The organism is Streptomyces hebeiensis (assembly GCF_052983195.1).
Map to the genome: position 1 here is coordinate 1,037,625 of NZ_CM129812.1, position 57,671 is coordinate 1,095,295.

General features: G+C 73.5%; 40 protein-coding genes and 1 rRNA gene (2 of these 41 cut by a window edge). 18 read left to right on the forward strand and 23 right to left on the reverse strand.

The window, feature by feature from the left end:
* Positions 1-658, reverse strand: a 16S ribosomal RNA gene (locus tag ACU6P3_RS04430); it reaches 869 nt to the left of the window's first position.
* Between the two features lie 574 nt (positions 659-1,232).
* Here ACU6P3_RS04430 and ACU6P3_RS04435 point away from each other — a divergent pair.
* Both ACU6P3_RS04435 and ptsP read left to right on the forward strand, forming a co-directional pair.
* A complete protein-coding gene (locus tag ACU6P3_RS04435; protein ID WP_447196012.1) occupies positions 1,233-1,682 on the forward strand; it encodes a PTS sugar transporter subunit IIA in 450 nt (149 codons plus the stop codon).
* Positions 1,683-1,793: 111 nt separating this feature from the next.
* A complete protein-coding gene (gene ptsP / locus ACU6P3_RS04440) occupies positions 1,794-3,464 on the forward strand; it encodes a phosphoenolpyruvate--protein phosphotransferase (protein ID WP_447196013.1) in 1,671 nt (556 codons plus the stop codon).
* A gap of 164 nt (positions 3,465-3,628) precedes the next feature.
* Here the strand turns inward: ptsP and ACU6P3_RS04445 are convergent, their stop codons facing one another.
* A complete protein-coding gene (locus ACU6P3_RS04445) occupies positions 3,629-4,696 on the reverse strand; it encodes a DUF8829 domain-containing protein (RefSeq protein WP_447196014.1) in 1,068 nt (355 codons plus the stop codon).
* 102 nt (positions 4,697-4,798) lie between these two features.
* Positions 4,799-6,808, reverse strand: coding sequence for an acetoacetate--CoA ligase (locus tag ACU6P3_RS04450; protein ID WP_447196015.1), 2,010 nt, complete (start codon positions 6,806-6,808; stop codon positions 4,799-4,801).
* 234 nt (positions 6,809-7,042) lie between these two features.
* On the opposite strand from ACU6P3_RS04450, the gene ACU6P3_RS04455 reads away from it, so the two are divergent.
* Together ACU6P3_RS04455 and ACU6P3_RS04460 are read left to right on the forward strand one after the other, a co-directional pair.
* A complete protein-coding gene (locus tag ACU6P3_RS04455) occupies positions 7,043-9,403 on the forward strand; it encodes a TIM-barrel domain-containing protein (RefSeq protein WP_447196016.1) in 2,361 nt (786 codons plus the stop codon).
* A 309-nt stretch (positions 9,404-9,712) separates the two neighbouring features.
* Complete coding sequence (locus ACU6P3_RS04460; RefSeq protein ID WP_447196017.1) at positions 9,713-10,522, forward strand: M15 family metallopeptidase; 810 nt, start codon at positions 9,713-9,715, stop codon at positions 10,520-10,522.
* Between the two features lie 130 nt (positions 10,523-10,652).
* Here ACU6P3_RS04460 and ACU6P3_RS04465 read toward each other — a convergent pair whose 3' ends face one another.
* Genes ACU6P3_RS04465 through ACU6P3_RS04480 form a run of 4 tightly spaced genes read right to left on the reverse strand, consistent with a single transcriptional unit; the run spans position 10,653 to position 15,066 of the window.
* Complete coding sequence (locus ACU6P3_RS04465; protein WP_352088511.1) at positions 10,653-11,258, reverse strand: GTP-binding protein; 606 nt, start codon at positions 11,256-11,258, stop codon at positions 10,653-10,655.
* On the reverse strand, positions 11,239-11,634 hold the full coding sequence (locus ACU6P3_RS04470; RefSeq protein ID WP_447196018.1) for a DUF742 domain-containing protein: 396 nt from the start codon (positions 11,632-11,634) through the stop codon (positions 11,239-11,241). The genes ACU6P3_RS04465 and ACU6P3_RS04470 overlap by 20 nt, the downstream gene beginning before the upstream one ends.
* A 10-nt stretch (positions 11,635-11,644) precedes the next feature.
* A complete protein-coding gene (locus ACU6P3_RS04475; RefSeq protein WP_344285579.1) occupies positions 11,645-12,088 on the reverse strand; it encodes a roadblock/LC7 domain-containing protein in 444 nt (147 codons plus the stop codon).
* Positions 12,085-15,066 (reverse strand): sensor histidine kinase, encoded by a 2,982-nt coding sequence (locus ACU6P3_RS04480; protein ID WP_447196019.1) that lies wholly within the window; start codon positions 15,064-15,066, stop codon positions 12,085-12,087. Before ACU6P3_RS04480 ends, ACU6P3_RS04475 begins: the two co-directional genes overlap by 4 nt.
* 532 nt (positions 15,067-15,598) lie before the next feature.
* Between ACU6P3_RS04480 and ACU6P3_RS04485 the strand changes: the two genes are divergently transcribed.
* On the forward strand, positions 15,599-16,018 hold the full coding sequence (locus ACU6P3_RS04485) for a hypothetical protein (RefSeq protein ID WP_447197762.1): 420 nt from the start codon (positions 15,599-15,601) through the stop codon (positions 16,016-16,018).
* Positions 16,019-16,249: 231 nt separating this feature from the next.
* Here ACU6P3_RS04485 and ACU6P3_RS04490 read toward each other — a convergent pair whose 3' ends face one another.
* The 3 genes from ACU6P3_RS04490 to ACU6P3_RS04500 all read right to left on the reverse strand — a co-directional run bounded on the left by ACU6P3_RS04490 (position 16,250) and on the right by ACU6P3_RS04500 (position 23,849).
* Positions 16,250-21,001 carry a hypothetical protein gene (locus ACU6P3_RS04490; RefSeq protein WP_447196020.1) on the reverse strand — a complete coding sequence of 1,584 codons (4,752 nt, stop codon included), beginning with the start codon at positions 20,999-21,001 and terminating at the stop codon, positions 16,250-16,252.
* A gap of 147 nt (positions 21,002-21,148) precedes the next feature.
* The gene (locus ACU6P3_RS04495; protein WP_447196021.1) at positions 21,149-22,141 is read right to left on the reverse strand and encodes a hypothetical protein; all 993 of its coding nucleotides are present in this window, start codon (positions 22,139-22,141) and stop codon (positions 21,149-21,151) included.
* A 163-nt stretch (positions 22,142-22,304) separates the two neighbouring features.
* Positions 22,305-23,849 carry a hypothetical protein gene (locus tag ACU6P3_RS04500; protein WP_447196022.1) on the reverse strand — a complete coding sequence of 515 codons (1,545 nt, stop codon included), beginning with the start codon at positions 23,847-23,849 and terminating at the stop codon, positions 22,305-22,307.
* A 228-nt stretch (positions 23,850-24,077) separates the two neighbouring features.
* On the opposite strand from ACU6P3_RS04500, the gene ACU6P3_RS04505 reads away from it, so the two are divergent.
* The 4 genes from ACU6P3_RS04505 to ACU6P3_RS04520 all read left to right on the forward strand — a co-directional run bounded on the left by ACU6P3_RS04505 (position 24,078) and on the right by ACU6P3_RS04520 (position 29,938).
* Positions 24,078-24,656: a phosphoesterase gene (locus ACU6P3_RS04505; RefSeq protein ID WP_447196023.1), complete on the forward strand. Its 579-nt coding sequence runs from the start codon at positions 24,078-24,080 to the stop codon at positions 24,654-24,656.
* Complete coding sequence (locus tag ACU6P3_RS04510) at positions 24,653-26,230, forward strand: alkaline phosphatase D family protein (RefSeq protein WP_344285612.1); 1,578 nt, start codon at positions 24,653-24,655, stop codon at positions 26,228-26,230. Before ACU6P3_RS04505 ends, ACU6P3_RS04510 begins: the two co-directional genes overlap by 4 nt.
* A 242-nt stretch (positions 26,231-26,472) precedes the next feature.
* Complete coding sequence (locus ACU6P3_RS04515; protein ID WP_447196024.1) at positions 26,473-28,452, forward strand: hypothetical protein; 1,980 nt, start codon at positions 26,473-26,475, stop codon at positions 28,450-28,452.
* A 7-nt stretch (positions 28,453-28,459) separates the two neighbouring features.
* Positions 28,460-29,938, forward strand: a complete 1,479-nt coding sequence (locus ACU6P3_RS04520) for a type 1 periplasmic-binding domain-containing protein (protein ID WP_447196025.1) — start codon at positions 28,460-28,462, stop codon at positions 29,936-29,938.
* Between the two features lie 82 nt (positions 29,939-30,020).
* Here ACU6P3_RS04520 and ACU6P3_RS04525 read toward each other — a convergent pair whose 3' ends face one another.
* The 5 genes from ACU6P3_RS04525 to ACU6P3_RS04545 all read right to left on the reverse strand — a co-directional run bounded on the left by ACU6P3_RS04525 (position 30,021) and on the right by ACU6P3_RS04545 (position 38,921).
* Positions 30,021-33,668 carry a hydantoinase B/oxoprolinase family protein gene (locus ACU6P3_RS04525; RefSeq protein ID WP_447196026.1) on the reverse strand — a complete coding sequence of 1,216 codons (3,648 nt, stop codon included), beginning with the start codon at positions 33,666-33,668 and terminating at the stop codon, positions 30,021-30,023.
* Between the two features lie 427 nt (positions 33,669-34,095).
* On the reverse strand, positions 34,096-35,262 hold the full coding sequence (locus ACU6P3_RS04530) for a glycosyltransferase (protein ID WP_447196027.1): 1,167 nt from the start codon (positions 35,260-35,262) through the stop codon (positions 34,096-34,098).
* Entirely contained in the window at positions 35,259-36,377 is a 1,119-nt protein-coding gene (locus tag ACU6P3_RS04535) for a glycosyltransferase family 4 protein (protein WP_447196028.1), read from the reverse strand. Before ACU6P3_RS04535 ends, ACU6P3_RS04530 begins: the two co-directional genes overlap by 4 nt.
* Before the next feature lie 276 nt (positions 36,378-36,653).
* Positions 36,654-38,075, reverse strand: a complete 1,422-nt coding sequence (locus ACU6P3_RS04540) for a HEAT repeat domain-containing protein (RefSeq protein ID WP_447196029.1) — start codon at positions 38,073-38,075, stop codon at positions 36,654-36,656.
* A 453-nt stretch (positions 38,076-38,528) separates the two neighbouring features.
* Entirely contained in the window at positions 38,529-38,921 is a 393-nt protein-coding gene (locus tag ACU6P3_RS04545) for an ankyrin repeat domain-containing protein (protein ID WP_447196030.1), read from the reverse strand.
* Positions 38,922-39,135: 214 nt separating this feature from the next.
* Between ACU6P3_RS04545 and ACU6P3_RS04550 the strand changes: the two genes are divergently transcribed.
* Positions 39,136-39,330: a hypothetical protein gene (locus tag ACU6P3_RS04550; protein WP_030757066.1), complete on the forward strand. Its 195-nt coding sequence runs from the start codon at positions 39,136-39,138 to the stop codon at positions 39,328-39,330.
* A 74-nt stretch (positions 39,331-39,404) separates the two neighbouring features.
* Positions 39,405-41,000, forward strand: coding sequence for an RraA family protein (locus ACU6P3_RS04555; protein ID WP_447196031.1), 1,596 nt, complete (start codon positions 39,405-39,407; stop codon positions 40,998-41,000).
* 7 nt (positions 41,001-41,007) lie between these two features.
* Here the strand turns inward: ACU6P3_RS04555 and ACU6P3_RS04560 are convergent, their stop codons facing one another.
* Positions 41,008-42,510, reverse strand: a complete 1,503-nt coding sequence (locus ACU6P3_RS04560) for an SCO1417 family PLP biosynthesis transcription factor (protein WP_447196032.1) — start codon at positions 42,508-42,510, stop codon at positions 41,008-41,010.
* Positions 42,511-42,611: 101 nt separating this feature from the next.
* Between ACU6P3_RS04560 and yczE the strand changes: the two genes are divergently transcribed.
* The 4 genes from yczE to ACU6P3_RS04580 all read left to right on the forward strand — a co-directional run bounded on the left by yczE (position 42,612) and on the right by ACU6P3_RS04580 (position 46,171).
* On the forward strand, positions 42,612-43,289 hold the full coding sequence (gene yczE / locus ACU6P3_RS04565; protein ID WP_447196033.1) for a membrane protein YczE: 678 nt from the start codon (positions 42,612-42,614) through the stop codon (positions 43,287-43,289).
* The gene (locus ACU6P3_RS04570) at positions 43,286-44,053 is read left to right on the forward strand and encodes a glycerophosphodiester phosphodiesterase family protein (RefSeq protein WP_447196034.1); all 768 of its coding nucleotides are present in this window, start codon (positions 43,286-43,288) and stop codon (positions 44,051-44,053) included. Before yczE ends, ACU6P3_RS04570 begins: the two co-directional genes overlap by 4 nt.
* A 142-nt stretch (positions 44,054-44,195) precedes the next feature.
* A complete protein-coding gene (locus ACU6P3_RS04575) occupies positions 44,196-45,542 on the forward strand; it encodes an MFS transporter (RefSeq protein ID WP_447196035.1) in 1,347 nt (448 codons plus the stop codon).
* Between the two features lie 254 nt (positions 45,543-45,796).
* Positions 45,797-46,171 carry an RNA polymerase-binding protein RbpA gene (locus ACU6P3_RS04580; protein ID WP_030757047.1) on the forward strand — a complete coding sequence of 125 codons (375 nt, stop codon included), beginning with the start codon at positions 45,797-45,799 and terminating at the stop codon, positions 46,169-46,171.
* A 126-nt stretch (positions 46,172-46,297) separates the two neighbouring features.
* Here ACU6P3_RS04580 and fxsA read toward each other — a convergent pair whose 3' ends face one another.
* From fxsA to ACU6P3_RS04600, 4 genes are all read right to left on the reverse strand, one after another.
* Entirely contained in the window at positions 46,298-46,918 is a 621-nt protein-coding gene (gene fxsA, locus ACU6P3_RS04585; protein WP_447196036.1) for an FxsA family membrane protein, read from the reverse strand.
* A 90-nt stretch (positions 46,919-47,008) separates the two neighbouring features.
* Positions 47,009-47,785: a polyprenol monophosphomannose synthase gene (locus tag ACU6P3_RS04590; RefSeq protein WP_447196037.1), complete on the reverse strand. Its 777-nt coding sequence runs from the start codon at positions 47,783-47,785 to the stop codon at positions 47,009-47,011.
* A gap of 596 nt (positions 47,786-48,381) precedes the next feature.
* Positions 48,382-50,004, reverse strand: a complete 1,623-nt coding sequence (locus ACU6P3_RS04595; protein ID WP_447196038.1) for an amidohydrolase — start codon at positions 50,002-50,004, stop codon at positions 48,382-48,384.
* A gap of 221 nt (positions 50,005-50,225) precedes the next feature.
* Positions 50,226-50,666, reverse strand: a complete 441-nt coding sequence (locus ACU6P3_RS04600; protein WP_030757042.1) for an Lrp/AsnC family transcriptional regulator — start codon at positions 50,664-50,666, stop codon at positions 50,226-50,228.
* A gap of 203 nt (positions 50,667-50,869) precedes the next feature.
* Between ACU6P3_RS04600 and ACU6P3_RS04605 the strand changes: the two genes are divergently transcribed.
* A complete protein-coding gene (locus ACU6P3_RS04605; RefSeq protein ID WP_447196039.1) occupies positions 50,870-51,328 on the forward strand; it encodes a hypothetical protein in 459 nt (152 codons plus the stop codon).
* Positions 51,329-51,430: 102 nt separating this feature from the next.
* On the opposite strand, the gene ACU6P3_RS04610 is transcribed toward ACU6P3_RS04605, so the two are convergent.
* On the reverse strand, positions 51,431-52,603 hold the full coding sequence (locus tag ACU6P3_RS04610; protein WP_447196040.1) for an acyl-CoA dehydrogenase family protein: 1,173 nt from the start codon (positions 52,601-52,603) through the stop codon (positions 51,431-51,433).
* 585 nt (positions 52,604-53,188) lie between these two features.
* On the opposite strand from ACU6P3_RS04610, the gene ACU6P3_RS04615 reads away from it, so the two are divergent.
* On the forward strand, positions 53,189-54,460 hold the full coding sequence (locus ACU6P3_RS04615) for a glycoside hydrolase family 18 protein (protein WP_447196041.1): 1,272 nt from the start codon (positions 53,189-53,191) through the stop codon (positions 54,458-54,460).
* Between the two features lie 65 nt (positions 54,461-54,525).
* On the opposite strand, the gene ACU6P3_RS04620 is transcribed toward ACU6P3_RS04615, so the two are convergent.
* Both ACU6P3_RS04620 and ACU6P3_RS04625 read right to left on the reverse strand, forming a co-directional pair.
* Positions 54,526-55,341 (reverse strand): TetR/AcrR family transcriptional regulator, encoded by an 816-nt coding sequence (locus tag ACU6P3_RS04620; RefSeq protein ID WP_447196042.1) that lies wholly within the window; start codon positions 55,339-55,341, stop codon positions 54,526-54,528.
* A 173-nt stretch (positions 55,342-55,514) separates the two neighbouring features.
* Positions 55,515-56,921, reverse strand: a complete 1,407-nt coding sequence (locus ACU6P3_RS04625; protein ID WP_447196043.1) for a C39 family peptidase — start codon at positions 56,919-56,921, stop codon at positions 55,515-55,517.
* 174 nt (positions 56,922-57,095) lie between these two features.
* On the opposite strand from ACU6P3_RS04625, the gene ACU6P3_RS04630 reads away from it, so the two are divergent.
* Positions 57,096-57,671: the 5' portion of a uridine kinase family protein gene (locus tag ACU6P3_RS04630; protein ID WP_447196044.1), read on the forward strand. Its footprint extends 27 nt past the window's final position; 576 of the gene's 603 nt are visible here — the first part of the coding sequence; its start codon is at positions 57,096-57,098; its stop codon lies beyond the right edge, outside the window.

Below are 57,671 nucleotides of genomic sequence, written 5' to 3' on the forward strand. Positions count from 1 at the left end.
ACACCAGGAATTCCGATCTCCCCTACCGAACTCTAGCCTGCCCGTATCGACTGCAGACCCGGGGTTAAGCCCCGGGCTTTCACAACCGACGCGACAAGCCGCCTACGAGCTCTTTACGCCCAATAATTCCGGACAACGCTTGCGCCCTACGTATTACCGCGGCTGCTGGCACGTAGTTAGCCGGCGCTTCTTCTGCAGGTACCGTCACTCACGCTTCTTCCCTGCTGAAAGAGGTTTACAACCCGAAGGCCGTCATCCCTCACGCGGCGTCGCTGCATCAGGCTTCCGCCCATTGTGCAATATTCCCCACTGCTGCCTCCCGTAGGAGTCTGGGCCGTGTCTCAGTCCCAGTGTGGCCGGTCGCCCTCTCAGGCCGGCTACCCGTCGTCGCCTTGGTAGGCCATCACCCCACCAACAAGCTGATAGGCCGCGGGCTCATCCTGCACCGCCGGAGCTTTCAACCCTCCCCCATGCGAGGAAAAGTGATATCCGGTATTAGACCCCGTTTCCAGGGCTTGTCCCAGAGTGCAGGGCAGATTGCCCACGTGTTACTCACCCGTTCGCCACTAATCCACCCCGAAAGGCTTCATCGTTCGACTTGCATGTGTTAAGCACGCCGCCAGCGTTCGTCCTGAGCCAGGATCAAACTCTCCGTGAATGCTTCACCGGTCATCCGGTTCACACACACGAGAGCGGAACCGTCGGCCGGAATAAGACCGGACGGTCCACAGCATCCTCGCTGTGTTGTGTTTCAAAGAAACCTCAACCCAACCCCAAAGCTGGGGGAAGGTCGGGGTATCAACATATCTGGCGTTGACTTTTGGCACGCTGTTGAGTTCTCAAGGAACGGACGCTTCCTTCGTACTCACCCTCTCGGGCTTTCCTCCGGGCGCTTCCCTTCGGTATTTCGTGTCTCCGACTCTATCAGGCTTTTCCGTTCCCCCTGACCACCGATTCGCGGCACGCGAAAAGGGACCCGAGTTGAGGATCATTGCTTGATAGGCGCTGCCAACCCGCGACCCGAAGTCGCGCTGCGGTCAGGCAGGTCTACGACAGTACATCCGGTCGGCCGACGCAGGCAAATCGCTTTCCGCGCCCCCAGGGCCCTCAACTGGCAGCTCTTATGCGGAACCGTCACTTCCCATGACTTACCCTTCTCAACAGTCCGCCGTCCGCTCACTGACTGTGACGGTGAGGCGCTGCTCTTCTTTACGGCCCCTGGGAGGCTCTCCATGACCACCGTGACCGCGCCGCTGCCCGGACGGGCCATTGGACTCGCCGCTGTTCCCGATCCCGTGTTCGCCGGGGCGATGGTGGGGCCCGGTATGGCCATCGATCCCGTACGCGCGGCGGGCACGGCCGTCTCGCCGGTCGACGGGGTGGTGGTGTCCCTCCACCCGCACGCCTTCGTGGTGGTCGACGCGACCGGGCACGGTGTGCTGACGCATCTGGGCATCGACACCGTGCAGCTCAACGGTGAGGGTTTCGAGCTGCTCGTCGGCAAGGGGGACACGGTCACGCGTGGCCAGCCTCTCGTGCGGTGGGATCCCGCCGCGGTGGAGGCGGCCGGGAAGTCCCCGATCTGTCCGGTCGTGGCGCTGGAGGCCACCGCGGACGCCCTCGGTGATCTCCGTGAGGACGGCGAGGTCGCGGCCGGCGACTCTCTTTTCCAGTGGCGGTGACATCGCGGCCGACGGTGGCACCACCGTTGTTTGCCAGGGACGAGCGCGGGACGCTCGTCATAGATACGCCGTGGTGCTCTGAGCGCCGCGGCTCGACCGGGGACGGATGAGATGGAGACAACGCTGCGAGGCGTCGGGGTCAGTCACGGTGTGGCGATCGGCGAGGTCCGGCACATGGGGACCGCGGTGCTGGAACCGCCGGCCAAGCAGGTTCCGGACCAGGACGCCGAGCGTGAGCAGGGGCGGGCGCGGCAGGCCGTGGAAGCGGTGGCCGCCGATTTGATCGCCCGCGGCAACCTGGCCGGCGGCGAGGCCCAGGCCGTGCTCGAGGCGCAGGCGATGATGGCGCAGGACCCGGAGCTGCTGGCCGATGTGGACCGGCGGATCGCCGTCGGCAGTACGGCCGAGCGTGGTGTGTACGACGCGTTCGCCCAGTACCGTGCGCTGCTCGCCGGTGCCGGTGAGTACCTGGCCGGGCGGGTGGCCGATCTGGACGATGTGCGGAATCGTATCGTCGCCCGGCTGCTGGGCGTTCCGATGCCGGGTGTGCCGGACAGCGACGAGCCGTACGTGCTCATCGCCCGGGACCTGGCGCCCGCCGACACCGCGCTGCTGGACCCGACCCTGGTGCTCGGCTTCGTGACCGAGGAGGGCGGGCCGACGAGTCACAGCGCGATCCTGGCGCGCGCGCTCGGGGTGCCGGCCGTGGTGGCCCTCCCCGGGGCGGGCGAACTGGCCGAGGGCACGGTGGTCGCGGTCGACGGCAGCACGGGTGAGATCTTCGTCGAGCCGGGCACCGAGAAGCGCGCGGAGCTCGAGCGGGCGGCCGCCGCGCGCAAGGCCGCGCTGTCGGCCGCCACCGGGCCGGGCGCGACGTCGGACGGGCACAAGGTGCCGCTGCTCGCCAACATCGGCGGGCCGTCGGACGTGCGGGCGGCCGTCGATGCCGGGGCCGAGGGCGTCGGTCTGTTCCGCACCGAGTTCCTCTTCCTGGACGACAGCGAGCAGGCGCCGTCCGAGGAGAAGCAGATCGAGGCGTACCGGACGGTTCTCGAGGCGTTTCCCGAGGGCCGGGTCGTCGTGCGGGTGCTGGACGCGGGCGCCGACAAGCCGCTGGACTTCCTGACGCCCGCGGACGAACCGAATCCGGCGCTCGGGGTGCGTGGTCTGCGGTCCCTGCTGGACCACCCGGACGTGCTGCGGACCCAGCTGACCGCGTTGTCGAAGGCCGCCGAGGGACTGCCGGTGTATCTGGAGGTCATGGCGCCGATGGTGGCGGACCGCGCGGATGCCAAGGCGTTCGCGGACGCCTGCCGTGCGGCCGGTCTCCGCGCGAAGTTCGGGGCGATGGTGGAGATCCCGTCCGCCGCGCTGCGGGCGCGCTCGGTTCTTCAGGAGGTCGAGTTCCTTTCGCTCGGGACCAATGACCTGGCGCAGTACACCTTCGCGGCCGACCGGCAGGTGGGCGCGGTGTCCCGGCTGCAGGACCCGTGGCAGCCGGCGCTGCTCGATCTGGTGGCGCTGTCGGCCGAGGCCGCCAAGGCCGAGGGCAAGAGCTGTGGTGTCTGTGGCGAGGCGGCCTCCGATCCACTGCTGGCGTGTGTGCTCACGGGGCTGGGCGTGACCTCCTTGTCGATGGGCGCGGCCTCGATCCCGTACGTACGGGCCGCTCTGGCGCAGCACACCCTGGCGCAGTGTGAGCGTGCCGCTTCCGCCGCCCGGGCGGCGGACAGTGCCGACGAGGCACGGCAGGCCGCGCAGGCGGTGCTGTCGGGCGAGTGACCGGCCCCGTCGCCGGGTCCGCGGATCCAGCGGCCCGGCCCTGGTGCTCGCACGCCGTCCGTTTCGGCTGACAGGGGCTTCCCGCCGGCTTCCCGGCGGGAAGCCCCTTCGGTTTCACCGGGCCTCGGTGGTCCTCGCTCGTCCTCGGCCGGCCCCGGTCGCCGTTAGTGGTGCCTGCCCGTGTCGCCCAGGTCGTCGAGACTCACCGCGAACCCGGCGCGGTAGTCGACCCCGGATTCCGGAGCGAGGGGCTCTCCCGTCTCCGCGTCGGTGCAGTAGGCGTTGAAGACCTCGCCCGCGGTGAGCGGGACGAGGCTCGACCGGGCCAGGCGCCAGCCGTGCACGCGGTCGTCGTCGCCCGGCACCGTCGTACGGAGCACGACGCCGCCGGCGCTCTCCAGAGCGATGCCCACGGCGAGCACGCTGACGAATTCGGCGGCTTCGGAGGAGCCGATGCGAACCGGCTGCCGCTCTCCGGCCGGGTGCTCGGCGTGGACGACGGCCAGCAGTTGCTCGGTCCCGACGGGGACGCTGCACACGAGGTGGTGCGTTCCGGGACCGGCCGCTTCGAGCAGCCGCTCCAGCATGTGGGAGGCGCGGTCGAAGGCCGCGCCCGCGATGTCCTCTCCGCAGTCGGCGCAGTCCCCGAGGTCGGCGAGCAGTGTGGTGGCGTACTCCCAGGTGGCTTTGCGGACCGCCGTGCTGATGAGCTGCGGGACGAGGACGTCGACGCTCTGGCCGGTGTAGGCGACGGCCGCGCCGCTCGCGGGGATCCTGGCCGTGTAGTGGCCGCGGCCCGCCACGGAGTCCGGGTCCAGGCCGGTGTCCTCGCAGTACTCCGCGTACTCGTCCGGGTCGAAGAGGGCGACCGTGGCCGGCACGCCCTGGGACGCCAGCTCCTTCAGCAGCGTGTCGACGTGCCGCAGGTAGACCGCGTGGTCGTCGAACACGAAGGTGCGGTAGCGGCGCATCGCCGCGAAGTCGTGTGCGTCCGCCAGCAGCCCGACGGTGCTGGGGACTTCGCGGCGGAGCCCGCGCCGGAGGTGCTTCTCCCTCCTCTTCTCTCCCCTGGTTCCTGCTCCCCTGGTTCCTGCTCCCCTGGTTCCTGCTCCCCTGGTCCCTGCTCTTTTCCCGCGGCCTCGCCGTCCCCGTTTGTCTTGTCGCCCGCCGTCCGCCGCCTGTCCCGACCGGCCCGGTCCGCCGGTGTGTCCGTACCACTCCGCGTGCGCCATGATGCCCCCCTTGCTTATGGTCGACCATTACTCACTCACCGTAATCGAGGGGTCTGACAACGCGTCCGCCGACAGGGGCCCGGAACAGGGCGGTCCGGGCGGTCAGGCGCGGTCGCGGGCGAGTTTCTCGTAGAAGCGGAGCAGTTCGACGTTGTCGACGGAGCCCGCGCTCACCGCCTGGTCCAGTGCCGCGCCCTGCAGGAGCCGCTTGACCGGGACTTCGATGCGCTTGCCCGTCAGCGTGTGCGGGATTCCGGGGACTTCGATGATCTCGTCGGGCACATGGCGTGGTGAGAGCCGGTCCCGGATCGTCCGTTTCACCCGGTCCCGAAGTGTGTCGTCGAGGACGGCGTCCGGCGCCAGGTGGACGAAGAGCGGCATCCAGTAGCCGCCGTCGGGCTGTTCCAGGCCGATGACCAGGGACTCACGGATCTCGGGGAGGCGTTCGACCGCCTCGTAGATGTCCGCGGAGCCCATGCGGACCCCCTGGCGGTTCAGGGTGGAGTCGGAGCGGCCGTGGATCACGACCGAGCCGCGGCCGGTGAGGGTGATCCAGTCCCCGTGCCGCCAGACGCCGGGGAACGTCTCGAAGTAACTCTCGCGGTAGCGGCGGTCGTCGGGGTCGTTCCAGAAGCGGACCGGCATGGACGGCATGGGGTTGGTGACGACGAGCTCCCCGACCTCGTCCACGACGGGCCGGCCCTGGGCGTCCCACGCCTGGAGGTCCGTGCCCAGGCAGGCCGCCTGGAGTTCGCCGATGTGGACGGGGAGGGTGGGGACGGCGCCGGCGAAGCAGCTGCACACGTCGGTGCCGCCGCTGACCGACGCGATCCACAGGTCGTCGGCCACCTCGTCGTGCAGCCAGCGGAACCCGTCGGGCGGGAGCGGGGAGCCGGTGGTGGCGACGCAGCGCACCCGCGAGAGGTCGTGGTCGCGTCCGGGGTGCGCGCCGGCCTTGCGGCAGGCCATGACGTAGGCGGCGGAGGTGCCGAACAGGGTGGCCCCGGTCCGCTCCGCGACCGCCCACTGGGCGTCCACGGCGGGGTGGCCCGGGCTGCCGTCGTACAGCACGACGGTGGTGCCGGTGAGCAGGCCGGAGACGAGGAAGTTCCACATCATCCAGCCGGTGGAGGTGTACCAGAAGAACCGGTCCTCGGGGCCGAGGTCGCAGTGCAGGCCGATCTGCTTGTAGTGCTCCAGCAGGATGCCGCCCTGGGACTGGACGATGGCCTTGGGCAGGCCGGTGGTGCCGGAGGAGTACAGGATCCACAGGGGATGGTCGAAGGGGACGTGTTCGAAGACGTCGCTCGCCTCGCCGATCCGGGTACCGTCGGCCGGCGAGGCACCCGCGTCGACCAGGTCCGCCCACGGGAGGGCGCCCTCGGGGGCGGGTGTGCCCAGCAGCGGGACATGGATGACGGCGCGCAGTGTGGGCAGTTCGCGGCGGAGCTCGGCGACGGTCCCGGTGCGGTCGTGTTCCTTGCCCCCGTAGCGGTAGCCGTCGACGGCGATCAGCACGACGGGCTCGACCTGCTGGAAGCGGTCCAGGACGCTGCGGGCGCCGAAGTCGGGGGCGCAGGAGGTCCAGACGCCGCCGACGGCCGCCGTGGCGAGCAGCGCGGTGACGGCCTGCGGGATGTTGGGGAAGTAGCCGCTGACCCGGTCGCCGGGGCGGACTCCGAGGCGGCGCAGCTCCGCGGCGAGCGCGGTCACCTGTCGGCGCAGCTCCGCCCAGCTGATGGTGGCCGGCCGCTGCTCCTCGTCCAGGTGGATGAGGGCCGGTTCCTGGGCGCGGGCCGGGTCCTCGGCGGTGCGCAGGGCGTGTTCCGCGTAGTTGAGGGTGGCGCCGGGGAACCACCGGGCGCCGGGCATGGCGCGGTCGCCGAGGACGCGTTCGTACGGGGTGGCGAAGCGGATGTCGAACCAGTCGGCGACGGCGCGCCAGAACGTCTCCAGTTCCTCGACGGACCAGCGGTGCAGCGCCGCGTACCCGCCGTCGGCGGGAGCGCCGTACCGGTCGGCGGCCCATGCCTGGAAGCGGGTGATCGCGGCGGCGTCGATACGGCCGGAGTCGGGCGCCCAGAGCGGGGCGGGGCTGGCGCTTGCGGTCATGGGGGCGGCTCCCGGGCTGACTCGACGCTGGTGTGGTGTTTTGAGGGCCCTGTGTTCCGGGGCCGGCGACTGGATCTCGTACAGGCTGGGTCCTGGCACGGACGATGCCATGTGATCGCCTTTCGCACCAGGTTTCGGCCCCGCCGTCCACCTGCTGTGACGGTGCTGCCGCCATGGGTGAACGGGAGTTGAACAGAGCGCGCTCGGGGGCGGGCGAATGGCAGGCTGAGCAGCATGGACGGTGGTGAGCTGGTGCGTTCGATGAAAGTGGTCGGCTCGATACAGGGATGGCGGGCGGCGCGGACCGCCTGGCGTGGCCGGCGCGAGGACGCCAGGGAGCTGCCGCCGCGCGGACCCGAGCGGGCCCGGGTGCCGGGTCCCGCCGCGGGCGCCGAGCCCTCGCCCGGGGGCGGCACCGTACGGTTCGCGCGCGCTGAGCTGCGTGTCCGCGTCACGGTGGGCGGTGCGGTCTTCTGGGGCTGGGACGGCGCGGAGCCACTGCCGTCGTACGCGCTCGACGGGGACCCGCCGGAGCCGGACCCGCGGGCCGTTCTCGAACCGGACACCGACGGCGGCTGGCGTGTGGTGTCGGAGCGGGTGACGGTGGCGGTCTCCCGCCACGGCGGTGTGGAGGTGCGCACTCCGGGCGGTGTGGCGCTGCGCCGTGAGCTGCCGCCGCGCTGGTGGGAGCCGGTGGCCGGCGGGCCCGCGCGCTGGGCGCAGCGTGGCGAGGTGCCGGCGGACGCGCGGTTCTTCGGGCTGGGCGGACGGGCGTCGGGGCCCCGGCTGCGCAGTGGCGCGTACCGGCTGTGGAACACGGACCCGGGGGGCCGGTTCGGCCCGGACGACGACCCGTTGTACGTGACGATGCCCGTCCAGCTGGTGGTGTCCGACGCGGGGACGCATCTGGCCTTCTACGACAACACCTGGGACGGCCGGGTCGTCCTCCGGGAGGGCGAGGAGGGCGCGGGCTCGGGGCACGACCGGCCCGGCACCAGCGAGCTGCGGATGGAGGGCGGGCCGCTGCGCTGCTGGGTGGTGACGGGCACACCGGCCAGGGTGCTGCACACGTGGACAACGCTGACCGGGGCGCCCGTGGCGCCGCCGTCCTGGGCGCTGGGCCCGCAGCACGCGCGCTGGGGGTTCGGCGACGAGCGTGAGGTGCGGCGGATCGTGGCGGGGTACCGGGAGCGGGACCTGCCGCTGTCGGCGGTCCATCTGGACATCGATCACTTCGAGGCGCACCAGGTGTTCACGGTCGACCGCGAGCGCTTTCCCGATCTTCCGGGGCTGGCCAAGGAGCTGCGCGCGGACGGGGTCCGGCTGGTCTCGATCGTCGATCCGGCGGTTCCGGCGGCTCCGGGGAACGCGGTGCGCGCGAGCGGGCGCGCGGACGTCCCGGGAGGCGCGTTCGTGCGGAACGCCCGGGACCAGGAGGTGCGGGGGGTGGTCTGGCCGGGCGAGTGCGTGTACCCGGACTTCACGGATCCCGCAGTGCGCGAGTGGTGGGGCGAGCTGTACGAGGAGCGGCTGGCGCAGGGTTTCTCCGGGGTGTGGCACGACATGAACGAGCCGGTGTCGTTCGCGCCGTTCGGTGACCCGACGCTGCCCCGGTCGGCGCGGCACCGGCTGGAGGGGCGGGGCGGCGACCACCGCGAGGCCCACAACGTGTACGGGCTGGCCATGGCGCGGGCGGGTTTCGAGGGGCTGCGGCGGCTGCGGCCCGACGACCGCCCGTTCCTGTTCTCGCGCTCCGGCTGGGCCGGTATGCAGCGCTACGGGGGCACCTGGTCCGGTGATGTGGCCACGGGCTGGCCCGGGCTGCGGGCGTCGCTGTCGCTGGTGCTGGGGCTGGGGTTGTGCGGGGTTCCGTACTCGGGTCCCGACGTGGGCGGTTTCGACGGGAGTCCGTCCCCCGAGCTGTATCTGCGCTGGTTCCAGCTGGGGGCGTATCTGCCGCTGTTCCGGACGCACTCGGCGATCGACGCGGGGCGCCGGGAACCGTGGGAGTTCGGTGCGCGGGTCCTGGCGCACGCGCGGGCGGCGCTCGTCGAGCGCGAGCGGCTGCGGCCGTACTTCGTGACGCTGGCCCAGCTCGCCCGGGTGACGGGCGCGCCGTACGTGCGGCCGCCCTGGTGGGGCGCGCCGGAGGACCGGGCGCTGCGTGCGTGCGAGGACGCCTTCCTGCTGGGTGACGCGCTGCTGGTGGCGCCGGTGCTGGAGCCGGGTACGGACCGCCGGGCGGTGCGGCTGCCGCGCGGGCGGTGGTACGACACGGGGACGGAGACCGCGTACGAGGGGCCGGGCCAGGTGCTGTTGGACGCGCCGTGGTCGCGGATCCCGGTGCTGGCCCGGGCGGGCGCGGTGATTCCCGTGCGGGGCCCGGGGGGCCGGCCGGAGCTGGAGGTGTGGGCGCCGGCGCCCGGGACGACGGGTGGCGGGCTGGTGGTTCCGGACCCGGGCGACGGCTGGGCGGACGGGGAGATCGAGCGGTACACGTCCCGGTGGGCGGACGACGGCGTACGGGTGGAACGGGTCACGGACGAGGGCCCGGTGGCCCCTCGGTGGCCGGTACGGGTACGGGGCGTCCGGTAGTCCGGACGGGCCACTGGGGCGGCGCGCGCGTCGGACGTGCGCCGTCGCCACCGCGGCGGGACCGGCCCCGACGGGCATCGCCGCGGTTCCGGATCCGGCGTCGGCCACTGCCGGAGGCGTCGATGACCGGGCGGGCGGTGTGGTCCGTCTCCCCGGGCTCCGTGCGGACGGTCGGCGGTGGGCGGCGCGGAGCGGGTCCGGCAGGGGTTTCCCCGGGCTTCGCATGGGCTCGCGGACCGTGTCCGGTGCCTCTTCCCCCGGGTGGCGCCGAGCTGATAGAGCAATGTGTCCATGACAACGATGCGATCCATGCGATCCGTTCTCCGCAGCCTGGCCACATCGGCCGCCGTCCTGCTCGCCGTCACCACCGTCTCCCCCACCGCCCGGGCCCGGACCGCCGAGCCGAAGGCGCCGACGGCGCCCAGGGAGTTCGTGGCGCTGCGCACGGTGGCGCCGACGATCATCGAGGAGATGCGGTACGTCACGCCCCACACCTTCATGGGCGTACCGGTGGCCGGCTACCGGGAGCCGGTCTGCATCGTCACCCGGTCCACCGCGGAGGCGCTGCGGCGTGCCCAGGCGACTCTGCTGCGGCGCGGCTACTCGCTCAAGGTCTACGACTGCTACCGGCCGCAGCGTGCCGTCGACCACTTCGTGCGGTGGGCGGCGGACCTCCGGGACGAGCGCATGAAGGCGGAGTTCTATCCGAGGGTGGAGAAGTCGCGGCTGTTCGCGGACGGTTACATCGCGGAGAAATCCGGGCACAGCCGGGGCAGCACGGTGGACGTGACCGTGGTCAGGCTGCCCGCGCCGCCGACCAGGCCGTACCGGCCCGGTGAGAAGCTCACTCCGTGCCACGGCCCGAAGGCCGCGCGGTTCCCGGACAACTCCCTGGACATGGGCACGGGTTTCGACTGCTTCGACACGCTCGCGCACACGGACGACCCCCGGATCCGGGGCGAGCAGCGCGCAAACCGGCGGCTGCTGGGGACGGCGCTGGAGAGGGTCGGGTTCACCAACCTGCCCGAGGAGTGGTGGCACTTCACGTACAAGCCCGAGACCTTCCCGGACACCTACTTCGACTTCCCGGTGGCCCGGTCCTCCGTCGCCGGGCACTGAGGGCGCGACGCGCGGTCCGTGCCCCGTCCGGTGGGGGCGCGGACCGCGCGACGCGCCGTACCGCGGGCGAGCGGGTCGCCGGTGCGCGGGCGGCGGGCACGTGGCGCGCCGGCGCACCGGTGCCCCCGAGTCAGTTCACGGCGGGCTCGCGGCGCAGCGTCGCCCGGTTCAGCGCGTGTTCGACCACCGCGACCAGCACTTCCTTGACGGATTCGCGGTCACGCGCGTCACACATCATCAGCGGCACCTCGGGGTCGAGGTCGAGCGCCGCGCGCACGGTCTCGGCGGGAAAACGGTCGGCGCCCTCGAAGCAGTTGACCGCGACGGTGAAGGGGATGCCGCGCCGTTCGAAGTAGTCCACCGCGGCGAAGGAGTCCGCGAGCCGGCGGGTGTCCGCCAGCACGACCGCCCCCAGGGCGCCCTGCGCGAGTTCGTCCCAGAGGAACCAGAACCGGTCCTGGCCGGGGGTGCCGAACAGGTACAGCACCAGGTCCTCGCGGAGGGTGATCCGGCCGAAGTCCATGGCGACCGTGGTGGTCGTCTTGCCCTCCACCCCGTCGACGTCGTCCACGGGCCGGCCGGCCTCGCTCAGCGTCTCTTCCGTCCGCAGCGGTCTGATCTCGCTGACCGCCCCGACCAGTGTGGTCTTGCCCACGCCGAAACCACCGGCCACCAGGAGCTTCAGCGTCACCGGTGAGACCGGACGCGGCCGGTGGCTAGAGCGCCCGAAGGCCATTGATCACCTCGCGGAGAATGTTCACGTCCGGCAGTTCGGCCGGCGGAACGGGACGGGTTACGTGGACCAGTTCGTCCTCGACGAGGTCGCCGACCAGGACCCGGACCACCCCGACGGGGAGGTCGAGTCCCGCGGCGAGCTCGGCGATCGACTGGGGGGTGTCACCACAGCGTTCGACGATCTCCACATGCTCCGGGGAGAGCGTCTGGTCCCGGCCGGGGTCCCCGGCCGCGGGTTCGGGAACGACGACCGCGATCAGGTCGAGCCGGTGGCGCACCGTGGTGCTCGTGCGGCCACGCGTCATCGCGTAGGGACGTACCACCGGTCCGGCTTCGCCGTCGAACCAGTGCTGCGCATCCTGACCTGCGTCACTCATCTCGGCCTACTCACCCACCGGTGGGCAGACCGGTCCGTGGCGCCGTGCCGAGGTGGACGCCGACCCGCTTGACCATGAGCGTCATCTCATAGGCGACCTGGCCGACGTCGGAGTCCGCGTCGGCCAGGACGGCCAGGCAGCTGCCGTCGCCCGCCGCGGTGACGAAGAGGAAGGCGTCGTCCAGCTCCACCACGGTCTGCCGGACCTGGCCCGCCTCGAAGTGCCTGCCGACGCCTTTGGCGAGGCTGTGGAAACCGGAGGCGACGGCCGCGAGGTGCTCGCCGTCCTCGCGCGTGAGGTCCTTGGACGTACCGGTGGCGAGACCGTCGCCCGAGAGCACCACCGCCTTGCGGATGCTGGCGACCCGCTCGACGAGTTCGTCGAGGAGCCAGTTGAGCTCCCCCACTCGGCCCGGATCGGTCGACGTGCGTGCTGCGGCATTCGGTGCGGTCATCGACCGTCCCCCTCCGATGTGGTTCCTTGTGTCTCGCCGGCGCGGGTGGCGTCCTCGGCGGCGTTCTGCCGGCGACCGCGCTGCCAGCCGCGTTGCAGCGAAGCCATGCGGTCGCGCACCTCGTCCGCGTCCCGGTCTCTCTCGTGGTCGGCGCCCGTGGTCCGCCCGGTGGAGCGTTCCGGGGGCGGCGCCGCGTCCCTGAGCTGGGGGGCGAGGCTGGCCTGCCGGATTCGCCTGGGCAGGCCGCCGACCAGGGTCTGGGCCTCGTCCGACGGTACACGCCTCGGTCCGCCCGGGCCGGTCGGCCCGGTGTCCGGGCCCGAGGCCGAGCCCGTCGGCCGGCCCGGGCCACCCGCCGCACCCGTTCCGCCGGATCCACCGCTCCAGGGTCCCGGTCCGCCGGACCGCTCGCCGGACCTGTGGCCTCCGGTGCCGGACGCCGACAGGCCGCGGCCAGGGGCGTCCACGCGCCGGCCACGGTCGACGACCAGCGTCGGGGGCTTGCGACGCGGCGTCCCGGTCAAGTCGTCCGGGAGATCGGAGCCACCGCCGTCGCCCGTCTGCCGGTACTGGTCGTGGCGCCCGCGTGGGGACGGGATGCCCCGCCCGTCGCGCCGGTCCCGCGGGGCACGGCCCTCGTCCCAGGAGTCGCGCGAGTCTCGGATGTCACGGGGGTCACGAGCGTTCCGGGGGTCCCGCGGATGGAGCCCGGACCGTACGTCGAGGATCTCCACGGCGCCATGGCCGTCCGCGTCACGCGGGTGCTCGCCGTCGCGGTCACTGTCCCGGTCGCGGTCATGGCCTCGGTCGCGGGCCGGCTCGCGGGCGCGGAACAGGCCGCCGCGTTCGCTCTCGGTGTCCTCCAGGTCGCCGAGGCCACCGCCCGTGCCGAGGGTCGGCCCGCGCTCCGCCGCCAGAGAACCGACCGGGGCCTCGAGTTCGACCGGACCGTCGAGCACGTCCGGGTCGCCGCCCCGGCCCGTGGGGACCTGCGCCAGCGCCGCGCGCCGGCCGCCGACCTCGTTCCGGCCGCGCCTGCCCTCCAGCGTCTTCTTCCGGTCGAGCCGGAAGCCGGTGCCCTCCGTGTCGGGGGCGTCGGTGAGCAGCGCGGACGGCAGGAAGACGATGGCGGTCGTGCCGCCGTACGGGGAGGTCTGGAGCGAGACGCGGACGTTCTGCCGCTGAGCGAGCCGACTGACCACGAACAGGCCCAGGCGGTCGGTGTCGGACAGCTCGAACTCGGGTGTCTCGGCGAGCCGCAGGTTCGCGTCGAGCAGCACGTCGGGGGCCATGCCGAGGCCGCGGTCGTGGATTTCGAGGGTGAAACCGTTGGCGACCCGCTCGCCGTGCACCTGCACCCCGGTGTGCGGGGGTGAGAACACCGTGGCGTTCTCCAGGAGTTCGGCGATGAGGTGGGTGAGGTCGGCGACGGCGGGGCCGCCGACCCCGATGCGTGGCAGCCTGCGGACCTCGATGCGTTCGTAGTCCTCCACCTCGGCCACGGCGGCGCGCACCACGTCCATCAGCTGGACGGGCTTGCGCCACTGCCTGGACGGCGCGGCGCCGGAGAGGATCACCAGGCCCTCGGCGTGCCGGCGCATGCGGGTGGTGAGGTGGTCGAGGCGGAACAGGTCGGCGAGTTCGTCGGTGTCCTCCGTACGCCGTTCCATGGTGTCCAGGAGGGTGAGCTGGCGGTGGAGAAGCACCTGGTTGCGGCGGGCGAGGTTGACGAAGACCTCGGAGACGCCACGGCGGAGGTCGGCCTGTTTCACGGCGGCCTCGACGGCCGCGCGCTGCAGGGTGTTGAGCGCCTGGCCGACCTGGCCGACCTCGTCCTTGGGGTATTCGAGCCGGGGCGCCTCCGTCTCCACGTCGACCTGCTCGCCGGCGGCGAGACGGCGCATGACGCTGGGGAGGCGTACGCCGGAGGCCTCGTGGGCCTCCCTGCGCAGCTGGGACAGGTCCCGGATCAGGACGCGGCCGATCCGTACGGAGATGAGTACGGAGACGAAGAGCGCGACGAAGCCGACGGTGCCGGCGACCGCGAGCCGGACGAACACGGCACGGCGCACGGGGTCGATGTGGGCCCGGTAGAGGGCGTCGGCCTCGGCGCTCTCCCGGGTGAGGTCCTCGAGGACCGGCGCGGTGGCGTCCTCCCAGCCCCGCAGGGTGAGCGAGGCCTTCTTGGCGGCGCCGTCCCCGATGAGGGTGTTCTCGGTCTCGCGCAGGGCGAGGGTGGCCGGGGTGCGCCAGTACTGCTCCAGGGTCACCCGGTCGGAGAGGGGCAGGTCGGACAGGTTCGTCTCGTACAGCATGGTGCGACTGGCGATCAGGTCGGAGATCGCGCGCAGGTCGCCGGAGGTGAACTCGCGTGAGACCAGTGCGGCGGAGACGAGCGCGTCCTCTCGGGAGAGCATCTCCTTGGCGCGGTCGAAACCGACCAGCGCCCGGCCCCAGTTGTCCCCGTCCACGTCCTCGTGGCCGTAGAGGGAGGCGAGGAAGGTGTGGCTGGGATTGATGAGCTGGTTGTAGAAGTTCAGCGCCTTCTCGCGGGTGACCGTGCTCTCCTCCACGGAGCGGCGCATCAGGTCCAGCAGGTCCAGGGACTTGACGAGCGCGGTGTACCGCTCGGAGGAGATGCCGTCCATCCGGTCGCGCACTTCAGGAGTGACGTTTCTCTTGACACGCGCGACGGCGTCGTCGGTGTCGGCCCGCCGGGCGCGCAGATCGGCCAGCGCGTCGGAGGCCGTGGGATCGGCCAGGTAGATCAGCGATTCACGGCGTTCGGCCTGGACGGCCCGGATGCTCGCCTCGACGGGGCGGCCGACTTTGTTGATGACATGTCTGACGTCGACGAGTTGAGCCGCCTGGTCGCCGGTGAGCACGGAGACGAACGCCCACAGGCCGGTGAGCGCGACGAGCGGCACGAGCAGCAGCGCCACGATCTTCCGGCGGATGGATTTCCCGCGAAAGCGCATGGCCTCCCCCAGCTCGATCCCCTGCCTGTCACGGGGGATGCTCCATCAGCAAACGGCGCGAGCCTACTACTGTCACACCGGCAACTCGAAGACACATCCGGATGTTTTTCGGCCTTCGGGTGGCACATTGGTGATGGGTTGTCCCGGTACACGGCGAGATGACGCCGGTCGTCGGGAGGCGGGAGACCTGGCTGGACGCCATGTGACCGGTCACGCCGGATGGCCGAAATCGCTTGGTTCATCGCGGGGTTGATGATGACATGGGAATCTTCCGGGACTGCCATTCGTCCTTGTGTGCGTGGATTGTTCGGGGATCCGGGTACGTTGCGGTACTGCGGGTGGTTTCGCATGACACGTTCGGGTTCCCGGTCGGCGTGGGGCGGCCTGGGGCGGGGCAATTGCTTCCCAGGTGCCCCGGGACAGGGCCTGGCGGACACGCGGTGCCCGTCGGGGCACCACGCGGCACGGGCCCGAGGCGACGGGCATGGCCGCGGAGGGCGGACATGAGGGTGGGGAGGGACCTTTGAGGGAGATGGAGGAGCGGCACGGTGCCGCGGCGGAGAGCGGGTTCGCGGGCGTGCCCCGGAGCCTGTGGGTCGAGGAGCCGGCGAAGCGCTACCGGCTGCCGGACCCGGTGCGTACGGCTGCGGTCCGCGCGGTGATCTTCATGGCGGTGACGCTGATTCAGGCCATGGTCGCGTTCCTGAGCACGCTCGCGGGTTCCTGGCTGGCTTTCCCCATGGTGCTGAGCAGCGTGGCCTCCACGGTGCTGGCGACCTGGGGCGTACTGGACGTATGGGTGACCCGCCAGGTGTGGGTCCAGCGTCACGGGGTGGTGTCCAGCCCCAGCAGTACGGCACGAGAACTGCGCCGGGAGCGGCGCAGGGCCCGCCGGGCGGCGCGGCGGGAGCGCCGGGACGCCGCGCGCATACGGGGTGCCGTCACTCCGTGACGGCAGCCGGCACACGCCGGGGCCGGTGCGCGCCGGAGGCCGTGTGCGCGAGGGCCGGTCCGCGCGGCGACCGGTGTGCCCGCCGGGACGTGCGCGGCCCCTGCGCGCGCCGGCCGGTGGGCGCGGGGACCGGTACGCGGGGTGCGGGCGCCCGGGCCGACGGACGGTGTGCGACGGACGGTGTGCGACGGGCGCTGTGCGGCGGGCAGTGCGCGGGCGCCGGGGCGCGGCTCAGTCCGTGGTCGGCTCCGGGGCCCGCTTGTACATCCGGGTCGCGGTGATCTCGCCGTGGACGGTCTCCCCGTCCGGGTCCGGCTGGGGCAGTCCGGGGCGCAGGTGCTCCTCCACGCTGATGTACTTCAGCCCGGCGCGCAGGTCCGCGTCGTTGCGCAGGCGGATGACGAGGGGGAACTCGGCGAGCGCCGTCGTGTCGAACAGGCCCGTGGTGTACAGGAGCTGGACGCCGAGGGCGTCGGACACCGCGCGTTGCAGTTCCAGCAGATATGTGGCGTTGGCGCGGCCGATCGGATTGTCCAGGAAGAGCGTGCCCGCGTGCCGGTGCTTGTCGCGGCCGCGGTCGTTGCTGCGCAGGGCGGCCATCGTGCAGTAGAGCGCGATGGCCGCGGTGAGGAGCTGGCCGCCCGAGAAGACGTCGCCCATCTGTCCGACGGGGACGCGTTCGGCTCGCAGCACCGCGTCGGGCTTGAGGATCTCGACGGCCACGCCCTTGGGCTGCAGCGCGGCCCGGACGCCGCGCAGCAGCAGTGACATTCCGTCCCTGCGCAGGTCGGAGTTCTTCTTCAGGGCGGCGCGGGTCGCCTCGTCGATCACCTCGCCGAGCCGCTCGGCGAGCGTCGCGCGGTCCGGCTCCTCGAAGCGGATCCGCAGGAACTCCTGTCCGGACCACTCGCCCAGGCCCTCCGGCAGCCGGGAGAGCCGCTGCGCCGAACGGAGCGTCGTCAGCGCGGACTCCACCAGGCCGCGCAGCCGGTCGACGATGGAGTCGCGGTTGCGCTCCAGCTGGGCGAGTTCGTCGGTGAGCACACGCAGCCGGGGTGCGAACGCCTCGGCCCAGGCGGCGGCGTGCTCGGGCAGCGCGGACGCGGGCAGTTCCCGGATCTGCTGCCGGGCCGGGGTGCGCACCTGCTCGTACCGCGTGGAGTTGGCATGCCGTACGAGCACGTCGCACGCTTCGCGGACGCCCGCCTCCGCGGCGGAGAGGTCGGACGCGCAGCCGCGCAGGGAGCGGCGGGACTCGGCGGTGGCGCCGCGGGCCTCCTCCAGGGTGCCGGGGTAGGGCTCGGGCGCCTGCGGGGCCTCCTCGTCGCCGCCCCGCCCTGAAGCCTCCTCCGATGCCGCGCCGCGCAGCAGGTCACGCAGGAGCGCGGCGGTCTCGTCGAAGCCGCTCGCCGCGTCCTCGGCGGCGCGGTGGGCCTGGAGCAGCTCGGCGTGGGCGGCGCGCGCGGATTCGAGCGCGTCGGTCCGTTCGGCGAGCTCGTTGGTCGCGGTACGCAGCAGGGTCTGCGCCTGGTCGGCGTCGGCGGGGACCAGGTCCTCGGGCAGCTCGGTGTGCGCGTCCCCGTCCTCCGGAGCCAGCCGTTCCGCCTCGCCGCGGAACCGGCCGAGCTGTTCGCTGGCGGCCGAGGCGCGGGACTCCAGCATCTGCACGAGTGACTCGGCACGGGCCGCGGCGGCCTGCCGGGACGGGCCGTCGGCTCCGTCGGGGGATTCGAGGAGCTGGGCGGCGCGGGTGCGGACCTTGTTGGTGAGCCGGTCCAGCTCGGCGAGCGCGGCGCTCTCGTCGCTCTCCGCGCGGGCCTGTTCGGCCCGCAGGTCGGCGCCGACGCCCACCTTCTCGTACAGCTGGGAGGCGGCGCGGTACGCCTCGCGCAGCGCGGGCAGGGCGGCGCGCGGGGCGTCCGGATCCGCCTCCGGAACGTTCTCCGGCGCCCCGGCGATCTCGGCACGCTCGGCACGCAGGGCGCGGGCGGTGCGCCGGGCGTCGTCGCCCGCGCGCTGAGCGGCCCTGCGGTCCTCGTCGGCGGCCCGGGCGCGCTCCAGGCAGACGGCCGCACGGGCCTCCGACTCCGCCGCTTCGTCGGCCAGTTCGCGGAGCTCGGTCTGCCACCGGGAGCGTTCGCGGAGCCGGAAGGCCAGGCCGGACAGGGCATCCGCGGCCCGGCGGGCGCGCTGGGCCGCCTCCTGCCGCTCGTCGCGGACCCGGGCGGTCTCGGTGGCGGCCTCGTCGGCCTCGGCGCGCGCGGTACGGGCCTCGGCGAGCGCGGCCTCGGCGGCCTCGGCGGCTTCCCCGGCGGTCCTGGCCGCCTCCGACAGCTCCCGGAGCATGCCGGGCGGGCAGTCGGCGCGCCACGATCCGAGCCGGGCGGCGAGCGAGCGGTCGCCGGTGAGCCGGGCGGCGAGGAGCCTGATCTCCTCGTCGCGCGCGGCGGCGCGGGCGCGCAGCGCCCGCCGCTCCTCGTCGGCGGCGTACTCGTCGTGCATGGCCGGGTTCGGCGGGACCAGGAACACCGCTCCGTCGTCCGTGCCACCGCCCCCGGGCTCCGGCACGGGCGCCAGCAGCGCGGCGGCGGTGCCCACGGCGACGGTGGAGCGCGGCAGCAGCGCGGCCCCGGCGAGCGCTTCCCGCGCGCGGGCGTGCGAGTCGGGGTCGGTGATCACGACGCCGTCGACCAGTTCGGGCCGGGCGGCCAGTACGGCGGCGTGGTCGGCGGCGTCCACGGACTGGGCGAGGTAGCGCCAGCCCGGCAGCGCCGGAATGCCCTGCTCGCCCAGGAACTCGACGGTGGCGAGGACGTCGGGGCCGGGCGGCAGCAGACCGCCGTCACCGAGCGCGCCGAGGATACGGGCGTCGTCGGCCGCGGCGGTGCGCAGCTCGAAAAGCTGCCGTTCGGCGGATGCGACGTTCCCGTCGAGCAGTTCGCGCAGGTCGTCGGCGTACCGGTCCAGGTCCTCGGCGCCGAGGGGGCCTTCCGCCGCTCGGGGGACGGGCCCGGCCGTGGCCGTGGGCCCCTCACCGCTCCTCGGACTCCGCTCCTGCCGCGGGACGCCGGTACCGGCGTCCGGGCCCGTGGGGCCGGCCTCGCGGGGCGCGGGGACGCGGCCGACGGCGGCGACGGCCGCGGGCAGGCCCATCAGCTCGGTGAGGCGTTCGTCGCGCGCGATGGACTCGGCGGCGCGGCGCTCCGCGTCGTAACGGCGCTCCGCCGCCTGGGCGGCGTCGGCGGCCCTGGCGGCGGCCAGTTCGGCGCGGGCCTCCGCCGACGCGCTCTCCCTGGCCCGGTCCGCGGCGCTGCGGGCGGCCTCCCGTGCCGCTTCCCAGTCGGCGACCGCGGCCTTCTCGGCGTCGGTCGCGGCGAGCGCGGCGCGGGCCGGATCGGCGTCCGGCGTGCTGTCGTCGAGCCAGCCCGCCCGGACCGCCTCCGCGGTCTCCTGCTCGACCTCGGCCAGGCGCTGACGCAGGTGCCCGGCCTCGCTGCGGGCGCGTTGCGCCTCGGTGGCGGCGGACGTCGCGTCGCGGTGGGCGGCCTCGCCGGCCTCCTGGAGGGCGGCGGAGCGCTCCTCCTCCTCGTTCGCCAGCCGTTCGCCGTCCTCGGCGGCGGCCTGCAGCGCCCGGACGAGATCGGCCGCCGCGGTGGCGCGCGCGGCGAGGGCGGGCGCGGCGTCGCGTTCGGCCTCCCGGATCGCGGCGGCCACCCTGGCCGAGCGGTCGGCGGCGGCCCGGTGCCGCAGCACGGCCTCGGCGGCCTGCCAGGCGGAGTGCAGCGTACGGGCGTCGGTCAGCTCGCGGCGCTGGGCGGCGGCGCGCTTCTCGGCCGCCGTCAGGGCCAGGGACGCGTGGCGGTAGGCGAGTTCGGCGGCGATCAGTGAACTGCGGCCGCGCGCCTGGTCGGCCGAGGTCACCGTGTGCGCGGCGGCGGTGACCCGCTGGGCGAGGTCGGCGGCCCGCTCGCGTTCGGCGCCCGCCCGCGCCGCGAGGCGGCGCACGAGCGTACGGGCGCGGCGCTCGGCGCCCGTGTGGACGTCCCGGGCGCGGGCGCGGGTCCCGGTGGCGTCGACGATCCGGCCGAGCAGGTCGACGGACCCGGCGGTGAAGTCGCGCTCGGCGCTGAGCTCGGCCCGGCGGCCCAGCTTGTTGCCGAAGCCGGAGACGAGGTCGGCGAGTCCGTCGGTGTCCCGGGTGTCGGTGACCGCGCGCAGCAGCAGGTCCGTGAAGTCGGAGTCCTTCTTGACGGCGAACAGGCCGGCCGCCTCGCCCTCGTCCGCGTTCATCTCGCGCTGGTAGCGGAAGAGTTCGGGGTCGAGTCCGAGATCTCCGAGGTGCTCGTTCCAGCGGTCGTGGATCTCTTCCCAGTGGACGTCCAGGTGCGGGTACACCTTGCCCGCCTCCGTGAGGGCGTCCCGGAAGCCCTTCATCGTCCGACGGCGCCCGCGCGCTCCGGAGGCCCCCTCGACGGGCGGCCGTACGGAGGTGGACTCGGCGACCGGCAGGGAGTCGAGGCCGAGTCCGGGGCCCGGCCGGAACGAGTACCAGGCCTCGGCGAACCTCCTCGGGTCGTTGGACACCTGCCGGCCGCGCCACTCGCTGACCTTGCCGACGACGACGAGTTCGCCGGTGAGGGTGTGCTGCCACTCCAGGGCGACATGGCCGCAGTCGTCCGCGAGCAGGAACTTGCGCAGCACACCGGAGCTGGCGCCGCCGAGGGTGTTGCGGTGCCCCGGCAGCATCACCGAGAAGATCAGTTTGAGCAGCACGGACTTGCCACCGCCGTTCTCCAGGAACAGCACACCGGCCGGTGCCGGGCGGCGCGGCGGGCCGGTCGGCTCCTCCTCGAAGAACTCCGCCTGGGCGGGCGCGGGACGCGGCACGGGCGCGCCCACGCCCCGCAGGTCGAGCACGGTGTCGGCGTAGCGCGCACCGGCGGGCCCGATGGAGTAGAGGCGGACCCGGGACAGCTCGTACATGGCGGCGGACTCTCGTGGGGAGGGGACGTGGGCGGTGGGTGTGGCCGGTGGGCGGCGGTCGTGGCCGGGTGGGTCGGTCGGACGTCGGTCACATGGTGGTGGCGGTCGGACGGTCCTGGGCGGTGCCCGGCGTGCTCGGGTCGGCGGTCATGCGTGGAAGGGCAGGCCGGCGTCGGCGGTCAGCTCCAGGTCGTCCCCGTCGGGCGGCGACACGAGCGTGGCGGAGCCGTCGCCGACGGGGACGACGCCCAGTTCCAGCAGCTCGGCCAGGGCCGCGTGACCGGCCATGTCCCGGACCTGGAGCTGGTAGCGGGCGGTCGTGCGGTAGGCGCCTCCGGCGTCGTCGCCGGTGCGCTGGAGGAAGCCCGAGTCGGCGAGGAACGCGACGGCCTTGGCGATGATTCCGGTGGTCGAACCTGCGAGGCGGCGGGCGTCCTTGGTGGCGCCGGTGGAACTGCGCCGGGCGTAGATCCGCCAGGCCGCTTCCAGGCCGGGGGCGTCCGTGGACGGGTCGGTGTTGGCTCCCTCCTCCTCGGCGCGTTCCGCGAGCCTGCGGCATGCCTGCCGGACGAAGGCGTCGACGCCGTTGACGGTGATCCGGCCGATGTATCCGTCGTCGGCGAGGTCCTCCGGCCTCGGGAACGCCAGTGCCGCGACGGCGAGATGGGCGAGACCGTGCAGGAACCGGTCGGCGGAGTCCGTGGCGGCACGGCGGGCGTAGTCGCCCATGCGGACCGCGAAGACCGAGTCCTCGCCCGCCGTCACGGCCATTCCGGCGCGGGGCGATACCTCCAGCACCACCAGGCCGAACCCGGTGGCGACCGCGTCGGCGAGCCGCGCGAAGGAGGAGTCATCGCGGTAGCGGCGCAGCAGCTCGGCGTACTCGGCGTCGCGTGCGGGGAGCAGCTTGGGCTGGAGCCCGAACGACACGAGCCGCGCGGCGTCCGCGGCGTCGGCGGGTGTGACGCCGCTGCCCGCGCCCGTGGCGGGGCCGCCGCTCGCGGCCGGCTCGGCCGCGCCGCCGCCGTCGACGCCGGCGGTCTCGACGGCGGCGGCTACGGCCTCCCCCTGGAGTGCGGTCTCGCCGCGCTCGGCCGGGCCGGTCCACGCGTCGTGGAGCTCTACGTGGTGGTCACTCACGGGTGTTGCTCCTTGGCGGGTTTCACCTTCCGGCCGGGGCCGTGGGGTGCGCGGTGCGTCGGTCGGGTGCGTCGGTCGGTCGGGTGCCCGGGCGGACGCGGGGACGGGTGTCCGCCGAGGCGGGGCGGGGCGGCACGGCCGGACGGTCGTCGCGTGTCACACGTCACGCCGCCTCCGTCCGGTCCGCGGCCATCCCCGCCGCGTCCAGGCGCGCCGTCCCCACGATCAGGTCGGCGCCTCCGAACTCCGGGTCGTCCAGCGGCGTCCCGTCGTCCACGGCGAACAACAGCCGCTCCTCGCCCTGCCGGTAGGCCGTGCCCACGGGCGGGCTCGCCGCGTGGACGGCCAGCAGGGCGACGAGGTACGGCAGGTCGGGGTCACGGCGGCGGGCCTCCGCCAGCAGCCCGGAGAGGCGGCGCGGCGCGTCGTGCTCCAGGTCGAGGAGTTCCTTGGCGCTCGCCAGCTGCTCCTCGCTGAAACGGCTGTCGTCCGGCGTCGCGATCAGGTCCGGCTCCGGCATCTCGGCGCCGAGGTGCGCCCGCTCCGCTGGGGCCGTCAGCAGCAGGTCGACCAGGTCCCCGACCCGTACGGACGTGGGCGTGCGCAGGCCCGTGCCCCGGGCGAAGAACGCGTCCGTCACGCGCGTCGCCCGCTCGACGGGCAGCGGGAGCAGCGGGGCGAGCAGCTGCCCGTACAGGTCCAGTCCCGTGTGCGCGGCGGGCCGGGCGAACGCCTGCCGGTCCTGCTCGGCGCGGAAGAGCGGGCCCGCCTCCAGCAGCCGGGACTGGAGTTGCGTGTGGCGTCGGATGCAGTCCTTGACGATGTCGACCAGTTCGGCGGCGCGCCGCTTGTGCTCGGCCGTCTTCGGGTCGGAGCCGGTCTCGGCCTCGTCGCGCGCCTTGCGGATGTTGGTCAGGATCGCGTTCTCGTGGCGGTACCGGTCGGCGACATGGGCCAGGGCCTCGTCGATCAGGTCCGGTACGGCGTTGAGCCAGTCCACCGCGCGCACGTTGCGGCGGGTCGCCTCCAGCGTCCTGCGCAGCGTCTCCGCGTACTGCACGGTCCGGTAGCGGGCCTGCTCCGCGGCGAGCTGCGCGTCGGCCAGGCGCCCCCGGCTGATCAGGACCTCCAGCTTGACCTCGGCGGCGATCTGGGCGCTGGTGACATCCGTGTCGAGGGCGCCCACCAGCACGTTCACCGCTTCGTCGGTGGTCCGCAGGTAGACGCTGCCGTCGTGACCGGGAACCTCTTCGACGAGCTTGAAGTCGTAGTCCCTGCGCGTGTACACGCCGTCCGGGCCGAACGTGCCGTAGACCGCGCGGAACCCGCGGTCCACGCTGCCGACGTTGATCAGGTTCTCCAGCACCCAGCGGGCGACGCGCTCGTGCTCGTCCGCCGGGCGGGCCGGCGCCTGGGCCGCGACGCGCGGGAGCAGGCGGGAGACGATCTGCTCGTGGTCGGCGCCCGTGTCGAAGTCCATGTTCAGCGTGACCAGATCGATGGCGGCGAGCGCGACTTCGGCCATCGCGTAGACCGAGTACTCTCCCGCCAGGTTGGCCTTGCGGGCGTCCAGGTCGTGCAGCGGCGCGGTGCAGGCGAGCGCGCGCAGCCGCCGCGCGAGCCCTTCGTCGGCGGCCGGGCCCAGGGCGGGCCGCGGCCCCGCGCTGAGCTGGGGCGGAACGGCGTCCGTCGAGGCAGGCGAAGTCACGCAGCACAGGTTATGTCCTCACACTGACAACGGTCGAAACGGCGCAGAGCGGCCTCGGGATCAACGTCCGCTTCCGGCCGGTCGGCGCCCCGGCCGCGTGTTCCGACCGCCCCGTCGGCGGCCGTGGCAGCCCGCCCACGCCGGAGTCACTGTTCCCCCGCGTGTCCTCGTCAGTTCATTCTTGGCTGCTGATATGCGCATGCCGAAGTCGGAACTGGGGAGGCGCGAGTGAATCTCGTGGTGAACGGCAATGCCGAGAGCGGGCCCGGCGGGTCCGCGGAGCCGGTGGAGAAAGTGACGGGGTGGGAGGTACGGGACGGGGCGCCCGCGTTGATCGCGTACAGCCTCGGCGGCGGCTACCCGACCCCCGCCGACCCGGGGCCGCCGGCCCGGGGCAGCCGGTTCTTCTCCGGCGGGAACAGCCCGCTCACCAGCCTCGTCCAGGACATCGTCCTGCCCGCGCGGGGCAGGACCGGGCGGGCGCGCGTCGACGCGGGCCGGGTGCGGTACACGCTCGCCGGCTGGCTCGGCGGATACGCCGGACAGGAGGACGGCGCCCGCCTCTCCGTGGAGTTCAGGGACGGCAGGGGCACGCCGCTCGCGCTCTCCGTGCTCGGCCCGGTGACCGCCGCCGAGCGCCAGTCGCGTACCGCCCTCGTGGAGCGCACCGCGTCGGCGGCGGTTCCGCCCGGCGCGCGTACGGCGCGCGTGCTGCTCGTCCTCACCCGCAGCGGCGGCGGGACGTCCAACGACGGCTACGCCGACGCGATATCGCTCACCTTGACCGCCACCGGGGGAGACAAATGACCGGGCTCGACCGACGTGATCTGCTCAAGGCCGCCGGCGCGGCCGGAGCGCTGAACCTCGCCTGGCCGCTGAGCGCGGGGCTCTCGCCCGCCCAGGCCCGCGAGGCCGCCGAGGCGCTCGGGGCGGACTACGATCCCGCGCCGTTCACCCTCGGCGTCGCATCCGGGGATCCGCAGCCCCACAGCGTGGTCCTGTGGACCCGCCTGGCGCCGGAGCCGCTCGCCGCCGAGCAGCGACTGCCCGAGATCGTGGAGGTCGAGTGGGTCGTCGCCGCCGATCCCCGGATGCGGCGCGTCGTCGCCCGCGGCACCGTCCCCGCCTCCGCGACGCTCGGCCACAGCGTGCACGTGCCCGTCTCCGGGCTGTCGTCCGACACCCGCTACTGGTACGCCTTCAAGGCCCTCGGCAGAACCAGCCGCACCGGGCGGACGAAGACCGCGCCCGTCGGTGACATCGCCTCCGTACGCTTCGTCGCCGCCAACTGCCAGGCGTTCCACGACGGTTTCTACGCCGCCCACCGGGGCATCGCCCGGGAGGACGTCGACTTCGTCCTCCACCTCGGCGACTACATCTACGAGCACGGCCAGGTCGGCGGCGTCCCCGCCGACGTCGTCCGCGACCACGAGGGCCCGGCGGTCTTCACGGTCGCCGACTACCGCCGCCGCCACGCCCTCTACAAGGGCGACGCCTCGCTGCGGGACGCCCACGCCGCCCACCCCTGGTTCCTGACGTGGGACGACCACGAGGTCGCCAACGACTACTCCGGTACGGGCGGCGGCGCCCCCTTCCTGCAGCGCCGCGCGGCCGCGTACCAGGCCTGGTACGAGAACATGCCGCACCGCGACGCCGGCACCCGGTCCCTCCCCGACCCCGTGATCCACCGGACCCGCCGCTGGGGCGACCTGCTGGAACTGACGATCCTCGATCTGCGCTCGTACCGCTCGGCACAGAATCTGGCCGACGGGACCATCCTGGGAGCCGAGCAGAAGTCCTGGCTGAAGCGGAATGTCGACGGCGCCCCCGACTCCTGGCACGTCTGGGCGAATTCGATCATGCTCAGCCAGCTGCGCGGCCGGCCGGGCGGCCCGTACATGTTCACCGACCAGTGGGACGGCTTCCTCGCCGAGCGCGAGGAAGTCCTGAACCACGTCCACACCAGCGGCCTGGAGGACCTCGTCGTCGTCACCGGCGACTGGCACTCCGCCTTCGTGGACGACATCCGGCCGGACTTCGACGACACGTCGTCACCGGTCATCGGTACGGAGTTCACGGCGCACTCGATCACGTCGGGCGCCTACTCCGCGGACTGGAACCGGACCAACGGCCCGGTCATGGGCGCGGCCAATCCGCACCTGAAGTACTTCGAGGGCAACCGCTACGGCTACGACGTCTACGAGGTCACGCCGCGGCGCTTCAGCGCGCACATGCGGGTGATCGGCGACCGCCGCGACCCGGTCTCCCCGGTGACGACGCTCACCACGTTCCACGTCGACCGCGGGAAGGCGGGTTCGTACGAGGACCCGGCGACGAGGAACTCGCCGGCGCAGTGGCGGCGGGACCAGGCAGCGTCCTAGGAGCCCCGCCCAGGGGCGGGACAGGCCGCCGTCCGTCATGACGTCCGGCACACGTGAAGGCCGCGGCACCGTCGCCGCGGCCGGACCGTGCCGGTCCGGGGACCGGCGGGGGCCACCTCGGTTCCGTGGCGCACCAACCGCCGCAAAAGCAGCGTCGGTTGTCATACCTCCGCGATAAACTCTTCTGTGTCGTCCCATGGAAGTCCGTGGGGGTCGCCGAGGCTACGGGGGAGCTGGGGCGTATGACGGAATCAGGGGTGGGCATCGGCCTGCGGGGCCGCCGGGCGGTCGTCTCGCTCGTCGACGAGTGCCTGGAGCAGCCGCCGACGGCGGAGCGGCCCGTGACGATCCTGCTGGGTCCCCGGGGCAGTGGCGCCAGCGAGGTGCACAGCACGCTGATGGAGCGTTTCGGGCCCGAGCACCCGTTCGCGTATGTCAACTTCGCCGGGGAGCACGCGCTCCTGCCGCGTTACGGCCTGGCGCTGCTCGCCCGGCAGCTGGAGCGCAAGCTCCCCCGGTACCGGCGCTCGCACTTCCCGCGGTTGACGCTGGGGCTGCTGGCCTCCGACCACGAGCTGCGGATGACCAGCCTGGCCCAGGGCAGGCGCACCATCCGGCGCGAGCTGGAGGAGTTCCAGGAGCAGGCGGAGGCCCGCCACGGCGACTATCTCGCCGCGTTCTTCGAGGTGGCCGCCGGCGCGGTGGGGGCGCCCGAGGGCGCTTCCACCGCGGCGGTCGCCGTGCTGCGGGACGCCGTGCGGATCGGGCGCCGGCGGATGCCCGGCGTCAAGTTCACCGCCGGTGCCTCCTGGTACGGAGAGCACCGGCTCATCCGGAGCAGCGACCCGTGGGAGGCGCTGGTCGAGCTGAACCTGTGGCGGCACGGCGGTGACGCGGCCGACGGGGAGCGGCTGGACCGGGTGCTGTTCTCGGCGTTCCTGGCGGACCTGCGGCGCAACACGGCCCGCTCGTTCACGCCCCGTTCGTACCTGCTCCTGCTGGACAACTGCCACACGGAGTACGGCCGCCGCTTCGTGGACCTGCTGATCCGCGCCCGGCACGACGACACGGTCGTCGCCGATCTGCCCTGTGACCCGCTGACCGTGGTCGCGAGTTCGAACCGCTGGCTGCCCCGCTGGGGCACCGCCACGGGCGAGGCGTGGCCGTGGCGGCCGCGCGTCCCCGACCGGGCCTCCCTGCCGGACTGGAGCGAGCACCGGCCGACGCGCGACAGCGACGACACCTGGTGGTACCCGCTGCGGCTGCGCGACCTCAACCTCGACGAGGTGCGCGTCCGGATCGAGCTGGAGCTGCGCCACCACCCCGATCTCGCGCCGTTCACCCGGCTGGCGCCGTTCGTGCACCGACTGACCCACGGGCTGCCGCGCGCGGTGCGCCAGGTGCTCGACACCTTCCGGTACTCCGGCGCGCCGGCGGACGGATCGGAGCAGGACCGCTGGCTGCGGACCCTGCCCGACCGGACGCTGCGCGAGGGGGAGAGCGCGCCGACCCTCGCCGACGCCGCTCTGGACCACCTGCTCCAGGGGCTCGACGAGGGGCGCCGGCGCACGCTCGCCGAATGCGCCGCCGCTCGTGACCTGTCCGTCGGCGTCCGCGTGCTCAGCCCCGGGGACACCCTGTTCGGGGAGATCCGCGCCCGCTGGCTGCTGCTCGGGCCCGAGACCGTGACGCCGGCCCTGCACCCCTGGCCGCGCCGGCTGCTGCTGTGGCGGCTGGCGCGGCGCCCGGACGACTGGGACACGGTGCACGAACTGCTCGCGGAGCACTTCCGGACCGAGGGACGCCCGGTCCAGGAGATGTACCACCGGCTGGCCTGGGGCCGGATCGACGAGGTGACGGGCTATCTGATCGATCGCTTCCCGGTGGTGCCCGCGGCCCAGTGGATCAGCGAGTTCGGCGCGATCACGGCGGCGCCCAACCGGTTCGGTTCCGCCGGCGGCCCGCTGGAGCTGCTGGCGGATCTCGGCGCGGGCACCGGCGACCGGGGGCTCGGCGCGGAGTCGGTGATACGGGAGCTGGTCACGGCCCGATGGGTGTGGAGCGATCCGCTCGCCGACCCCGGGATGCGGCTCACCGATCTGATCGCGGACGGTTTCAACCAGCTGTCGCGGCTGCGGAGGAACGATGTCGTGGCCCTGTTCAACGAGGCGGAGCGCTATCGGCACTGGCGCCATCCGCTGACGTCCACGAGCGAGGGGTGAGAGCCGGATGCGCAGACTCGAATGGCCGTTGCACGTCGTCCGCCGGGTCGTGATCGCCGTGGCCGTCGTCGCCGTGCTCGCGGTGGGAATCCCGCTGGCCGTCGACCGGATCGGGGACGTCAGGGCGCGCTGCGCGGACGGCGTCGTGAAACGGGGGGACGGCGGCGAGTGCGTGGGGGTCACCGACGGCTCGTGGGTCTTCGCCGACCACCTGGAGCTGGTGGAGGAGCGGATCCGGAAGGAGAACGACCAGGTCGTCGCGGACGCCGAGAAGAAGAAGGAACCGTATGTGAGCGTCGCGTACATGACTTCCTTCACCCTCACCGACGACGACAGCAACTCGGAGGATTCGGTGCGGCACGAGCTGGAGGGCGCTTACCTCGCGCAGTACCGGCACAACCGCGGGGACCTGTCCTCCTCCCCCAAGATCCGGCTGCTGGTGGCCAACACGGGCAGCAGCTCCGCCGAATGGGAGCACACCGTCGACGAGCTGATCGACCGTACGACGACCGACGACAAGCTGGTCGCCGTGACCGGACTCGGTCCCAGCACCGACCGCAATCTGGCCGCGCTGAGGAAACTCTCGGAGCACGGGATCGCCACGGTCGCCAGCACGATGAGCGACACCACCATCCAGAACATCCCAGGCTTCGTGCGGGTCGGGCCCGACAACGTGGCCGAGGCGTACGCCGCCGCGAACTACCTGAAGAAGGCGGGCTTCCGCCGGGCGGTCGTCGTCCAGGACATGGCGGGCCGCAACCTGTACGCGAAGAGCCTGGCCAAGGCGTTCGTCGAGGCGTTCCCCGACGGCCGGCGCGAACTGGCCGCGGAGAGCATGACGTTCGACTCCTCGGGAGCACCGGGGGTCTGGAAGACCGAGCTGCGCAACATCCCCGTGAACATCTGCGACAAGAAGCCGGAGGTCATCTTCTTCGCGGGCCGTGGCCGCCATCTCACCCATTTCCTGGACGCGCTGGCCAACCGCAGCTGCACGGACCGGACCTTCACGGTGGTCGCCGGCGACGACACCTCGAACCTCAACCGCGAACAGATCGAACTCGCCTCCCAGCGGGCCGTTCGCGTCCTCTACACGGGTCTCGCGCACCGCGACATGTGGAGCGACGCCCCTGACAAGGTGTCCGAGCTGTCGGCGAGCCATTTCCAGAAGGGCGGGCGGATGGACCGGTGGTTCCCCGGTGACGACCGCTACGACGGCCAGGACATCATGGCTCACGACGCCGTCCTCACCGCCGCCCATGGCATCGAACTGGCCGCCGGCGGGCCGGATGTGACGGGAAGGGCGGTGGGCCGGATGTTCCACCAGATGGACGGCCAGCCGGTGGCGGGTGCGAGCGGCTTCCTCTCCTTCCGCAACAACGGCAATCCGCGCGACAAGGCGGTCCCGATCCTCCGGCTCAACTCCCGGGGCCGCGCGGACCTGGTGGAGGTGGTGGCGGGCCGGACGGGGCCGACCGGGGACCGGTGACGTGACGCCGGACAGCGGGGCCGAGGTCCTGGCCGGCCGGTCTTCACGGGCCCCCGAAGACCGGCCGGCGAGGGTTTCTCCGTCACCCCGGCGGCCCGTATCCCCCGCCGCCGGGTGTGCGGACGACCAGGACGTCGTCCGGGCCGGCCTCCACCGTGTCGACGCCCCGCAGCGGCTCGACCGCGCCGTCCGCCCGGTGGATCTCGTTCTCGCCGAGCGCCCCCGCCCCGCCGCCCGCCATTCCGTACGGGGGCACCCTGCGGTGGCCGCCCAGCAGCGTCACGGTCATCGGCTCCAGGAAGCGCAGGCACCGTACGGCGCCGTCGCCGCCCCGCCACCCGCCGGCGCCGCCGCTGCCCTCCCGTACGGAGAAGGATTCGACCCGCACGGGGTAGCGCCACTCCAGCACCTCCGGGTCGGTGAGCCGCGAGTTGGTCATATGGGTCTGGACGGCGTCCGCGCCGTCGAAGCCGTCGCCCGCGCCGGAACCGCTCGCCACGGTCTCGTAGTACTGCACCCGGTCGTTGCCGAATGTGAGGTTGTTCATCGTCCCCGAGCCCTCCGCCTGGACGCCGAGCGCCGCGTACAGCGCCCCGGTGACGGCCTGGGAGGTCTCCACGTTGCCGGCGACCGTGGCCGCCGGGTAGGCGGGCGCGAGCATCGATCCGTCCGGCACGCGGACCTCCAGCGGCTCCAGGCAGCCGCTGTTGAGCGGGATGTCGTCGGCCACCAGTGTCCGGAAGACGTAGAGCACCGCGGCCATCACCACGGACGTCGGGGCGTTGAAGTTGCCGGGCAGCTGGGGCGAGGTGCCGGTGAAGTCCAGGACGGCGGAGCGCGCCTCGCGGTCCACGCGCAGGGCGAGCGCGATGACGGCGCCGCCGTCGGTCTCGTACCGGCAGGAGCCGTCGCGCAGTTCCGCGACGATCCGGCGGACCGACTCCTCGGCGTTGCGCCGCACGTGCCCCATGTACGCCTGGACGGCCTCGACGCCGAACTGCGCGGTCATCTTCCGCAGTTCCGCGATGCCCTTCTCGTTGGCGGCGATCTGGGCGCGCAGGTCGGCGAGGTTGGTGTCCGGGTCGCGGGAGGGGTACCGCGCGCCGGTGAGCAGCCGGCGCGTCTCCGCCTCCCGGAACCGGCCGTCCCGGACGAGCAGCCAGTTGTCGAAGAGGACGCCCTCCTCGTGCACGGTCGAACTGAAGGCGGGCATGGAACCGGGGGAGATGCCGCCGATCTCCGCGTGATGGCCGCGCGAGGCCACCAGGAACGCCGGCCGCTCGCCCCGCTCGTCGAAGACCGGGGTCACGACGGTCACATCGGGCAGATGGGTGCCGCCGTGGTACGGGTCGTTGACGGCGTACACATCACCCGGCCGCAGCGTGCGCCCGGTCTCGTCGTCCTCGTCCTCGCGGCTTCCGGCGCCGCGCCGCCTGCGCAGCACCTCCTTGATGGACTCGCCCATCGAACCGAGGTGCACGGGGATGTGCGGCGCGTTGGCGATCAGGTTGCCGTCGGCGTCGAACAGCGCGCAGGAGAAGTCGAGCCGTTCCTTGATGTTGACGGAGTGCGCGGTGTTCTCCAGGCGGACGCCCATCTGCTCGGCGATCGCCATGAAGAGGCTGTTGAAGACCTCCAGGAGAACGGGGTCGACGTCCGTACCGACCGCGACGCGCCCGGGCCGTGGGGTCACCCGGGTCAGCACCAGATGCCCCGAATCGGCCGCCACCGCCCGCCAGCCGGGGTCGACCACGGTGGTGGCGTCGGACTCGGCGATCACGGCGGGCCCGGTGACGGTGTCGGAGGGGCGCAGGTCGTCGCGGCGGTGCAGCGGGACGTCCCGTACCCCACCGTCCGTGAACATCCGTACGGTGGCGTACGGTCCGCCTCCGCCGGGCGCGTCGGAGCGCGGTGGCTCGTACGAGGTGTGCGGCCCCGCCGCTCCCACGGCTTCGACCGAGACGGCCGCCACGACCAGGGGTTTGTCCGTCGTGAAGCCGTACCGGGTGCGGTGGAGGTCGGCGAACGCCTCGGTCATGGCGGTGGCGTCCGCCAGCTCGACCGGCAGGCTCGCGTCCGTACCCGCGTACCGCAGCAGCACCCGCGCGTGGGTGGTGACGGCGTCGTCCGGGACCCGGTCGGCGCGCAGTTCGGCCCTGGTCCGCTCGGCGAGTGACGCGCACAGCTCGCGCACCCGGCGCTCCGTACGGTCGTCCAGCTCGGCCTCCACGGACCGCTCCCGCATGGCGGTGGCGTCGGCGAGCCCGATGCCGTACGCGGACAGCACTCCGGCGAGCGGGGGCACGAGGACGGTGTCGACCCCGAGGACGTCGGCGACCGCGCACGCGTGCTGGCCGCCCGCCCCGCCGAAGCTGGTGAGGGCGTAGCGGGTGATGTCGTGCCCGCGCTGTACGGAGATCTTCTTCACCGCGTTCGCCATGTTCAGGACCGCGATCTCCAGGTAGCCGGCGGCCACCTCCTCGGGCGTACGGCGCGTCCCCGTCGCCGCGCGCACCTCCTCGGCGCGGGCCGCGAAGCGCTCCCGCACCACGTCGGTGTCCAGCGGCTGGTCGGCGTCCGGGCCGAACACCGCCGGGAAGTGGGCGGGCTGGATGCGGCCGAGCATCACATTGGCGTCGGTGACGGTGAGGGGGCCGCCGCGCCGGTAGCAGGCCGGGCCGGGCTCCGCGCCGGCGGAGTCGGGGCCGACGCGGTAGCGCTGTCCGTCGAAGTGGAGGACCGAGCCGCCGCCCGCCGCGACGGTGTGGATGCTCATCATGGGGGCGCGCATCCGCACCCCGGCCACCTGGGTGCCCAGTTCGCGTTCGAACTCGCCCGCGTAGTGCGAGACGTCGGTGGAGGTGCCGCCCATGTCGAAGCCGATGACGCGGTCGTGGCCGGCCTGCCGCGACGTGCGCGCCATGCCGACGACGCCACCGGCCGGTCCGGACAGGACGGCGTCCTTGCCGCGGAAGTGGGCGGCTTCCCGCAGGCCGCCGTTGGACTGCATGAACATCAGGCGGACGGAGCGCAGTTCGGAGGCGATCTCGTCCACGTAGCGGCGCAGGATCGGCGAGAGGTAGGCGTCCACGACGGTGGTGTCGCCGCGCGGCACGATCTTGATGAGCGGGCTGACCTCGTGCGAGCAGCTGACCTGGGTGAAGCCGGCGGCGCGGGCGGCGTCGGCGACGGCCTTCTCGTGTGCGGGGTGGCGGTAGCCGTGCATGAGGACGACGGCGGCGGCGCGGAACCCGTCGGCGTGGGCGGCGCGCAGCCCCTCGGTGAGTGCGTCCGTGTCGAGGGGCCGTACGGTGTCGCCCCGGGCGTCGACGCGTTCGGGGACCTCGATGACGCGGTCGTAGACGGCCTCGGGCAGCACGATGTGCCGCTCGAAGAGGCGGGGCCGGTTCTGGTAGGCGATGCGCAGGGCGTCCCGGAAGCCCTCGGTGATCAGCAGGACGGTCGGCTCGCCGCGCCGCTCGAGGAGTGCGTTGGTGGCCACGGTCGTGCCCATCTTGACGATGTCGATCCGGTCGGCGGGGATCGTCTCGCGCGGGCCGAGGCCGAGCAGCAGCCGGATGCCGGCGACGGCGGCGTCCTGGTACCGCTCGGGGTGGTGGGAGAGCAGCTTGCGGGTGACGAGCCGGCCGTCCGGGCGTCGTCCGACGACATCGGTGAAGGTGCCGCCCCGGTCGATCCAGAACTCCCAGCGTCCGGTCTGTGCGGTCATCCCCCCATTCTCGTCGCGGGGGCGGTGGGGGCGCCTTTCGTGGCGGCGGGGGCGGGGACACCCGGGGACAGCACGCCGAGTGCCCGGGAGACGGCCTGCTCGGCCCGCGGGTCCAGGCGCTCGCCGGTGCCCGCCGCGCGAGCGGGCGCGCGAGGGGCGCGGGCAGTCCGAGCATCGCACCCGGGTCCGGCCGGCGTCCCGAGGCCACCCGGGACGACGTCCGTCGCGAGATCCGCGGATCCGGCAGATCCGGCAGGGCCACTCGGGCACGCGGGCGGCACGGCCCGCCGCTGTGGACGCGCGGGCGGCGGCGCTGACGGAAGGGCCCCGGGCGGACCCGGCTCCGGTTGCCTCCGGGACCGTACCCGCGTCACGTCGCGTTCGTCGTGCACCCCGGTCCCGCCCGGCCGGGGCCGGTCGCCGGACGTCATCTCGCCGCTCCGCCCGGACCGCGCGGGGCCGGGATCCTCGGCAGCGGTACGTCGTGGGCCGCGAGGAACGCCGCCACCGCCCGGTCCCAGCCGAACAGCTCCGCGCGGTCGCGCGCGGCCGCGCGGCGCCCGCGCTCCGGGCGGGACAGCAGGTCCTCGACGCCGTCGGCGAACGCGGGCGCCGTGTCCGTCGCCGCCACCCCCGCGTCGCCGATCACCTCCGGCAGCGCCGACGACGCGCTCGCGACCACCGGGGTGCCGCAGGCGAGCGACTCCAGCGCCGACAGCCCGAACGTCTCGGCCGGGCCGGGCGCCAGGCAGATGTCCGCGGACGCCTGGAGCGCGGCCATCTCCGCGCGGTCGCCCACGTGTCCCAGGAAGTGCGCGGGCAGCCCCCGCTCCCGGGCCCGCCGGACCAGCCCACCGCGCAGCGGCCCGTCCCCGGCGACGACCAGCACCGCCCGCACGCCACGCGCCCGCAGCTCCGCCAGCGTGTCGAGCGCGGTGCCCGGCCGCTTCTCCACCGACAGCCGTGACCCGAGCAGCAGCAGGACGTCGGCGCCGCGCGCGTACCGCTCCCGCACGCCCGCCGACCGCCGGTCCGGCCGGCAGCGGACCAGGTCCACGCCGAGCGGCGCCCGCACCACATTGCGCGCGCCGATGCGCCGGAACTCCCGCTCCGCCCACTCCGTCGTGCACACGATCCGGGAGTACGCCCACGCGCTGCGCGCGTTCAGCCGGTCGGCCGCGCGCTCCGCCGCCGTCCCCGGCACTCCCCAGGTGCGCAGCACCCCGTCCGCGGTCTCGTGGGAGACCATCACGGAGGGCACCCGGTGGCGCCGTGCCCACTCCCCCGTCCAGCGCAGCGTGGTGCGGTCGGAGACCTCCAGCCGGTCGGTGCCGAGGTCTTCCAGCACGGTCCGCAGCCGCCGCCGTGCCGTCAGCACCCGGTAACCGCCGGTGCCCGGCAGCACCGGCCCCGGCAGAGTGATCACCCGGCCCTGCGCGGTGTCCTCGTCGGTCTCCCGGTCACCCGGCACGATCAGCACCGGCCGGTGCCCGGCCGCCAGGTACCCGCGGCCCAGCTCCCGCAGCGCGGTGCGCAGCCCGCCGGAGGACGGGGTGACGAAGTTCGCCAGCCGTACGATCCGCAGCCCGCTCACGCGACCACCGCCGTACGCGCTCCGAGCACCTCGTCGTAGTGGCCGAGCAGCTGGTCCCCCACGGTCTCCCAGGTCCGGCCCTCTACGGTGGCCCGGCCCGCGCGCCCGTAGGCCGCGCGGAGCGCGGGGGCCCGGGCCAGCTCCCGTACCGCCGCCGTGACGGCGCCGGCGTCGTGCGGGGTGACCAGCAGGCCCGTACGTCCGTGGTCCACCAGGTCCAGCGGGCCGCCGGCGGCGGGCGCGATCACCGGCACCCCGGCGGCCATGGCCTCCTGCACGGTCTGGCAGAAGGTCTCGTACGGCCCGGTGTGCGCGAACACGTCGAAGGAGGCGAAGGTCCGCGCCAGTTCCGCGCCGGTCCGCCGGCCGAGGAAGACGGCGCCGGGCAGCGCGCCGCGCAGCGATGCCTCGCTGGGGCCGTCCCCGACGATCACGACCCGCACGCCGGGCAGCTCGCACACGCCGGCCAGCAGCTCGACCTGCTTCTCGGGCGCCAGCCGGCCGACGTACCCGACGATCAGCTCCCCGTCCGGCGCCAGCCGCCGGCGCAGCGCCTCGTCGCGCAGCTCGGGCCGGAACCGTACGGTGTCCACACCCCGCCGCCACAACCGCACCCGCGGCACCCCGTGCTCGACGAGGTCCTGGACGGCGGCGCCGGAGGGCGCGAGCGTGCGGTCGGCCGCGGAGTGCACGGCGCGGATCCGGCGCCAGGCCGCGGCCTCGCCCGCCCCGACGTACGTCCGGGCGTAACCGGCGAGATCGGTCTGGTAGACGGCGACGGCGGGGACGTGCAGCCGCGCCGCGGCCGTCATCCCCCGTACGCCGAGGACGAAGGGCCCGGCCAGGTGGACCAGGTCGGCCCGGTGCGCGGCGATGGTGGCCGCCACGCGCCGGCTGGGCAGGGCCACCCGGACCTGCGGGTAGCCGGGCAGCGGCAGGGACGGTACGCGGACCACCGGGCACGGGGCGTCGGTCTCGGCGGCGCCGGCGACGGCCGGCGCGATGACGAGCGGATCGTGACCGCGTGCGGCGAGGTGCCGCGCGGTCTGGAGGGCGCAGTGGGCCACGCCGTTGACGTCGGGCGGGAAGGACTCGGTGACGATGACGACACGCATATGCGTGTTGTCGTCGTACCGAGCGTGTCCCCGCCAACGAGGATCTTTCCGCGTGGGAAACGTCCCGTGAGCATTGGTGGCGACGCCACGCGGACCGACCACCGGCCGACCGCCAGGACCCCGGCGGTACGCCCCGGAGCCCGGCGGTGAGGGCCCGCGGCCCGCCGCCCGGACGGGAGCCGGGGCGGCCGCGAGCGCGACGCCCGGGTCCGGGCCGACGCGCGCGCCCCGGGCCCGGCGCCTGGACGAAATCCGGTCCCGCCGCCCCGGACGGGGTCAGCGCGCCGCCGCGTCCGCGCCACCGATCCGGCTGCGTACGGCCGTCTGCACCTCGGCCTCCTCGGCCGGGTCCGCGGCCAGCCGCCGCAGCCGCTCCGCCACCCGGGCGTCCCCCGTCTCGGCGTGCAGCGCCGCGATCTCCCGCGTGGTCTCCTCGCAGTCCCACAGGCACTCGACAGCGAACCCGGTGGCGTAGGAGGGGTCGGTGGCGGCCAGTGCCTTCGCCGCGCGTCCGCGCAGTTGGGACGAGGCGGTCTCGCGGTAGACGTGGCGCAGCACGGGCGCCGCGCAGACGATGCCGAGCCGGCCCGCGCCGTCGACCAGCGTCCACAGCCGCCGGGCGTCGGGCCCCTCGGCCCGGACGGTCTCACGCAGCGCGCCGAGGACCAGATCGGTGTCGCGCGTACCGCCCCGGCAGGCGAGCACGCCCGCGGCGGAGGCCCCGAGGGCGTCGGGCCGGTGGATCCAGCCGCGCGCCCGGTCGACCGCGTCCGCGCCGCACATCCGCTCGAACGCGGCCACCGCCGCGTCGGCGACGGTACGGGACGGGTCGGAGGCTGCCGCTTCGATCAGGTCGAGCACGTCCGGGTCGCGGGCCTCGGCGAGATAGTGGAGGGCCGCGCAGCGGGCCCCGTCCGGGCCGCCGCGCGCGGCTTCGAGGATTGTCGGGCGGTCGCCGGGCCCGGCGACCGCCGTGAGGCAGCGGGCCGCCGGCAGATGCAGTTCGCCGCCGCGCTCCAGCCCTTCCTGCGCCCAGTCGAAGACGGCGGCCACGCTCCAGCCCGGGCGAGGTCCGCTCGGCCGGAGCTGTCGCTGCCAGCGGTCGAAGGAGCCCTGTTCACCGGCTGCCCTGATCCGCGCGCCGATCTCGGCACGCGGGTCGTCCGCCCACAGCCGCCAGGGCCGGGGCTCGAAGGCGTCACGCACGGCGGCGGCCAGCTCGGCGTCTCCTTCAGGGGTGCGGGGGAAGCGGTCGAGGACCGGACCGGCCAGGGCGCGCAGCCCGGTGTCGTCGTCGCGCAGCGCCAGTTCGTCGAGCGCCCAGGCCCAGTTGGAGCCGGTCTCGGCGTAGCGGCGCAGCAGGTCGAGCGCGTCGCGCCGGCCGTAGGAGGCCAGGTGGCCGAGCACGGCCAGCGACAGCCCGGTCCTGACCTCCTCGGTGTCGAACCGGTCCTCGGCGCGGAAGAGGTGGTGCTCGATCGCGTCGAGCCCGCCGTGGAGATCCAGGTACAGGCGTGCGTAGTAGAGCGAGCGGTTCTCGACCTGCCAGTCGTGGCGGGGGTCGTAGAGCACGCAGTGGTCGAGTGCGGCGAGGGCCTCGGCGCGGGGGGCGGCGAGCGCGTGGAGCGTGCCGTCGCCACGGCCCCTCTGCAACAGGCCGAGGAGTGTGCCGCTCGGCGCTATGACTGGATCGAACATCGGAAAAGCCTCACATCAAGCTGTCGACGCAACCGGGGGTGTAGGTGCCGCTGCCGGAGCGCTGGTGCCGCCACCGGCAAGGTTTGCCCGCCGCGACGGGGCCAGGCGGGACTTTCGCAACACGCCCTAGGGCGTGTTGCGAAAGTAGCGCCGTCCGCCCGAAGGGCGGGGCCGGCGGCGTCTGGCGCGTGCGATCGCAAGGCGGAGGATCGTCCTCGTACTGGACGTACTTGGACGACTCCGACAACGCAGCGAGCGGGCGTGCCAGGCGTCGCCGGCCAGGCGGGACTTTCGCGACACGCCCTAGGCCCCGCCCCGAGTGCACGCTCGACCGGCCGTCGTCCTTCGCCTGATGCAGACCATCTTCCCTGCCTCTCGTCGGGCCCCCTGCGGGCCCGACGTCATGATGACCCAGCCATTTCGCCACCGCGACCACATTTACGGCACCCCGGCTCACTGGGCTCCGAACAGCTTCAACAGGTCTGTCTTCCCAAACATCCGCGCGGTATCCACGGCGGACGGGGTGCCGCCGTTCGGATCGGCCCCGCCGGCGAGGAGCGCGCGGATCACCGCCTCCTCCCCCTTGAAGACGGCGCCCGCGAGCGGGGTCTGGCCCCGGTCGTTGGCGCGGTCGGCGTCGGCGCCGCGGGCGATCAGGGCCTCGACGGCCGGGGCGTGGCCGTGGTAGGCGGCGAGCATGACGAGGGAGTCGCCCCGGTCGTTGGTGAGGTCGGCGGGGACGCCGGCGTCGACGTACGCGGCGAGCGTCCCGGCCTCGCCGCTCCTGGCCAGGTCGAAGACCTTCGCGGCCAGTTCGATCACCTCGGGGTCCGGTGCGTCGCTCATGGGGGTGGACCGCCTCTCGTGTTCGCGTCACATCTCTGCGGCGCCGATCCGGGCCCGTACGGCACGGCCGCCGTACGAGTGAACCGACAGGGTACTGCCCGTGCGTACACGCCGGGATTCACGATCTTTCACCCGTTTACACCTTTTGTCACATAGATACTTCTGGCGATCATGGGGGCACGCACGGTGACCGCACTACAGCCAGGAGATCCCCATGGTCCTTTCCATGTCCGGTGTCGTACTGCTCGGAATCGTCGTCTTCCTCTTCTTCCGCAAGGGCGGGCTGAAGGCGTCCCACGCGGTGGTCTGCGCGCTCTTCGGCTTCTATCTCGCGGGGACGGCCATCGCACCGAGCATCACGGCCGGGAGCGCGAGCCTCGCGAGCCTTCTGGGCGGCATCAAGTTCTGACCGTCTCCTCCCCTTTCCGTCCTGCTGCCCCTCCGACCTTCTCCCCCGTCCGTCAGCACCGTCAGGAGACAGCCGTGGCCCGGCGCCCCCTCCTTCGCGTCCCGACCAGCGGCGGCGGCCGGATCGCGCGGGCCCGCCGGCTGGCCCGTACGGCCGCCGCCACCGTCGCGGACGTACTCCACCCGCTGCTCACCGTGGCCCGCGGGCTGCGGCTTCTCAGTGCCGCGGCGCACCGGAAGTGGGCCGCCACGCCCAAGGACCGGCGCGGGCCGTTGGTCTTCGCGGCGGCGTGCTGCCTGATGTTCGTCGCGTTCACGCCGTACGGGCCCACGCTGGGCCTGATCTCGCTGATGGCCGTGGCCGGCTGGCAGGGCCGGGAGCGCGTCCCCGAGCGGACCGGGCCCGAGGAGGCGGAGACGAAGCGGCTGCGATCGCTGTACGAGGCGCTGGTGCCCTACGTCGCGGTGCCGGACGACCCGAATCCGCTCTTCTCCCACGGCGGCGACTGGACCGCGGCGTTCAGCGACTACGCGTTCGACGCCGAGGGACGGCCCACTCGGCTGCGGATGACGTACCCCGCGCACTTCCCCGACAGCGATCCGGACGAGCGCGGCCGGGTCGAACAACTGCTGTACGCCAAGTGCGGGCGCGGCCGCGAGTACCTCTTCACCTGGGACGAGGAGGCGGGCGAACTGGAGATGACCGTGCTGCCCGCCCTGTCCACCGCCCCCGCCGCCCAGCCCTTCGTCACCGTCCCCCAGGAGATCGTGCTGGGCTTCGGGGACCCCGGCGCCGGGCGCCGTACCGTGCCCGTGCTGGTCGACGGCGCCGCCCAGGACCTGACGCCGGTCCTCTGGCGGACCGGGGGGCGCTCGACCGAGCCGCATCTGCTGGCGGCGGGCCGGCCCGGCGGCGGCACGACGAGCCTGCTCCGCTCGATCGCTCTGCAGGCCGTGCGCCACGGCGACGTACTGGTCGTGGACGGCGGCGGGAGCGGGGAGTACGCCTGTCTGACCGGGCGGCGCGGTGTCCTGGCCGTGGAGTGCGGACCGGAGGGCGCGCTGGCCGGTCTGGAGTGGGCCGCGAACGAGACCGAGCGGCGCCTGATCACCGCGGGCCGGGCCCGGCAGGCGGGCCTGCCCGCGCCGGAGGACACCCGCAGGCCGCTGTGGATCCTGCTGGACCGGCCGGCCGTCCTCGGCCAGGCGGCCGCGGCCGAGGGGCGGCCGGATCCGCAGGAACTGCTCCAGGTGCCGCTGCGCCACGGCAGGTCCGCGCGGGTCACGGTGGTGGTGGCCGAACACCTCGACGCGCTGGACGCGCTGCACGAGACGGTGCACGCGCACACCCGCGCCCGGGTCGTCCTCGGGCAGGCCCCGCCCGTGCGGATGGCCGAGGTGCTGGGGGCGCCACCGCACACCACTCCCCCGTACGAGATGCCGCCGGGCCGGGGGTACGCGCGGCTCGGGGCGGGGCCGGTGCTCAGGCTCCAGGTCCCGGCGACCGTCGACCCGTTCGACGACGAGGCGGCCGAGGCGCGCCGCCGGGCCGTGCTGGACCTGCTGCCGGACCGCCGGCCCGGCTTCGACGGGCCGGCGGCGGACGCGGGGCAGGAGCGGGTTCCCGAGCAGGAGGCCGACCGGGCGACGGGCTCGGCACCGGTCGCCTGACGCCTCGTCAGGCGACGAAGGTGCGCGGCGCGTCCGTGCCCGTGCTCGCCCCCGTCTCCACCAGGCGCGCGGCGGCCGCCAGCCGGACCGCCGCCTCGTCGGCGACCGGGCCGCCGACGGTGAACGGCAGCCGTACGTACCCCTCGAACGCGCCGTCGACCCCGAAACGCGGTCCCGACGGCACCCGTACGCCCACCCGCTCGCCCACCTCGGCCAGCCGGGACCCGGACAGCCCGCCGGTGCGCACCCACAGCGTCAGCCCGCCGTGGGGCACCGCGAACTCCCAGTCGGGCAGCCGCTCGCGCACCGCCGCGACCAGCGCGTCCCTGTTGTCGCGCGCCTGCGCCCGGCGCATGGCGACCGCCTCCTCCCAGCCACCGGTGCGCATCAGCCAGTGCAGCGCCAGCTGTTCGAGCACGGGCGTGCCGAGGTCGGCGTAGGCGCGCGCCGCCACCAGGGAACGGATCACATCGGGCGCGGCGCGCACCCAGCCGACCCGCAGCCCCGCCCAGAACGCCTTGCTGGCCGAGCCGACGGTGATGACCGTGCTGCCTCCGGAGTCGAAGGCGCAGACCGGCCGGGGCATCGCGATGTCGTCGTCCAGCCGCAGCTCGGACATGGTCTCGTCGGCCACGAGCACCGTGCCGGCCGAGCGTGCCGCGTCCACCAGCCGACGCCGCTGGTCCTCGTCGGCCAGCGCGCCGGTCGGGTTGTGGAAGTCGGCGACGACATAGGCGAGCCGGGGCGCCGCGTCCCGCAGGACCTGGCGCCAGCGCACCGAGTCCCAGCCCGCCAGCCCCTCCGCCATCGCGACCGGCACCAGCCGGGCGCCCGCCTCCCGCATCAGCTGGAGGATGTTGGCGTAACTGGGCGACTCGACCGCGATCCGCTCCCCGCGCCCGGCGAAGAGATGACAGATCGCGTCGATGGCGCCCATCGCGCCGGTGGTGACCATGATCTGCTCGGGCATGGTCGGCACGCCGCGCGCGGTGTACCTCTCGGCGAGCGTCCGCCGCAGGGCGGGCAGCCCCGCCGGATAGTCCCCGTGCGTGTGCGCGTAGGGCGGCAGCTCCTCCAGCGCTCCCTGGACGGCCCGGCTCAGCCAGGGTTCGGGGGCGGGCAGCGAGGCGGTGCCGAGGTCGATCACCGAGCCCAGGGACTCCGGCGGCAGGGGTTCCAGGCCGCGCGCGGGCAGCGGGTTGCCGGCCGGTACGGCCGTCCAGCTGCCGGCGCCCCGGCGGGACTGGAGGAAGCCCTCGCCGCGCAGCGCCTCGTAGGCGGCGGCCACCGTCGTACGGCTCACGCCGAGGGCCGCGGCCAGCTCGCGCTCCGCCGGCAGCCGGGCGGCGACCGGCACCCGGCCCTCCAGGACGAGCAGCCGGATACCGTCGGCCAGGGTCCGGTAGGCGGGTGGTCTGCGGGCTCCGGGACCGGCGGCGGGGCGGGGCCGCTGGGCCAGGAGCTGCCGGGCGAGCTGCGCCGCCCCGACAGCCGAAGTCCACTGCGTCATGGAAATCAGTCCACCTTCCCCGAATTGGACATGGTTGCCCGTCCACCACCCGCCACAGGGTGGCTCATACCAGTCCACTATCCCACCCAGGAGGCAACGGCATGGCCCCCACGACTCTCACCTCCCGGCTGCGCGGACGGCGTCTGCCCCGTCGGCTCGGTCAGCTCTACGCCGGGCTGGTGCTGTACGGGGCGAGCTCGGCGCTGCTGGCCCGGGCCGGCCTCGGACTGGAGCCCTGGGGCGTGCTGCACCAGGGGCTGGCGGAGCTGACCGGGCTGAGCATGGGGGTCGTCGCGATCGCCGTGGGCGCACTCGTGCTGCTGCTGTGGATCCCGATGAGGGAACGCCCGGGGCTGGGCACGGTGTCCAACGTGTTCGTGGTCGGGCTCGCGATCGACGCCACTCTGGCGCTGGTCCCCGACGGCCGGACCCTCGTCGTCAGGACCGTCCTGCTGGCCGCCGGCGTCGGGCTCAACGGCATGGCCACCGGCCTGTACATAGCGGCCCGCTTCGGGCCGGGCCCGCGTGACGGCCTGATGACCGGGCTGCACCGACTGACCGGCCGCTCGGTCCGCCTGATCAGGACCGGGATCGAGGCCGCCGTCGTCGCGACGGGATTCGTCCTCGGCGGCTCGGTGGGCGTCGGAACGGTGGCCTACGCCCTCGCCATCGGGCCGCTCGCCCAGCTCTTCCTGCGCGTGTTCGCCATCCCGGCGGCGTCCGACGGCCGGACGCCGGACGCCGCCGGGTCACCCGGAGGGGCCATACTGCGGCGGTGAGCGCCCTGACCCAGCATCCCTATCTGGACCACCCCGGCCCGATCCCGTTCGCGCACCGCGGCGGGGCGTCCGACGGCCTGGAGAACACGGCCGCCGCGTTCCGCCGCGCGGCCGCTCTCGGCTACCGCTACTTCGAGACCGATGTCCACGCCACCGCCGACGGCCGGCTGGTCGCCTTCCACGACGCGACCCTGGACCGCGTGACCGACGCCCGGGGCCGGATCGTGGATCTGCCGTGGTCCCAGGTACGCCGGGCCAGGGTGGCGGGCCGGGAGCCGCTGCCGCTCTTCGAGGAACTGCTGGAGGAGTTCCCCGAGGCGCGCTGGAACGTGGACGTCAAGGCCGCGCCGGCGCTGATCCCGCTGGTCGGGCTGATCCGCCGCACCGGCTGCTGGGACCGGGTGTGCGTGGGCTCCTTCTCGGAGCGGCGGGCGGCGGCCGCCGCCCGCCTCGCGGGCCCGCGGCTGGCCACGTCCTACGGCGTACGGGGGGTACTGGGCCTCAGGCTGCGCGGTTACGGGATCCCGGCGCCGGTGCGCCGCGGCGCCGTGTGCGTGCAGGTGCCCCGCGCCCAGAACGGCGTCCCGGTGGTGGACGAGCGCTTCGTGCGGACGGCGCACGCGCGCGGCCTGAAGGTCCACGTCTGGACGGTCAACGAGGCGGACGGAATGGCAGCGCTGCTGGATCTCGGCGTGGATGGCATCATGACCGATCAACTGGACACGCTGCGCGCGGTGTTCACCGCGCGGGGCCTGTGGTGCTGACGCGGTGCGGCCGGCGCGCCGCGGGGCCGGACCGGCACCGACGCCGGACGGCCCGGCCGACGGAAGGCCCCGGGACCGTGGGGGCCGTGACCGACGAGGACGCCCCGGCCGACGGGGCACGGGGGAAAGCGAGACCGCTCGGGTGACTGCCGGGACCACGGACCGCGCCGACGAGGCGGCGGCCCGCACGCGCGAACAACGCGGCTGGTACTTCTACGATTTCGCGTGCTCCGTCTATTCGACGAGCGTGCTCACGGTCTTCCTCGGCCCGTATCTGACCTCGGTGGCCCGCGCCGCCGCCGACGCGGACGGCTTCGTCCATCCGCTGGGCGTTCCCGTGCGCGCGGGCTCGCTCTTCGCGTACGCGGTGTCCGTGTCCGTGATCCTCGCGGTGCTGGCGATGCCGCTGGTGGGCGCGGCGGCGGACCGTACGGGACGGAAGAAGCCACTGCTGGCGGCCGCCGCGTACCTGGGGGCGGCGGCCACGGCGGGCATGTTCTTCCTGGACGGCGACCGCTATCTGCTGGGGGCGCTGCTGCTGATCGTGGCGAACGCGTCGCTGTCGGTCTCGATGGTGCTCTACAACGCGTTCCTGCCACAGATCGCCACCCCCGGGGAACGCGACCGCGTCTCCTCCCGCGGCTGGGCCTTCGGCTACACCTCGGGCGCGCTGGTCCTGGTCGTGAATCTGGTGCTGTACACCGGACATGACACGTTCGGGGTGAGCGAGTCGACGGCGGTACGGATCTGCCTGGCGTCGGCCGGCCTCTGGTGGGGCGCCTTCACGGTCGTACCGCTGCGACGGCTGCGTGACCGCCGGGCGCCGCGCGGCGGCGAGGGCGCGGTGGGCACCGGCTGGCGCCAACTGGCGAACACACTGCGGGACATGCGCCGCCACCCCCTGACGCTGGCCTTCCTGCTGGCCTACCTCGTCTACAACGACGGGGTGCAGACGGTGATCTCGCAGGCGTCGATCTACGGTTCCGAGGAACTGGGCCTGGACCAGACGACACTGATCGTCGCCGTGCTGCTGGTGCAGATCCTGGCGGTGGCGGGCGCGCTCGGGATGGGCCGGCTCGCCGCGCGGTACGGCGCCAAGCGGACGATCGAGGGCTCCCTGGTCGTCTGGACGCTGATCCTGGCGGCGGGTTACTTCCTGCCCGCGCACAGCCCGGCCGCGTTCTTCGTGCTGGCGGCCGCGATCGGGATGGTGCTCGGCGGCAGCCAGGCCCTGTCGCGCTCGCTGTTCTCCCACCTGGTGCCCCGGGGCAAGGAGGCGGAGTACTTCTCGGCGTACGAGATGAGCGACCGGGGGCTGAGCTGGCTGGGCCCGCTGGTGTTCGGTCTGGCCTATCAGCTCACCGGCAGCTACCGGGATGCGATCATCTCCCTGGTGGTCTTCTTCGCCCTGGGACTCGGCTTGCTCGTGCGCGTCCCGGTCCGGGCGGCGGTCGCGGCCGCGGGGAATCCGGTGCCGGACCGGATTTAGACGTGGCAGGCGAAGGGCGGTAGTGTACGCGTTTGGCCTGCCAGGCGGACCGTTACTGCGACGTATGGAGATGAAAACACTGGGTGACATCTCCTGTTAGATGTGACAAACCGGGCGCCGGTGGGTACAACAAGGGCGGCACGACGGGCGACGCATGACCCGGAACGGGAATCTTTACCGCCGACCGGACGTTGACCGGATGACGACGACAGCGACACCTGTCCTGTGGGCGACAAGCCCGGGAGGCACGATTCATGAGTGAGCGAGCTCTCCGCGGCACGCGACTTGTGGTTACCAGCTACGAGACGGACCGCGGCATCGATCTGGCCCCGCGCCAGGCGGTGGAGTACGCATGCCAGAACGGTCATCGATTCGAGATGCCGTTCTCGGTAGAGGCGGAAATTCCGCCGGAGTGGGAGTGCAAGGCGTGTGGCGCCCAGGCACTCCTGGTGGACGGGGAAGGCCCCGAGGAGAAGAAGGGCAAGCCGGCGCGTACGCACTGGGACATGCTCATGGAGCGGCGCACCCGCGAGGAGTTGGAGGAGGTGCTGGCCGAGAGGCTGGCGGTCCTGCGCTCCGGTGCCATGAACATCGCCGTGCATCCGCGGGACAGCCGGAAGTCCGCCTGACCGGCCGGACCGCGCGAGGACAAGCGAGACAAGCGTCACAGCACAGCCGCGGGCCGCGACACGATCGGTGTCGCGGCCCGCGGCTGTGTCGTACGCCGATGCCAGCACGTCGCCGATAGCAGCACGTCAGGGAGTCAGCGGCGGGCGCGGCCCCTGTCCGCCTCGCTCGTCCTCGGAACGGGAGCCCTCGGGCTCGTCATGGCGGATGACCTCCCCCTGGACGACCTTCCCGTCCGGCCGGCGCATCCGGGCCTGCTGGAAGGTGTCACCGAGGCTGCCGGGCGGCGCCACCCGGCTCATCCGGCGCTCCAGTGACTTCTCCGCGTACCGGCCGAGCGCGGTCCTGACCGGCGGTATCAGCAGCAGGAGGCCCAACAGGTCGGTGATCAGCCCCGGAACCATGATCAGCAGGCCGCCGAGCATCAGGAAACCGTTGCCCTTGCTCCGGTTGCCCTCCGCGTCGGCCGCCGGAGCGGAGACCTCCTCCGGACGGCTCTGGCGGCGCTGCTCGCGTTGCAGGGTCTCGGTCAGATTGCGGAAGGCCCGGCGCCCGGCCCGTTTGACGACCGCCGCGCCCAGCACCCCGGCGCCCACGAGGAGCGCGAGAACGGCCAGGCCGCCCGCGCGGTCCCCCACGACGATCAGCAGCCAGATCTCCAGCACCAGCCAGGCCGCGATGCCCAGCGGGATCCAGGTACGGGCGCGGCTGCGCGGCGGGGAGGTCCGGGGCGATTGCTCGGTCGTCATGGTCCAAGTGTGCCTGGTGCGCTGTCAGAACGGCGTAGGCCCCGTCCGCGGGACCGACCGGACGGGCCCTGTCGGCGCCGGGCCGACCGGTCAGGACGGGCCCGCGGGTTTGCGGCCGAGGAGTCGGTTCGCCCGGGACTCGACGCCCCACGCCGTGACCCGCCACAGCGCCTCGACGAGAATGTCCCGGCTCATCTTGGAATCGCCCAGCTCCCGCTCGACGAAGGTGATGGGCACCTCGACCACGTGGCAGCCGGCCTCGACCGCGCGCCGGGCGAGGTCGACCTGGAAGCAGTACCCCTGTGAGGCGACGGCGTCCAGGCCCAGCTTCTCCAGGGTCTCCGCGCGGAAGGCCCGGTAACCGCCGGTGACGTCACGGATCGGCACACCGAGCAGGGCCCGGGAGTAGGTGCTGCCACCGCGCGAGATCAACTCCCGTGTCCTGGGCCAGTTGACGACGCGCCCGCCCGGCACCCAGCGCGAGCCGAGGACGAGGTCGGCGCCCTTGAGGGCCGTCAGCAGCCGGGGCAGTTCCTCCGGCTGGTGGGAGCCGTCGGCGTCCATCTCGACCAGCACGCCGTAGCCGTGCTCGATGCCCCAGCGGAAACCCGCGAGATAGGCCGCGCCGAGCCCTTCCTTGCCCTTGCGGTGCAACACCCTGACCTGGCCGTCCGCTTCGGCCAGTTCGTCGGCGATCTTGCCTGTGCCGTCGGGGCTGTTGTCGTCGGCGACCAGGATGTCGGCCTCCGGCACGGCGGCACGCACCCGGGAGACGATCGCCCTGATGTTCTCGGCCTCGTTGAAGGTCGGGATGATCACCAGGGCCGTACCGAGCGGACCGTACCGCCGCTGACCGCCGTCGTTCACTACTGCCCCTTAATAGCCGTACGCCGTTGTCCCACCATAGCGAGCACGCCCGGGACCTCGCCTGTTGTGGTCACCGCTGGTGACGGCGGCACGGGCGACCATGTCCGGAGATGGGGGCACGGAAGGGGAGATCCTGGACGCGGCCGTGGCCAAATCTTGGCCCGCGCGGAACGGGCCCCGCGCCGGCACCGGCTGCGGAACGGGACCCGGCGTCCTTCGGGCCGGCCCGGGACCCGCTGGCTGCGGGTCGACCGGAAGCCGTTGTCTACTGAACGCCGGGGCCCGGCCCGGGTCGCACCCGCCGGCCGGCTGACACCTGCCCTCGCCCCCGCGACGCGGGCGCTGGACCTGGCTCCCAGCGGCGGTGCGCCGGTGCGGCACACCGCCCCATGACCCAGCGGCGTTCGAGGACTGCGCGGAGGTTGCCGGACGGACGTCCTGTGGTGGACCCGGCCGAACCTACCCGCCGGTGGCGGCTCACTGTCAACAGCCGTTTGATCTGCGACGTTTCCCCAAATCAGCAGGTCAGAGGGGAAGATCCGCAGGTCGGGACGGAGCCCGGGAGCCATCGGTCGGCGGTACGAAATGTCCGTACGTCACTCGTTCGGTCGCACGAACACCGTTTGTCCTCCGACCACGGTCCGCAGCGCCACGGGCAACGGCCGGCCGGGCGTGAGATCCGGCAGGCCGGGCGTGCCCGAGCGGGGGTCCGTGGACCAGCGCGCCACCCGGTCGTCGGGCGCCTGGACCACCAGTTCCTCGGTGCGCCACACCACGTAGTCGGCCGGGGCGCCCGGCACGAGGGTGCCCGCGTCGTCGCGGCCGACGGCCCGCCAGCCGCCCCGGGTGTGCGCCGTGAACGCGGCGCGCACGGACACCCGGTGCCCGGGCGTGCGGTGGAAGGCGGCGGCACGGACCGTGCCCCAGGGGTCGAGCGGCGTGACCGGACTGTCGGAACCGAAGGCCAGCGGGACACCGGCGCGCAGGAGCGCGGCGTACGGATTGAGCGTACGGGCCCGCTCGGCGCCGAGCCGGTGCGCGTACATGCCGTCCTCGCCGCCCCAGGCCGCGTCGAAGGCGGGCTGGACGGAGGCCGTGAGCCCCAGCTCCGCGAAGGCGGCGACGGTCTCGGGGGTGAGCATCTCGGCGTGCTCCACCCGGTGCCGGGCTGCCCTGATCCGCGCCGGGCCCAGCCGCTCGGCGGCGGCGCGGACGCCCGCGACGACCGTGTCGGTCGCGGCGTCCCCGATGGCGTGGAAGCCGGCCTGGAGTCCGGCCTCCGTGCAGGCCGCCACATGCGCCGCGACCGCCGCCGCGTCCAGATGGAGGGTGCCGGAGTGGGGGGCGTCGGCATAGGGATCGCGCAGAGCCGCCGTGTGCGAGCCCAGCGAACCGTCCACGAAGAGATCACCCGCGGCGCCCGTCGCGCCCAGCTCGCGGACGCGCAGAGCACCCTTCTCGTCGCTCACCGGCTCGGCCCAGTAGCCGAGGACGCGCGGCCCCGGCTCCTCCCGCGCCAGCTTCAGCAGCGCGACGAAGTCCTCCTCGTCGGAGATGTCGGGACCGCCGCACTCGTGCAGCGTGCCGATCCCGAGCGCCGCCGCGTGCTGCCGGGCCGCGCGCTGCGCCTCGGCCCGGCGGGGCGCTCCGACGGCGCCGTACGCCGCCGCGCGCACGGCGTGGTGCGCGGCGCCGGTGAGCGGCGCGTCGGGGTGGTAGCCGGTCAGGGCGGTGACACCCGGGACCAGGTCGAGCAGGGCGGTGGTCACCACGGCGGAGTGGACGTCGACGCGCGGCAGATAGAGCGGTCGCCCGCCGGCGGCCTCGTCCAGTTCGGCGCGGGACGGCGGCCGCCCCTCGGGCCAGTGGCCGGCGTCCCAGCCGTGTCCGAGCAGGACCGGGTCCCGGGGGCGGGCGACGCGGTGCGCCCGGACGAGCGCGAGGGCCTCCGGCAGGCTCGCGGCGCCGGACAGGTCGAGGCCGGTGAGGGCGAGGCCGGTGGTGGTGAGGTGCACGTGGGCGTCGGTGAAGGCGGGAGTGACGAGAGCGCCCTCCAGGTCGACGACCTCGTCGACGCCGGAGGAGAAGGAGTCGGCCGCGCCTTCGGAGCCGACCCAGGCGATGTGTCCTCGCTCGACGACCATGGCGGTGGCGAAGGGGTCGGCGGGACTGTGCACGTCGCCGCCGCGCAGGAGCACGGTGCGGTTGGGGTGGGTCATGGGGCCAGTTTCCCGCGTGGGACGCGGCCGCGGAGAACGGGGCCCTCGGCGGGCCGGTTCCCCGCTTCCCGGGCCCGCCGCCGAGCCGGGGTCCCGGCGGGGCGCGCGGGGCCGGCGCGCGCAGGGGCCGGGCGCGCGCGGGGGGACGAGAGCGGTCGGGAGCGGAGACGCGCACGGGGGCGGAAACGCGGTCGGGGCCGCGCGCTCCGGGGCTCATCGCGTCAGAACGACGGCGGGCGGCTCTCGTACGGCGTCGACAGGACCACCGTGGTCCTCGTCGACACCCCCGCCAGCGACCGGATCCGCGTCAGCAGGTTCTCCAGCGCCAGCGGCGTGCCCACCCGCACCTTGAGGATGTAGTTCTCGTCGCCCGCCACGCTGTGGCACGCCTCGATCTCCGCGATCTCCGCGAGCCGATCCGCGATGTCGTCGGGGGCACTGGGGTCGAACGGTTTGACGGAGATGAACGCGGTCAGCGGCAGGCCGACCGCCTCCGGGTCGACCACCGCGGCGTAGCCGCGGATGACTCCCCGCTGCTCCAGGCGGCGTACGCGCTGATGCACCGCCGACGTGGACAGGCCCGTGGCCTTGCCCAGGTCGGTGTAGCTCGTCCTGCCGTCCTTGACGAGCAGTTCAACGATCCGACGATCCAGCTCCTCCATACGGATCAACCTATGGCCCCGCGGCTCATCCGGCACAGCCGGCCGCGCTCCGGACGAAGGGAAGAACGCGCATGTGACGAAGACCACAAGGTTACCGGCCGGTCGGCCGTGACCTCACGGTTACCTGGCTCGCGCGACGGGCATTGCTTGCTGTGGTCGAGACCACACATGCCTGGTCGGCCCATCCGAGGGGGAATGTCTCCATGCAGAGCCTGAAGCGCGCCGGACGCACCGAGCCGGAGCCCGCCGAACTGGTCGACGCCGACGAGTTCGACTCCTATGACACGTTCGAGATGTACCGGGTGATCTGCCCGGACTGCGCGCGGCCCATCGCGCTGCCGGCGGGCGAGGACCTCCTGCCGGAGCACGCGCTGTGCCCCACGCCGTGGAACCCGTTCGTGCTGTCGGTATGCGCCGGTACGGGCCGCTCCGCGGCGGACGCACGCGCGGCGGACCAGTCGTTCGAGGCGCAGGAACAGGACACCGCGTTCCTGCTGACGCTCCCCCAGGGCCTGAACTGGCGGACGCAGCCCTTCTCGCACGTCGGCGGGCCGGGTTCGCGCCCGTTCAAGCTCCAGGCCGTACAACGGCAGGACGTGCGACGACAGGCCGCACAGCGGCAGCCCGCGCGGCGGCAGGACGTACAGCGGCAGGCCGCCTGACCCGGGCGTCGGTGCGCGCGTCTCCTGGTACCCGGCGCGGACGCTGTACGGACAGCGGACAAAGGCTGTCGTGTCGTCAGGAACGCGCCGGGCGGGTGCGGTTCAGCGTGATTCCGGGCCCGCCAGGTGACGGGCGATGACCAACCGCTGGATCTGGTTGGTGCCTTCCACTATCTGGAGCACTTTCGCCTCGCGCATGTACCGCTCCACCGGGAAGTCCATCGTGTAGCCGTACCCTCCGAGCACCTGCACGGCGTCGACGGTCACCCGCATCGCCATGTCCGTGCAGAACAGCTTCGCCATGGCGGCCTGCTCGGAGAAGGGCCGCCCCGCGTCGCGCAGCCGCGCGGCGGCGAGGTAGAGCGCGCGGCCCGCCTCGATCTGTGTGGCCATGTCGGCGAGCAGGAAGCGCAGGCCCTGGAAGTCCGCGACCGGCCGGCCGAACTGCCGCCGCTCCCTGGCGTAGGAGACGGCCTCGTCCAGCGCGGCCCCGGCCACCCCGACCGCGCAGGCGGCGATGCCGAGACGGCCCGAGTCGAGGGCGGACAGCGCGACGGCGAAGCCCTGGCCCTCCTCCCCGATGCGGCGGCTGTCGGGCACCCGTACGCCGTCGAAGTGGAGTTGGGCAGTGGGAGAGCCCTTCATGCCCATCTTCCGCTCCGGGGGCGCCGCGGTCAGCCCCGGGGCGTCGCCCGGCACGAGGAACGCCGTGATGCCCCGCGCGCCCTCCGCGCCCGTCCGGGCCAGGACGGTCAGGAAGTCCGCGACGCCGCCGTGGGTGATCCACGCCTTGGTGCCGGTGATCAGCCAGTCGTCGCCGTCCCGTTCCGCCTTGGTGCGCAGGGAGGCGGCGTCCGAGCCGGAGGCCGGTTCGGAGAGGCAGTAGGCGCCGAGCAGACCGCCGCCGAGCATGGCGGGCAGGTGGTCGGCGGCCTGTTCCTTCGTGCCGTACCCGGCGAGGGCGTGGCAGGCGAGCGTGTGGACGCTGACGCCGAGGCCGACGGTGAGCCGGGCGGCGGCGAGTTCCTCGAGGACCTGGAGGTAGACCTCGTACGGCTGCTCCCCGCCGCCGTACTCGGAGCCGTAGGGCAGGCCGAGCAGGCCGGAGGCGGACAGGAGGGTGAACAGCTCGCGCGGGAAACGGCCGGCGTCCTCCTCCTCGGCCGCCGTGGGACGGATCTCCCGTTGGGCTATGTCGCGGACGAGCGCGAGGAGGTCCTCGGCCTCCTCGGTGGGCAGCTGGCGTTCCACCGGGCGCGGGGTGCGGTCGGACATGGCGGCGGCTCTCCTCCCTGTTGGGCGCTACGGTTCCCGCCGGCACGGCCGACAGCCGACCCGGAAGGCACCACGGCGGCGGCCCCGCAGGGGGTGTGCGGCACCGCCGGCCGGTATCCCGCCGGGCGGTCTTCGCGGGCCCGCGAAGACCGCCCGGAGCAGGATCTGGGGCCCGTCCGGGCCGGACGGGCCCGGACGGCAGTTCTGCCCGGCCGGTGGCCGCCCTTCCGGGTCACGGAAGCGGACGATCAACGGCTGTGGCGCGTTGAGTATGCCCGATCGGCGGGCTCTCGTCACCAGTTGGCAGAGGCTCGCCGGTCCCGTGGGCCGCAGGGCCCGCGCACCGGGCGTACCGGGCCGTGGAGGGGCGTACGGAACCGGCCGGTCGTGCCTCCCGCCGTCCGCTACGCGCGGTCCGTGGTCCGAGGTCCGGGCGCCGAACCATTGACCTCACTGGTCTAGTCCTTCTAACGTCGCCCTCGACATCTTTCGCGTTCATGTCACGCCGACCGGCCCGGCGCCGCGTCGGCTCCCACTCCGTTCCTTCCCCCCACTCGTTCCTTCCTCCCCCCACGAGGAGAGCCCATGCTCAGGCTCCACCGTCCCCGTGCCCGGCTCCGGGCACTGACCGCCACCGCGTGTACCGCCGCCCTCGGCGTCGCGCTGCTCTCCGGGGCAGGCGGCGCGTCGGCCGGCGAACCGGCCGACTCCGCCGGCGCGGACAGGGCCATCGCCTCCGCGTCCCCCACCGCGGCGGGCGACAAGGTGGTCGGATACTTCACCAACTGGGGTGTCTACGACCGCGACTACCACGTCAAGGACATCCAGACATCCGGCTCCGCCGACAAGCTCACACACATCAACTACGCGTTCGGCAATGTGACCGGCGGTAACTGCGCGGTCGGCGACTCCTTCGCCGACTACGAGAAGGCGTACACCGCCGACCAGAGCGTGGACGGCACCGCCGACGCCTGGGACCAGCCGCTCAAGGGCAACTTCAACCAGCTGCGCAAGCTCAAGGAGCGCCACCCGGACCTGAAGATCCTCTGGTCGTTCGGCGGCTGGTCCTGGTCGGGCGGGTTCGGCGAGGCGGCCAAGGACCCCGCCAAGTTCGCCAAGTCCTGCCACGACCTGGTCGAGGACCCGCGCTGGGCGGATGTGTTCGACGGCATCGACATCGACTGGGAGTACCCGAACGCCTGCGGGGCGACCTGCGACACCAGCGGGCCCGACGCGTTCCGGAACCTCGCCTCGGCACTGCGGACCGAGTTCGGCGAGGACGCCCTGGTCACGGCCGCCATCACCGCCGACGGCTCGGACGGCGGGAAGATCGACGCGGCGGACTACGCGGGCGCCGCGAAGTACCTCGACTGGTACAACCCGATGACGTACGACTTCTTCGGCGCCTTCAACGCGCAGGGCCCGACCGCCCCGCACTCGCCGCTCACCTCCTACGACGGCATACCCACGCAGGGCTTCAGCTCCGACGCGGCGATCAGCAAGCTCAAGGGTCTCGGCATCCCGTCGGACAAGCTGCTGCTCGGGATCGGCTTCTACGGGCGCGGCTGGAGCGGGGTGACCCGGGCGGAGCCGGGCGGCAGCGCGACGGGCGCCGCGCCGGGGACGTACGAGGCGGGCATCGAGGACTACAAGGTCCTCAAGGACCGCTGCCCGGCGAACGGGACGGTCGCGGGCACCGCGTACGCGTTCTGCGACGGCCAGTGGTGGAGCTACGACACGCCCGCCACCATCGCCGGGAAGATGGCATACAAGGACCAGCAGGGCCTGGGCGGCACCTTCTTCTGGGAGCTGAGCGGGGACACCGGGGACGGTGAACTGATCCGTTCGATCGGCTGATCCGGCCGACCGCTGTCGGAGCCGGCGGCGGCCCGCGCGAAGCGGCTCGTCGGGGACGGGGTGTCTCAGTGGCCTCCGTCCCCGGCGTCACCACGGGGGCGCGGCACCTGGTACGACGGGTCCGGGCCGGTGGAGGGAGCCGGGCGCGTGTGCGCGGCGGGTTCCGTGCGTAAGGTGCCCCCGGCACCGCCCGGCACCGGCCCCTCGCCCCGCCCTTCGCCAGGCTCGCGCCCGGTGTACGGGCGGAAGGCCGGGTCCGCCGGCGGGGCCGGGCACTCGGGCGCGAACTCCTCGATCGTGTTGAGCGTATGGCGCAGCATCCGCACCATCAGGTCGCGCGGGATCTCCAGGGTCAGCTCCTGGTACCCCAGCCACTCCAGCGTCAGCCACTCGACCCCGCTCAGCCAGCCGAGCAGGGCGAGCCGGGCGATCGGCGGGATGTCGGTGTGCCCGTACGCGCCTTCGGCGATGGTGGATACCAGCCCCGTGCGGACGGCGTCGCGGATCTCCTGCACCTGGGTGTCGAATCCGACGCCACCCGTGATGATCGTGCGGTACGCGGCCTCGTTGTGCTGGGCGAAGCGCAGATACGCCTCGACCGTGCGCTGGACCCGTTCCGTGCGGGGCACCTCGGATCCGCCGGCCGCGGCGAGGGTGACCAGTTCGGCGACGGAGTCCTCGACGATGGCCAGGTAGTAGCCGCGCTTGTTCTTGAAGTAGTAGTAGATGAGCCCCTTGGCCACGCCGGCGTGCCGGGCGATGTCGTCCATGGACAGCGCGTCGTACGAGGTGTTGGCGAACAACTTGCGCCCGGTCGCGATGAGTTCGGAACGGCGCACCTGAGATCGTGGGGAAGCGCCGCGCTGCTGACTGCCATTCACATTCGCGTCCTGGGTCTCACGGAGCCGCCAAAGATCCACGCAGTATGGCAGAGAGATCACCGAAGATCACAGAAGCGTGCGCGGCGTCCAAGGGCCCTGAACGGCCGTACGACGCCACCTCCGGGGCCGGCCCCGGCGCCACGGGACCGCGGCACCGCGGCCGGCGCCGGGGATCAGAGCAGCCCCACCGCCCGCAGGGCGCGCCGCTGGGCCGCGCCGGGCGACGCGGGCCAGTACACGTAGGCGACCCCGCCCGTCCCGGACGCCACCTTGCCGGAGGAGTTGTAGCGCTTGGTGCGCAGCCAGATGTTCTCCCATTCGCGCCGCCGGTAGACCCGGCGCACGGCCGGGTTGTCGGGCGAGGCGGGGTCGTTGGCGATCACGTCGCCCGCGGCGGTGAAGCCGATCACGGTCATCAGGTGTCCCGCCGTCCCGTAACCGGCGCCCGTCAGCTCCTCCTTGAGGAAGGACTGGGAGGTGATCACGGGGATGCCGGCGGCGACGAGCGTCTCCACCTCGGTCAGCGAGACGAGCCGGGTGACGGCGGCGCTCAGGTCCCGGTAGGTGGCGGCGTACGCGGCGTTGAAGGGCCAGTTGCCGCAGCCCGCGTACTGGTGGTCGTAGGTGAACCGGGCCGCGTGGCAGACCTGCGGGTCCGCGTAGCCCGGATCGACCCAGGCGAGATCGGCGGCGGTGGGCCGGCGTCCCCAGTACTCGATGATCATCTGGGACGAGGTGGGGCTGCACCACGCCTCCCCGCCGTTGTCGTACTGCGGGTACTGACCGATGTGGATCTCCTGCGAATAACGCGGCACGGTCAGCTCGTGGGCGAGGGCGGGGACGGACTCCGGGACGGTGAACCGGTCCGGGATGTCCGACGCCATGGCCCCGATCCGGTGGACCGTGGGCGTGAGCCCGCTGCCGGGGGTGCGGTAGAGCGTGAGCCGCAGCCGGTAGGAGGTGACGCGCAGCCCGCTCGCCGCGTCGTCCACGGCGAGGGTGTCGGTCCACACCGAGCTGCGCCCGTCGCTCTGGTCGTCGACGGAGGTGCGCCGGATGTCGCCGTCGCCGTCCCCGGAGGTCCAGCGGCCCATGACGTACCAGGGGGTGTCGGTGCCGTCGGAGTACCGGCCGCGCAGTTCGACCTGGAGCCAGGTGCCGGCCGGGGTCCGCGCGTTCCAGGAGGCGATCAGCTCGGTCGCGGGGACCGTGGAGCGGTGCGTGGGAGAGGTCCAGGTGGCGTACTCCCAGGTGGTGGTCTTCCTGGTGTGCGGATCGGTGTAGTCGGTACGGCCCGCCGGGGTGCCGATCACCAGCGCCGGGCGGGGGCCGGAGACGGCCCGGGTGCCCTTGGCCGTGCCCGCGCGCCAGCCGGAGTACGAGGCCCAGAAGGCGTTGTCCACCGGGCGCGCGGCACGTTCCGCGCCGCCGGGAACCGCCCCCGCGGGGCGCTGGGGAGCGGCCGTCCGCCGGGCCGCGGACGGGGCGGCGTACGCCGGGACGGCGCCGGCGGCGCCGGCGCCCGCGACGACCGCGAGTGCGGCGGTGAGCACGGTTCTGCGCGAGGTGGGGCTGGCCATGGGGACCTCCGGTCGACGGCGTAAGGGAACGGCGAGAGGGAAGCGTCTGCCCGACAGTCGCCACTATCCCGGTTCGCTCGGGGCCGCGGCCAGAGATCGGCGGCGCGCCGGGGGACCAATATTGGTCTCGACCAGTGGCGTGACCTGCGGGCGGCGCCCCGTACCGTGGACCGCATGGACGATCTGACGGCGACGGCCGCGGCACTGCGTGCCCTGCCGCCCTCCTGCGGCCCGGTCCGGCTGATCGGCGTGGACGGTCACGCGGGCTCCGGCAAGTCCACCTTCGCGGCCCGGCTGGCGGCCGAGCTGGACGGCGCGCCGGTACTGCGACTGGACGACATCGCGACGCACGAAGAGCTGTTCGCCTGGACCGGACGGCTGTCGGCGCAGGTCCTCGAACCGCTCGCGCGCGGCGCGACCGCGCGCTACGCGCCGTACGACTGGACGCTGCGCCGCTTCCGCGCGCCCCGGACCCTGCCTCCCGCGCCCCTGGTCGTCATCGAGGGGGTGGGCGCCGGACGGCGGGCGCTGCGGCCCCGTCTCGCCCGGCTGCTGTGGATGGACCGCGGCGCCGAGGAGTCGTGGGCGCGGGGGCGCCGGCGTGACGGCCCCGGCCAGGCGGCCTTCTGGGACGGCTGGACACCGGCGGAGACGCGCCATTTCGCGACGGACCCGTCTCTGCCGTACGCGGATGCGCTGATACGGGAGCGCCAGGAGGGATACGAGGTTCTTCCGGGGCCCCTGACAACA

Excerpts from the sequence above, each read along its gene's own strand:
- ACU6P3_RS04435 (WP_447196012.1), top strand. The coding sequence starts at position 1,233 with ATGACCACCGTGACCGCGCCGCTGCCCGGACGGGCCATTGGACTCGCC.
- ptsP (WP_447196013.1), top strand. The coding sequence starts at position 1,794 with ATGGAGACAACGCTGCGAGGCGTCGGGGTCAGTCACGGTGTGGCGATC.
- ACU6P3_RS04445 (WP_447196014.1), bottom strand. The coding sequence starts at position 4,696 with ATGGCGCACGCGGAGTGGTACGGACACACCGGCGGACCGGGCCGGTCG.
- ACU6P3_RS04450 (WP_447196015.1), bottom strand. The coding sequence starts at position 6,808 with ATGACCGCAAGCGCCAGCCCCGCCCCGCTCTGGGCGCCCGACTCCGGC.
- ACU6P3_RS04455 (WP_447196016.1), top strand. The coding sequence starts at position 7,043 with ATGGACGGTGGTGAGCTGGTGCGTTCGATGAAAGTGGTCGGCTCGATA.
- ACU6P3_RS04460 (WP_447196017.1), top strand. The coding sequence starts at position 9,713 with ATGCGATCCGTTCTCCGCAGCCTGGCCACATCGGCCGCCGTCCTGCTC.
- ACU6P3_RS04465 (WP_352088511.1), bottom strand. The coding sequence starts at position 11,258 with ATGGCCTTCGGGCGCTCTAGCCACCGGCCGCGTCCGGTCTCACCGGTG.
- ACU6P3_RS04470 (WP_447196018.1), bottom strand. The coding sequence starts at position 11,634 with ATGAGTGACGCAGGTCAGGATGCGCAGCACTGGTTCGACGGCGAAGCC.
- ACU6P3_RS04475 (WP_344285579.1), bottom strand. The coding sequence starts at position 12,088 with ATGACCGCACCGAATGCCGCAGCACGCACGTCGACCGATCCGGGCCGA.
- ACU6P3_RS04480 (WP_447196019.1), bottom strand. The coding sequence starts at position 15,066 with ATGCGCTTTCGCGGGAAATCCATCCGCCGGAAGATCGTGGCGCTGCTG.
- ACU6P3_RS04485 (WP_447197762.1), top strand. The coding sequence starts at position 15,599 with ATGGAGGAGCGGCACGGTGCCGCGGCGGAGAGCGGGTTCGCGGGCGTG.
- ACU6P3_RS04490 (WP_447196020.1), bottom strand. The coding sequence starts at position 21,001 with ATGTACGAGCTGTCCCGGGTCCGCCTCTACTCCATCGGGCCCGCCGGT.
- ACU6P3_RS04510 (WP_344285612.1), top strand. The coding sequence starts at position 24,653 with ATGACCGGGCTCGACCGACGTGATCTGCTCAAGGCCGCCGGCGCGGCC.
- ACU6P3_RS04515 (WP_447196024.1), top strand. The coding sequence starts at position 26,473 with ATGACGGAATCAGGGGTGGGCATCGGCCTGCGGGGCCGCCGGGCGGTC.
- ACU6P3_RS04520 (WP_447196025.1), top strand. The coding sequence starts at position 28,460 with ATGCGCAGACTCGAATGGCCGTTGCACGTCGTCCGCCGGGTCGTGATC.
- ACU6P3_RS04525 (WP_447196026.1), bottom strand. The coding sequence starts at position 33,668 with ATGACCGCACAGACCGGACGCTGGGAGTTCTGGATCGACCGGGGCGGC.
- ACU6P3_RS04535 (WP_447196028.1), bottom strand. The coding sequence starts at position 36,377 with ATGCGTGTCGTCATCGTCACCGAGTCCTTCCCGCCCGACGTCAACGGC.
- ACU6P3_RS04540 (WP_447196029.1), bottom strand. The coding sequence starts at position 38,075 with ATGTTCGATCCAGTCATAGCGCCGAGCGGCACACTCCTCGGCCTGTTG.
- ACU6P3_RS04545 (WP_447196030.1), bottom strand. The coding sequence starts at position 38,921 with ATGAGCGACGCACCGGACCCCGAGGTGATCGAACTGGCCGCGAAGGTC.
- ACU6P3_RS04550 (WP_030757066.1), top strand. The coding sequence starts at position 39,136 with ATGGTCCTTTCCATGTCCGGTGTCGTACTGCTCGGAATCGTCGTCTTC.
- ACU6P3_RS04560 (WP_447196032.1), bottom strand. The coding sequence starts at position 42,510 with ATGACGCAGTGGACTTCGGCTGTCGGGGCGGCGCAGCTCGCCCGGCAG.
- yczE (WP_447196033.1), top strand. The coding sequence starts at position 42,612 with ATGGCCCCCACGACTCTCACCTCCCGGCTGCGCGGACGGCGTCTGCCC.
- ACU6P3_RS04580 (WP_030757047.1), top strand. The coding sequence starts at position 45,797 with ATGAGTGAGCGAGCTCTCCGCGGCACGCGACTTGTGGTTACCAGCTAC.
- fxsA (WP_447196036.1), bottom strand. The coding sequence starts at position 46,918 with ATGACGACCGAGCAATCGCCCCGGACCTCCCCGCCGCGCAGCCGCGCC.
- ACU6P3_RS04595 (WP_447196038.1), bottom strand. The coding sequence starts at position 50,004 with ATGACCCACCCCAACCGCACCGTGCTCCTGCGCGGCGGCGACGTGCAC.
- ACU6P3_RS04600 (WP_030757042.1), bottom strand. The coding sequence starts at position 50,666 with ATGGAGGAGCTGGATCGTCGGATCGTTGAACTGCTCGTCAAGGACGGC.
- ACU6P3_RS04605 (WP_447196039.1), top strand. The coding sequence starts at position 50,870 with ATGCAGAGCCTGAAGCGCGCCGGACGCACCGAGCCGGAGCCCGCCGAA.
- ACU6P3_RS04610 (WP_447196040.1), bottom strand. The coding sequence starts at position 52,603 with ATGTCCGACCGCACCCCGCGCCCGGTGGAACGCCAGCTGCCCACCGAG.
- ACU6P3_RS04615 (WP_447196041.1), top strand. The coding sequence starts at position 53,189 with ATGCTCAGGCTCCACCGTCCCCGTGCCCGGCTCCGGGCACTGACCGCC.
- ACU6P3_RS04625 (WP_447196043.1), bottom strand. The coding sequence starts at position 56,921 with ATGGCCAGCCCCACCTCGCGCAGAACCGTGCTCACCGCCGCACTCGCG.